Genomic DNA, 57671 nt, shown 5'->3' with positions numbered 1-57671 from the left:
AAAAGTAAATAAAAATTCTACTTAATCAAAATTCATAAAATAATATTATCAGGTAAACCTTAAATTAATCTTAAGTGAGACTCCAAATTTTAATTTGGTTAGTCGAACTTACTCCTACGACTGGAAGGAGTAGTGAGTTTCTTAAATTACTCCAAATTTTAATTTGTTTAGTGAAAGTTAAAATTAAGTTAAACAATTTAAGATTTTTTTAAGGTTGGGATTTTATAATAACATTAAACAATCCAGTTGAGGAATTGGGGGAGGGTATGTAATGGCAATAAAATCATTTAAGAGATATGAAAAGAAATATTTATTAAGTCAAATTCAATATGATGAGCTTATAAAAAGATTAAATGAATATATGGAACCAGATGAGCATTGTAAAGATGGAAAAAACTATAGTATTTACAATATTTATTATGACACAAAAGACAATCAAGTAATTAGACATTCTATATCTAAGCCGTATTATAAAGAAAAGCTTAGATTAAGAAGCTATAAGGTTCCAAAGGAAAAGGATGATAAGGTGTTTTTAGAACTAAAAAAGAAAATCAGTGGAGTTGTTAATAAGAGGCGTGTAGTATTAACTTTGAGTGAAGCCTATAAATTTTTAGAGTTAGGAATAAGACCAGAGAAAAGTGACTTTATGAGTAATCAGGTATTAAATGAAATAGAATATTATTTAGATAATAACAAGGTTACACCTAAAGTTTATATAAGTTATAGTAGAAGGGCATTTTTTTCTAAGAGTGATAGAAATTTTAGATTAACATTTGATTCAAAAATAATTACAAGAAGAGACTATTTATTTTTAGAGTCTGGAAGTTTTGGAGATGAACTTCTAGATAAAAATCAATATTTAATGGAAGTTAAAATTTTAGGTGCAATACCATTATGGTTAGTGGAGATATTATCAGATTTGGGAATATATAGTGCTAAGTTTTCTAAATATGGTAATGAATATATGAGATATTGTTTAAAGAAAAATAAAGTTAGTGAAATGAGGAGAGAAAAAATATGTTAGAAACGATAATTGCAACAACAAATGGAGAGTCATTTACTTTAGCAAATGCATTGATAGTTATAGGTGCATCAATATTATTAGGCTTTGTTATTAGTTTAGCTTATATGTATACACATAAGAAAGAAGGATATGCACCAGGTTTTACATTAACATTAATAATGCTACCTGTAATAATTTCAATAATAATTCTTTTAGTAGGAAACAATGTTGCAAGGGCATTTAGTTTAGCTGGAGCCTTTTCAATTATTAGATTTAGAAGTGCCCCTGGAGATCCAAAAGATATTGCTTATGTATTCTTTACTTTAGCAATTGGGTTAGCTTGTGGTATGGGATATATTGGATATGGTGTTATAGTTACTATAATATTATGTGCAGTTATGATTATTTTAGATAAGCTTAAATTTGCAATGCCTAAAACAAAGAGTATGAAGCTCAAAATTTTAGTGCCAGAAGATTTAAATTATGAAGGAGTTTTTGATGATATTTTAAATAAGTATTCAACTTCATGGGTAATTGAAAGCGTTAGAACAAGAGATTTTGGTGCATTATTTGAACTTTGTTATAGAGTTCATTTAACTGAAGATATAAGCCAAAAGAAATTCATTGATGAAATAAGATGTAAAAATGGAAACTTAAATATAGCATTAACTTCAGCTGGGTTAGAAGAAAAAGTGTATGTATAAATAATAAATTTTAAGAAAAGACGATTATGTATTAATCGTCTTTTTGTGTATAGAAAATAGTTGTTTTTAAGGAATCTGATAAAATAAAATTTTAATATATGTGAAATTATTTAAAAAAATTATGATTTAAGGTGAAGAAAATAATATGAAATTTCACAATGTAGAAAATGTTTACAATAGTTGTTTGTATACTTATAATGAATTATGTAAAATAACTTATTAAATATTGTTTTAATAAGCATAATGGGAGGAAAATTTATGAGAAAATTTAAAAGAGCTTTAGCAGCAGTATTAAGTTTAATAATGTGTATAGCATTTATTCAACTGCCACTTTCTGTACAAGCTGAAGAAAATTCGGAAATAAGTGTTAAAGCATCAGAAGAGGTTTATGTAAAGATTAGATATAATAGACCTGATGGAAATTATGATGGATGGAACCTTTGGGTTTGGGAAGCTGGAAAAGATGGTAAGCGCATTGACTTTATAGGAGAAGATGAAGATGGTAAGTTTGCTGTTGTAAAAACATCAAAGGATGCAGATCAATTAGGATATATACTTCGTAGAAGTGAGCAAGGTAATGAATGGACTGAAAATTATTTTGGATCAGATAAGTTTGTAGATTTATCAGCTGGTGACACAGAAGTTGTTATTAATCATAAAGAGGATAATAAGGATGTAGAACTAAAGAAAATAAATAGGGATTTTGAAAAAGTAACTTTAAATTTACATTATTATAGATTCAATAATGACTATGATGAATGGGATGTATGGGCTTGGTTAGATCCAAATCATGGTGGTAATGGACATGCGTTTAATGGTGAAGATGATTTTGGAAAAACTACTTCAATAGTATATGAAAATGTAGTAAATGCCAAAGAAGCTGGAATCGGTATCATTATCAGAAAACCAGATTGGTCAGCTAAGGATATTGAATTTGATAGATTCATTAATTTAGCATATGCCAATAATAATGGTGAAATAAATGCTTACTTAGTACAAAGCAATTCAGAAATTGTTTTTAGAGCAGAAGATGCTGTTAAAGATCTAGCAATTACATCTGCTAAAATAGATTCATTAAATGAAATTAGCTTTACTACTAATGTAAAAATGAGTAAAGATTTAACTATAGAAAATGTTACTTTAAAAGAAAATGATGAATTAATAAAAGTTAAGAGTTTAGATATAAATGAGAATCTAATTTCAGGTAAAATAGTGACTGAAAAAGAATTAAGTTTGACTAATGAATATAATTTAGAGATAGATGGATATACTGGAAAATTAGTAACATTAGGAAAGATATTTAATTCTCAAGAGTTTGAAGATTTATATCATTATAATGAAGAATTAGGAGCTTTATATTCAAAAGATAAGACAAGTTTTGTATTATGGTCTCCAACTGCAACAAGTGTAAAATTAGCATTATTTGATGCTGGGAATGGTGTAGATGCAAAAGAAATTAAAGAAATGACTAAGGGCGAAAATGGTATTTGGACTTTAGATGTTAATGGAGATTTAAATGGAAGTTACTACACTTACTTAGTGACTAATAATGGAGTAGAAAAAGAAGTTACAGATCCATATGCAAAAGCTGTTGGAGTAAATGGTAATAGAGCAATGGTTATTGATTTAGATTCAACTAATCCAGAAGGTTGGGAGAATGATGTAAAGCCAGAGTTTGTAGATGCTACAGATGCTATAATTTATGAGTTACACATAAGAGATTTTACTATTGATTCATCATCAGGTGCTTCTATGGAAGTTCAAGGCAAATATAATGGTGTATGGGAATCTGGTACAACTTTATTTGGTAATGGAGATATTAAAACAGGAGTTGATCACTTAAAGGAATTAGGTATAACACATTTACATTTATTACCTACATTTGACCATAGATCAATTGATGAAACTAAGTTAGATAAGGCACAATACAATTGGGGATATGATCCTCAAAACTATAATACACCAGAAGGTTCTTATTCTTCAGATCCATATAGTGCAGAGGTTAGAGTAGAAGAATTTAAGAAAATGGTAATGGAACTTCATAAAGCGGGAATAAGAGTAGTTATGGATGTAGTTTACAATCATACAGGAGCTACAGCAGATTCACACTTAAATTTAGCTGTTCCAGATTATTATTATAGACAAAATGAGGATGGCGGATTCTCTAATGGTTCAGGATGTGGTAATGAATTAGCATCTGAACGTTCAATGGTTAGAAAAATGATGGTAGATTCAGTTAAATATTGGGCTGAAGAATATCATATTGATGGATTTAGATTTGACTTAATGGCACTTCATGATATAACAACAATGAAGGAAATAAGAAATACTTTAAATGAAGTTGATGATAGTATATTAATTTATGGTGAAGGATGGACTGGTGGAGGTACACCATTACCTAGCGAAGAACAAGCATTAAAGGTTAATACTATTAAATATGGAGATTTACAAATAGCTGCTTTTAGTGATGATATGAGAGATGGAATTAAGGGTCATGTATTTGAAGATACTACGCCAGGATTTATAAATGGATTTAGTGGTCTTGAAGATGTTATTAAATTTGGTATAGTTGCATCAACTAAAAATGATCAAGTTGAATATACTGGTGGACCAAACCAATATTCAGGATATGGTACAACAGCATGGGCAAATCAACCATACCAAACAATAAATTATGCATCAGCACATGATAATCTAACTTTATGGGACAAATTACAAACTACTAATCCTGATGCAACTGAAGAAGAACTTTTAGCTATGAATAAGATGTCAGCAGCACTTGTATTAACATCACAAGGGATTCCTTTCTTCCAAGCAGGAGAAGAAATAGCTAGAACAAAGGTTAATGAAGATGGAAGCTTTAATCATAATAGCTATAATGCATCTGATAGAGTAAATAAGATTGATTGGACTAGAAAAGAAGAATATAACGATTTATTTGAATACTATAAGGGGTTAATTTCCTTAAGAAAAGCTCATAAATCATTTAGAATGAATACTACAGCTGATATACAAGAAGGTCTTAACTTCTTAGAGGTTAATGAAGAAAATGTTGTAGCATATACTTTAAATGGTGAACAAACAAATGACTCATGGAATGATATTGCTGTAATATTTAATTCTAATGATAGTGAAGTTGAAGTTGAATTACCTTCAAGTGATTGGACAGTAGTAGTAAATGAAGAAAAGGCTGGAGTTAAATCATTAGGAACTATAGAAGGTAGTAAAATAAATGTTCCTGCAAAAGCATCATATGTTTTAGTAGATACTAAGAGTTATAATGATTCTATAGAAGATGATACAACAGATGGAAATGAACCACCAGTAGATGAAAAACCAGAAGCAAATGAAAAACCAGTTATTAATGCTAAGGATTTAGTATTAAAGGTTGGAGATAACTTTGATGCTTTAAATGGTGTTACTGCATCAGACAAAGAAGATGGAGATCTAACTTCTAAAATTCAAGTTCTTGAAAATACAGTAAACACTAAAAAAGTAGGAGATTATAAGGTAACATATAAGGTTACAGATAGTGATAATAATGAAACAACATTAACTATAAAGGTAATTGTTAAAGCTAAAGCATTACCTATTACAGGAGGAGAAAATTCCTTAGTATTATTAGCTATAGCATTAGTAATTATTTCTTCCGGAGCATTTGTTATAAATGGAAGAAGAAAAAAAGCATAATATTCAATACTAAATAAAGTAGGAAAAAGTGGTAGAGAATAAAATTCATCTACCACTTTTTTTATAGTTTATGTACATTAATTGCCATAGGACCTTTTTGTCCATCAGCAATAGAGAATGATACATTTTCACCTTCATGTAATGTATTATCAGGTCCATTTTCTTTTAATTGTGAATGATGAACAAAAATGTCATTTCCATCATTAGCTGAAATAAAACCATATCCTTTTTCTACATTAAACCATTTAACTGTTCCTGTATAACTTGACATAAAAAATCTCCTTAAATATTTTATATTTATTCAAAGATTATTCTATGTAAATAATTAAATTTTATTCTTTAGAATTGATTTTATCAATTTCTTGCTTGTCCCAAATAAATAGTTGTTCACTATTATTTAAAGCAGAAAATAGTTTCTCTTTAAGATTAGGAAAATCACCATTAAGATTTTTAATTAATTCCTTAACATCTTGTCTTTTGGTATGACCATCTGCAGGACATGGGTTTATTATTATTGGATAACTATAATCTTTAACAGCTTTTTTTATCATATACTCATCAATATATACCATTGGTCTTATAATAGTTAAATTATATTTTTCCATATATGATTTTGGAGAGAAGCAATTAATTCTTCCTTCATAGAACATTGTCATAACAAAGGTTTCAACAGCATCATCTTTATGATGTCCAAGTGCAACCTTTGTACAGCCAAGTTTTTTAGCTGCATCATTTAACGCACCACGTCTCAATTTAGCACAAAGGGAGCATGGATTTTTTTCATTTCTTATATCAAAAACAATTTTTGCAATATCAGTTTGTATTTCATAAAATGGAACATCTATTTCTTTACATAATGTATGAAGAGGACCATTATCAACATCACCTGGATTTAATGTAATTGCAATAAGTTCAAATTTTACTGGAGAAAATTTTTGAAAGTTTTTTAATATATGAAGGAGTGTCACACTGTCTTTTCCACCAGAAAGCCCAACGGCTATTTTGTCATTTTCTTCTATCATATTGAAATCATTTATAGCTTGTCTAGTTTTGCTTAATAATTTTTGCATCATATGTTTTGACCTCCATTTTTTTATCATTAGTATTTTATCAAAGGTTGTTTTATTTCACAAATGAATTTATGAACTAAAATTGAAATATATAGAATAACTATTTGAAATTTAATAGATTAATGTTTATATTCATCTGTAGCTAAATCTTTTAATTTATCAAGATTAAGAATTTGTATTGAATTTTTAGCCTTTTTTATTATTTTTTCATCACTAAGATTTTTAATTACCCTATTTAAATGACGATAACTTGATCCAAGAAGGTCTGATAAATTATTTATACCATCTATATCCACAACTAGATCCTTTGAGGTATTAGATGGAAGTGATGATATTAAATAACTAGCAAATCTATTTTCAATTGGAGAAAGTATATTTATACTCATATAGCTAGAATTACGTCTAAGCTTTTTTTGGAGTGAAGATATTATAAATCTTAAAAATACAGGATCATCATAACCATAATCTTTAATTTTAGATATAGGTAAAGCAAGACAAATACAATTTTCTAAAGCTTGTACATTACAATCTGCATATGGATTTTCAATAAATTCAATATCACCCATAATAGAAAGTGGAGTATTAAAGCAAAGTAAAAGAGATTTTCCGCTAGACAAAAGAGTTGTAACCTTATATTTTCCATCAACTAAAAAGTACATATATAAAAGTTTTTCATTTAAAGTACAAAGGAATTCATTTTTATTAAAAGTATGAATCTCTATATAGTTTAGTAAATTGTTATTTAAAAAATTATTTAGTGTATGTTTTTTTATGTAATATTCAAGTAAAATAGGATTATTTAGTTTTTTCATAGTATCTCCCTTAAACTAAAAATAGTTATATGTATAGCATAAATAAAATATTTATCTAAAAAGATTATACTATTAAATTAAAAATAGGACAAATGTCCTAGTTGCTAGATGTAAGTATCTGATAAGATGTTTTTAGAAATTTTACTGGAGGAATTTGAATGTATAATATTTTAGCACTAGCTATAGGGGCAATTATTTCTATAATGATTTCTTTTAATAGTGGATTAGAAAGTTATGTTGGAAGTGCATATTCTGTAGTGATTATTCATGCAATTGGACTTATTGCAATACTTATAGTTGCAGCAATTAAAAAAGAAAAAATAGTTATAAGGGAAAGCTTACCTTTCTATTTATATCTTGGAGGTATATTTGGAGTATCACTTACATTAGTTAATATAATAACAATAGGAAGTATAGGAGTTGCATTAACAACAGCATTAGGTGTATTTGGGCAATTAATATTTTCATCTTTAGTGGATCATTTTGGATTGTTTGGATTAACTAAATATGAATTTAATCCTAAAAAGATTGTAGGATTTTTAATAGTTTTTGTTGGGTTAGTTATTATGACAATGGCATAGGGGAGGTAGTATAATATGTTAATGATTTTATTAGCCATGTTTGGAGGAGTATTAACTACTTTATCTATGGTAGTAAGTTCAACAATAGGAAAGAAAGTTGGTTTAATTCAAAGTACAATAATTCATTATATAGGTGGACTTGTAGGTGGAGTATTTATTTTGATAGGCTTAGGAAGTAGTTCAGTACCAGCAATTTTAGAGATGAGTAAAATGCCATTATATATTTTCTTAGGCGGAATTATGGGAGTTATAGTAGTATATACATCTAATATAGTAATTCCTAAGATTCCAGTGGTATATAGTACATTATTAATGTTCTCAGGTCAAATGTTATGTGCAATTATTATAGATGCAATTGTTATGGGAGACTTTTCATGGCAAAAGCTTATAGGAGCTATAATTGTGATATTGGGTATTTTTTATAACTCTAAAGTAGATGCAAAAGAAAATAAAGAAGTAATAGAATAATAGTCAATCACATGTAGAAAATTAATAGTTTGTCATATTGGCAAAGTAAATATTAGAAATACATGTGATTTTTTTATTAGGTGATTTATAAAGGTAAGATATTATGTAACAGCTTATTAAAATAGAAGTGGTATATAATATATTGCGCAAATATAACAAAATATTGTTAAAAAATCATTAGATACATAAAAAAAATATGGGTAATATTGTAAAATGTTTATTAAGATAACGTAAATTATGTAAACGTTTATAAAGGGGGAGGTAAATAGTATGGTTAGAAGAAATAGGTTAATAACTACTGCGATATTAGTAGCTGTAGCAACTTCAGTTACTGGGCAAGCATTTCCTACTTATGCACAGGTTAATTTAGAGTTAAAGGCACCATCAACAAGCTATGATAAGAAAATTAATCCATGGATTGGTGAAAAAACACCAGAGTTGGTGCAAGCCGAAACAAAACTGGAAGTAGATGATGTGAAATTTACCAATAAAGAATATACTGGTACAACTTATACAGATTTAAATGGAAATAGTGTTAATGGTGCTAGTGTTTTTGGAATTAATAGAGAAGAAGTTACAACTTCAACAATTGGATATCATAATGTTGAGGAAGCAAGGCTTGGAGCTTTAAATTATGAAAAGGAAAGATCTAATTACTATCAACTTTTAAGTGGAGAAGGGAATGGATGGAATTTAACTGTAGTTCAAAATGCAGAGCAAGCTCAAAAGTTCTTAGATGATGGATTTATGAATCCTAATTATACTGTTAATGCTGAAGATGGATGGAAGGACGTTCAACTCCCAGCAAGTTGGACAAGTCAAGGATTTGATTTCCCAATTTATACAAACACTGAAATGCCGTGGCAAAATGAATATGATACCAATATTGCAGTTCCACAAGCACCAGTAAATTATAATCCAGTAGGATTATACAGAAAAACTTTTACAGTAAATGATGCAATGTATGAACAAGATGGTAGAATTTATATAGCTTTTGAAGGTGTTGAATCTGCTTACTATGTATACGTTAACGGTAAAGAGGTAGGATATAGTGAAGACACATTTAGACCACATAAATTTGATATTACAGATTACTTAAATGCACCAGGAGAAGAAAATACTTTAGCTGTAAAAGTTCATAAATTCTGTGATGGTACATGGATGGAAGATCAGGATATGTTCTATGATGGTGGAATATTTAGAGATGTTTATATAGAATCATCGCCTAATGTAAATATTTTTGATTATTCTGTAGTTACAGATTTAGATGAAAACTTTGTAAATGCAGATTTAAACTTATCTTTAAGAATAAAGAATTTTAATGCAAAAAAAGCTCTAGGTTATACAGTAGATGTAAAATTATTTGATGGAAATGGAGTTAATGAATTTGAAAAAGATCCAATGGTTATTAATGTTTCAGATATAGATGCTGAAGGTGAGGTAACTGTGGAGGCAAGTAAATTTGTTGAATCACCAGAGTTGTGGTCTGCTGAAAAACCAAACCTTTATACATTAGTAATGACAATAAAAGATGCTAATGGTAATGAGCTTGAAAGTATATCTCAACAATTAGGATTTAGAGAAATATCATTTACTAGATCAGATATTGATTCAAGTAATAATAATATAACTTCAAAGTATGAATCTATGACTATAAATGGACAACCTCTATTATTTAAGGGAACAAATCGTCATGATACTGACCCAGTATATGGGAAATATGTTCCAAAAGAAGTATATGAAAAAGATATAGAAACAATGAAGAGTTATAACTTAAATGCAATTCGTACTTCGCATTATGCTAATGATGAGTATTTATATTATTTAGCAGATAAATATGGAATGTATGTAATGGGTGAAACTAATGCAGAGTGTCATGCTCTTATGTGGGATCAAAATTCTGTAGCACAGTATTTAAAGCCTCTTACAATGGATAGAACAAATACTTCTTTCCAAACATTAAAAAATCAGACTTCAGTTGTAATGTGGTCTATTGGTAATGAAATGGGATATACAACAAATGGAGCTGATAATTTATATACTGATATGATTTCGCATTTTAAAGATAGAGATACAACAAGACCAGTTCATAGTGAAGGTCAAGGAAGAAATGGTGGAACAGATACAGATAGTAATATGTATCCCAATATAGATACAGTTAAAAGTAAGGCTGGAGAAGGTAAGATGCCATATGTCCTTTGTGAATATTCTCATGCTATGGGTAATGCCGTAGGTAATCTAAAGGAATATTGGGATGCTATAAGAAGTGGAGATAATATGCTTGGTGCATTTGTTTGGGATTGGGTTGACCAATCTAGGGCTAAGTCATTAGATGATCTTCCTAAGAGTTATAGAGTCACAGATAAAAGTATTCTTAATGCATCAGGTACAGTTTATGGAAGTAATGAAGTAAAGGATGCCGGTGAAGGTTCTTTAACAGGAAAATCCTTTGATGGATATACAGTAATGTCTAAAGATAATAATGCTAAATATAATGAAGTTTTATCTGGACAAGGAGCAGAATTTACTTTTGAAGCAATTGTAAATCCAAGCTCTACTGCAAAAAATAGTGTAATGCTTGCAAAGGGAGATTTACAAGTTGCTTTAAAGACTCAAAGCTCAGGTTCAGGATTAGAGTTCTTTGTATACAATAATGGTTCATGGATATCTTGTATAGCTGATTTTCCAGAAAATTGGGTTGGGAATTGGCATCAAGTAGCAGGGACTTATGACGGACAAAATTTAAAATTATATTGTGATGGAAAATTATTAAATACTAGACAATATAATGGTTCAATTTCAGCAAATAATGATGCTATAGGTGTTGGATATGATGTAACTCATGGAAGAGAATTTAGTGGAGATATGTCACTTGCACGTATTTATAATAAGGCTTTAACTGCAGAAGAGTTAATGGCTCAAAATAGTGTAACTCCAGCTATAAATGAAAGTTCAGAAAATGTTGTGTTATGGGTTGATTATGCTACAGGGCTTCAAGAATTACCATCTGAATATTGGGATTACTATTCAACTACTGATGAACATCAAGATTTATATAATGATTATATGGATGGTAAATTCTTTGGATATGGAGGAGACTATGGTGATAAGCCAAATTCAGGATCTTTTTGTGTTAATGGGTTAGTATCACCAGATAGAGATGTTCAACCAGAACTTTATGAAGTTAAGTACCAATATCAGAATTTCTGGTTTACAGCTGATGAAAATGAAATTCTTAATGGATATGTTAGCATTTATAACGAAAGTAGCTTTAGTAATTTAAATGAATATGATGTTACTTGGCAATTATTAGAGGATGGCAATGTTGTTGACGAGGGAATTATAAATGAAAGTGTTGAAGCTAGAGAAACTAAGGAAATAAAGATTCCTTATAATATGCCAACAGAAATTAAGGATGGAGCAGAATATTATTTAAATATATCAGTTAAATTAAAGAAGGATACATTATATGCTAAAGCAGGACATGAGGTATCTTATGAACAATTTAAAGTTCCAGCACAAGTAGCCATGGTTAAGCCAGAGATTAGTAGTGAGGTTACAGTTGATGATAGTTCAGAAAATGTAATTACAGTATCAGGTGAAGGTTTCTCATTTGAAATAGATAAGGCTACGGGCTTAATGGGTAATTACCTATTTAATGGCGAAGTTTTAGTTGAGGAAGGTCCAAAACCAAACTTTTTCAGAGCTAAATTAAATAATGATGCTGGTTATGATACGAATTGGAGAAATGCTACTAATGATATAGAGGTTAATTCAATAGAAACTTCTAAATTAGAAGATGGCAGAACAGTTATTACTTCAAAGCTTACTTTAAAAAGTGTTAATAATGCAATAGAAACTATAGTCTACACTATTAATGGTAATGGTGAAGTTACAGTTAATATGAGTATTGATGCAGTAGGCAATGGAATGGGAAGATATCCTAAGGTAGGTTCTACAATGGTATTGCCAGAAGGATATGAAAATGTAACTTGGTATGGTGATGGTCCCGTTGAATCTTATCAAGATAGAAATACTTTTGCTACAGTTGGATTATATAATGAAACTGTAAGTAACTTCTTCTATCCATTTTTAGAAACTCAAGATACAGGTAACTTAACTGGAGTTAAGTGGATTTCTGTTGAGAATGAAAATAGCAATAATGGATTATTAGTTGCAGGCAAGGATCAGTTAGAAGCTAGCGCACTTCATTTTACGGCAGAAGATCTTAATGATGCAAATCATCCATATGAATTAGGTGGACCAAGGGCAGAAACAATTTTAACTATAGATTATAAGTCACAAGGTAATGGTAATTCAAGCTGTGGGCCAGAGGTTTTAGATGCTTATAGGTTATATAATGATAAAGTTTATAGTTATGAATATACTATGGTTCCATATACTAAAAATCAAGATAAGATGGAATTAAGTAAGGGATGGAGAAATATTGAAAGTTTTGATAAGGAAGAATTTGATAAGCAAACAGCGCAAGTTGTAATTGATTCTATAGATAAGTTATTCATTTATTCTTACTCTCAATATGATGAGGTTATGGACTTAAAGTCAGCTTATGATAAGTTAAGTGATAGTCAAAAAGCTTTAGTAACTAATTATGATAAATTAACTGAAGCTATAAGTAAAGTTGAAGCTATGGAAGGGCAAGATCCAGCTTATATAAGAGACTTAAGTTTAAATGAAATTAATCCAATAATAACTACTACATCTAAGTTATATAAAGATGAAACTGTAGGAGTTAAACTTTCAGGTAAGTTACAGCTTAATAATAATAAAGGTACTGATGGTGCTGATATATTTAATAGTATATTTGCAGGTAAAAATGATTTTACTGTAGAGGCTTGGGTAAATCCAACTAGAACAGATATGCATTATAATATGATTATGGGTAAAGGTGATAGTAACTTTGGATTAAGAACTAGAGATAACTTAAATGGAAGTATAATTTTAGATTTCTTTATTAAGGCTACTGATGGAAACTGGTATACTGTTGAAAAAACTATTAATGTTCCAGATAATTGGATAGGAAACTGGCAACAAATAGTTGCAACTTATACAGGTAATGAGCTTAAGATTTACTTAAATGGTGAATTAATGGGTACATCTAATGAGAGAAGTACAGGAGGATTAGCTACTAATAATCAATCATTATGGCTTGGATATTGTCCTGAAACTAGTAGAAATAGTTCTTATGAAATAGGTGCTGCAAGAGTTTATAATAGAGCTTTAACAGATACTGAAGTAAAAGCCCAAAAGAATGGATTTATAGGAGAAACAGAATATGCAGTATTACCAACTGATGATTCTGTAGCAATGTGGTTGGATATGAAAAATATAGTTACTCCAGTAGCTACAGTTGATAAGAGTGAATTAATTAATCTTTATAATTTAGTTAAGGATTACAATAGTACAGGTTATACAGAAGCTAGTTTTGCAATATTTACAGAAGCCTTAAATAATGCTAAGGCTATAATTGATAATACAGATGCAACTACTGAAGAGGTAGATAATGCTATTAAATCTCTTAATGAAGCTATAGATGGACTTGAAACTATAGTTAATAAAGAAGGGTTAGAAGCTATTATTAATACTGCTAGGGATAAACTAAACAATTCATCTAATTTAACAGGTGCTTCAATTGCTTCATTACAATCTGCTATTGCTGAAGGAGAAGGTGTATTAAATAATATTGCAGCAACTGAAGCTGAAGTTGAAGCTGCAATAACAAGGTTAGTAAATGTTTTAAATAATCTAGATACTATTATTAATAAAGGATCCCTACAAGAGTTAATAAATAGTGCAGAAAGTAATTATAATGAAAAACTTTATACGCCTATATCTTATAAAGTACTAACTAGTGCAGTTGAAGAGGCTAAAAAAATAATAGATATAGAAAATCCATCAGAAGAAGCTGTAATTTCAAGTTACAACAGTATATTAGATGCTATAAGTAATCTAGTTGTAAGGGCAAATACTGTAGCTTTAAGTGATGCTATAGAGAGAGGGAATTTAATTTTAGCTAATATAGACAATTATGATAGTCAAACTGTAATTGGACTTGAGGATATAATTGCAAATGCAGAAATAGTATTAAATAATGCAAATGCCACTCAAGCTGAAATAAATGAAGAAACTACTAAGGTTAATGTAGCAATTGCTAAGGCACAATTAAAGCCAAGTAAAGCAGGATTAATTGAAAGAGTTGAATATGTTAAAAGTTTAGATTTAACTTTATATACTAATGCAACAGTAGAAAATTTACAAAAAGTATTAAAGGTTGCTGAAGTGGTAATTGAAGACGTTAATGCAACAAATAAGATGATAGAAAATGCAACAAAAGAGCTTAACAATGCCATTTCTGGATTAAAGCTTAAAACTGATAAAGTAGTATTAAAGTATGTTATAGATTATGCTAATTATCAAGTTTCTATAGGAGCTTTAGAAGATTTAGTTCCAATAGTTAAAAAAGAGTTTACAGAGGCGTTAAAAGAAGCTATTGATGTTTACGAAAATGTAAATGCTACAGCTTCTGATATTGACTTATCATATAAGAGATTGTTTAATGCTATAACTATGCTAGAGTTCAAGGCTGGAAATAAGGAAGAGCTTCAAGCACTTGTTACTTTAGTAGAAGCTTTAGACGAAAAAGAGTATACAGAAGAAACTTGGGGAAATTTAGTTGTTGCGATAGCAAAAGCTAATGAGGTAATTGCTGATGAAAATGCACTTCAGTATGAGGTTGATGAAGCTGTTGAAGCTTTAAAAGAAGCTGTAGCTAATTTGGAAAAGGTTGAGGTAAATAAAGATGCCTTAAATGCTCTTGTAAATTTAGTTAAAGATAAGAAGGAAGAGGAATATATAGCTTCAACATGGGAAGTGTTTAATAAAGCATTAAGTAATGCAAATAAGGTATTAGAAAATTCAAAGGCAACTGTTGAAGAAGTAGATGAAGCATATAATAGTTTATTAAGATCATATTTAAAATTAAGGCTTAATCCAGATAAATCAAAGTTAGAAGAATTAATAAATAAAGCTAATAGTATTGATTTATCAATTTATACTGAAGAATCATCAAGTAGAGTTAGAGCAGCTGTAGCTGAGGCTAAAAAGATAGTAGCAAGCAATGAAGCAGAAAAGGAAGACGTAGAAAAAGCAGTTAAAAATTTAGAAGTTGCTTTAAGCAGCTTAACAGAAAAGAATGATGGAGCAAATACTGAGATAAGTAATGGATCAAATAATAATGGGAATGAGGACAAGGATATTGCATCAAATACTACTTCATCAAACTCAAGCAATTCAAGCAATTCAAGTAATTCAAATAAGACAGGAAACTTGCCAAAAACAGGTGGAGCAAGTGGAGTAATGGCAGCATTAATTGGATTAACTACAATAATAGGTGGTGCTTTTTCACTTAAAAAGAAAAAATAATTAGGTTAAAACAAAAAAAGATGTAGAAAGATTTGTATTTTACAAATCTTTTTACATCTTAACTTTTATTTGAAATAGTTTAAAAAAATATTATATCATTTTTAAATGTATTTGATTACTAACATGAGTTTGGAATAACTTTTTTATATTTACACCATAATTCATTAGTGCCCCACCTGAAAATACTTCATTAGTTTGAAGACTCATATAAATTGCATCTTCATTTAATCCTTTTAATTTAAGTCTTTTTAAGTTATTAATATTCTCAAGTGATAATCCATTAAAAGTAAGTAAAACTTCATTCTTATCTTTAGATACTGCCTCAAAACATTCTACATTGGCATTTCTAGAAAGGTTATTTAATTTAAAATATTTAACATCTTTTACAAAATTACTGGTAACGTTACCTGGATTTCTTCTAGCAGATTCGTTATTTGATGCTCCTTCGTTAATATTCATATATATCATATCAAATATATTATTATTTTCTATAATGCTTATTCCCATTGTAATATGCCCCCTATTATATGTTTATTTATTTAAACCGATACTTTAATCAGATATCAAACTTTCTTGTTAACGTTTACTTATATAATATAGTATTTTACTAATATAATCAAGGGTTTTAATAATATATGTATAATTTTCAGAGGAAATGTATAATTTTTATAGTTAAATTTGTATATAATGTTTAAAAATATATCAGAGTAAATATTAAATTTAAGAGAGCGTATAAGATTGTATAGACAAGTACACGCTCATTAGTATTTTAAGTGAATTTTATATAGGGACATTCATTACCATCTTTATCATAAAATTTAATTTCTAATTCTGTACTTTTTTCATTATCAAAAAATCTATGGAAATCAGTAAGTTCATTTGCTTTTACAAATTTAGGGAAGGGCACTATAAAGTAATCATCCTCTACTATGTTTTCAATATATTTTGTACCATTAAAATTAATTTCAATAATATTAGCATCTTTATTTTTACCAAAGGCTACTCCAGAAATAAGATTGTTTTCAATTAGTGTCATAACAGAATAATCACCACTTGCTATTTGAAAGCTAGAATTGAACTTCTCATCATACCATCTGTTATTAAAAAAACGCTTAAGATTTTTCAATTCTATAAATTCACCATTATCAGTAAGTAAAAATTTATAATTTTCAAAATCACGAGCTGTTTTATAGTTTTCAAAAGTATCCTCCCCAAGGACTTCAACTGCTAATTCTTCATTAGAAAGATTGCCTGGAATAGTTTCATTATATAATAATCCAAAAGATAAAAATGAAAAAAATAATATAATTGTTCCGATAGGTTTTCCTATTACTAAGAGTAAATTACCATCATATGAGTTACTAATACTATTAATAAAACTTTCAATTTTAGTTTTTTTAAATATCATATAAATAATATTAAATATTAAGAAACCTAGAACAGAACCAAATGTGTTAAAGATAATATCATCTATATCAGTAAAGTTATTTGGAGTAAAAATTTGAATTGACTCTATAAATAAAGATGCTGTAAATCCATAAAGTATAATTTTGAATAATTTATTTTTTTTGTTAAAAAATAATGGTATTCCAAATCCTAAAGGGATAAACAATAGTATATTACCTATAACGTTATAAAGTGCAGTATGAATATCTGTAAAGTTGTTATTAAACATTTTTATTGTTTCTACTAAAGGAATGTAATTAATATAAAATCTATTATCAAAATCTATCATTAAATCTCCATATTTAAATAATGTAAGATTAACTAATATTAAAAAATAGATGAAGAATAAGTTGATAAATATCTCTCTTATTCTATTTATAGGTTTATTTTTTTTATAATAATTTACCCTAAAAATCATCCAAACTATAGTAAATAAAATTGCTGAAAATATAAATGAAATTCCTATCATATTTGTATCTCCTTTTTTTAATTAGATAATTTAGAAGCGGTGTTTCTATATTTATAAACATTATTAATTATAGAAATAGCTAATACATTTATAAGTAATTGAGTTCCGCCATAACTTATAAATGGCATACTTATCCCCAAAATAGGAGAAAGTGAAAAGTTAGCTATAATATTTAATATAAACTGAATAGTAAATAACATAAAAAGTCCACTTATTAATAGTTTTCCGTAAGTATTTTTAGTGTTACTTGAAATAATACCAATTCTAATAATAAAGGATAAAACTAAAGCGATAACTAATATTCCAACAATCCACCCAAAGCAATGAATTATTGATGTAAGTGCAAACTCCATATTAGCAGCAGGTATAATAGAAAGATTAGAATTAGCTCCATTACCAAATAGCCCGGCAGAATTTCTAAGTGTATTTAGTTGATTATAAATCCAACCAGCCCCATTTATATCTTGAGAAGGATTTAGGAATATAAAAAATCGTTCTACTCTATAAGCTGCACCAAAGATAAATATTAATAACATAGCAATTAGTGCACTAGAAATAGTAATTAAATTTCTTAGTTTAAAGCCTGATATATACATAATTGTAAATGCTGCAATTAAATAAATTATTAATGTAGATATTGATGAGAGCGAGAAAAATAATATTACTGGAATAAATACTAAAGCAATACCTTTAAAGAATGAAGTTTTATTAGTCCAATTATAATTATCAAAAATTCCTGCAAGAGAAATTATTAACAAGATAGGGGTAACTGCTAAAGTATCAATAGAAAAACTCCCTATAAATATCCAACGCTTAATACCATTTACATTTACAGCAAAAGCTAGTGTTAATAGGATTAGAAAAATACTACTTATATAAATTGAAAAAGAGTATTTCTTTAAATCCCTATAGTCTAATTTTAATATTAATAATGATAGGAAAATTGAAAAAGCTAAAATTACCAATAATTTGCTTGTAGGATTTATATAATAGCCATCAGTAAGAGTATTTATTTGAATAAAAGCTGTAGTTAAAAATCCAAAGAATATTAAACAAGATGTCATTATTAAAAGTAACCAATCAGAATTAGCTTTATGTGCTTTATTTAAGTCATGCCCAATAGTTTCTACATTACCCATTTGATTTAAGGCTTTAGTTGTTGCAGTATCTAAGGACATACCTATTTCTAAGTAATCTTCAATAATATCATTAATATGTCCTGATAACTCTTCTTTAATTTCAGAATGAACTTTTTTATTTTTTATCAACTTACAAACATTATTTATATATTCATTAACTTTAATATTTTCTATCTTAGACATAAATTGGCCTCCCATAAAATATTATTTACAGTTTCGCTAAATAGCTTCCATTCAGATTCCTTTTCAAAAAGAATTTTTTTACCGCTATCTGTTATCTTATAATACTTTCTTTTTCTACCACTATTAGAATCATCCCAGTAAGCTTCAATATAATTTGCATTTTCTAAAGTATGAAGTATTGGGTAAAGTGTACCTTCCTTAAATGAAAATATACCTTTAGAACGAAGGTCTATTTCTTTAATCATTTCGTATCCGTACATATCTTTTCGGTTAAGAATACTTAATATTAGTACAGTTGTACTACCTTTTAATAGTTCTTTGTTAATTTTCATAAATTCACCACCATATATTGTAATTCGATACATCGTATATCTAGGTATAAGTATATTATCATATTATGGAAAAGTAAATATAATATGGGAAAAATATATAGAGAATAATTAATAATACATAACACTATTGAAAAATTAAAATAAAAGGTGTATTATATAAATGATAACAAATGATAATAAATGATATAAATCGGTAATAGAATTATAAGAGGAGAGGAAATTAATTTATGTTTATGGAAGAAAGATTAGATGAAATATTAGAAATTATGAAAGATGAAAAAAAGGTATTAGTAAAAGATTTAAGTGAAAAATTTAATGTTTCTGAAAGTATGATACGTAAGGATCTTCAAAGACTTGAAAAAGAGGGGAAAATAAAGAGAACTTATGGAGGCGCAATACTAGAGAGAGAATCATCATATGATGAAAAAACAACTTCTAGAGTTTTTGTTGATTTAGAATCTAAGTCAAGATTAGGAGAGTTAGTTTTAGATATTATTGAAGAAAATGATGTTATATTTTTAGATATATCAACTACAAATCATACTATTGCTAATATGCTTAATTATACAAAGAAAAATTTAACAGTGATAACAAACATGAATAGAATTGCAATGGAGTTTGATAGAACGCCTAATATTGATGTAATTCTAATAGGTGGACATTATAATAAAAAACTAGGTGGAACTGTTGGAAGTGAAGCAGTAGAACAAATAAAGAAATTTAAAATTACTAAAGCATTTGTTGGAGCAGGTGGAATTAATGTAGAAGAAAATTTTATTAGTAATTTTAATTATGATGAAGCATCAGTAAAAAGTGAAGTGTTAAAATCAAGTAAGAAGAGATATATAGTTGCAAATTATGAAAAGTTATATAAAGATGGGCCTTACAAATTTGCAACATTAGAAGATATAGATTATATAGTAGTAGAAAAAGAGCCAGAAAATGATGTGAAAAAAGCATTACTAAATTTTGAAGTTGAAGTAATATATTAAGTTAAATAAAGGAGAAATAAATTATGATAAAATTAATAGCAACAGATATGGATGGAACATTGTTAAATTCAAATAACGAAATACAAGAGGGATTTTATGATGTTTTTAATGAAATAAAAGAAAAAGAAATAATATTTGCAGCAGCAAGTGGAAGACAATACTATAATCTTTTAGAGAGGTTTAAAGGCATAGACGATAATATGATGTTTATAGCTGAAAATGGAACTTTTGTTGTTTATAAGGGGGAAGAGCTTATAGTAAATTCCTTAGATATAAACATTGCAAGAGAATTAATTAAGGTAGGAAGAACTATAGATAATGCATATGTAATACTTTGTGGTAAAAATGCTGCTTATATTGAAAGTAGAGATAAAAGGTTAGTAGAACAAACTGAAAAGTACTATGCTAGATATGAAATAGTATCTGATTTAACTACTATTGAGGATGATATTTTAAAGGTAACAATTTGTGATTTTAGTGGATCAGAAAATAATAGTAATAAGTACTTTGATGATTACAGAGATAAAGCTCAAATTTGTGTGTCGGGTGAAATTTGGCTTGATATGACTGCAAAAGGGATAAATAAAGGACTTGCTATTAAAGAGGTTCAAGATAAGTTAAATATAAAATTTGAAGAAACAATGGTATTTGGTGATTACTTAAATGATTTAGAAATGATGGATAGTGCATATCATAGTTATGCTATGGAAAATGCTCATGATGATTTAAAAAAGGCTGCAAGATTTATTACTAAAAGTAATGATGAAAGTGGAGTTGTACACGCTATAAAAAATATTTTGAGTATTTAGTAATGGTATAGGTTTGAATAAGGAGTTAGTAGTTTTAACTACTAACTCCTTATTTTTGCTATTTAAGTTTGAAATTTTTAGGCGCAAGCTTATAAACTAGTATTAATGCTATTAAGACATAAAGTATAGTTATTAATATTATAGCAATGGTAAACCAAATAGAAGCTGTCTTAACTTGAAGGCAAGTATATGCAGCTATATAAACTACAAAGGAAGCTATTTGATAAATTGGGCTTTTAATAGTTAACTGTGAAGTATATGGCTGAGTAATATAATATAAAAATAAATAATGAACAGAAAAAAAGCATGATAAAGTTAAAATACTAATAAATATTGGAATAAATCTAATTATATCACCGTTAGCTAATTTAAGAGTTATTAACAAGCCAAAAGCCAAAACTAGGGCAGGAATCAAGTTTAATAACACTGATATTTTCAATCTAGATTTAAAGTTTGATATTAATATTTTAGATTCTTTATAAAATTTATATCTAAGTAAGCTATTATCGCAATTAAAGAAAAATGCTTTAGTTATTTTTTCGCCAATAGAAGTAGTATATATAATAAATACAAGAATACCGCTAGATGCCATAATTAAATTAACAATATCTTTATGAAATGTAGGAAATGTTATTGTAAAGGCAAATGCTAAAATAAAAAGTGCTAAAAGTATAATTACCCTAATTTTAATAGGATTAATTATTACTTGTTTATGTCTTTCTATGAATTTATAGTTTAAATAACTTAAACCTTGTTTATCTTTATATTTATCTATTTTTAAATTAGTATTTTTAAACTTCTTATCATCTAATTGAACAGTGATAAAATTAGCTTCTGAAGATATAGCATTAATTTTATCAATTTCATTTCTAGAAAGCATTTTTTTAGCCAATAAAGTATATTTTTTATAGCTTATTAAATAATAAAAAGAAATTATTGAAAGTAGTAAAATAATTATTATAAAAGCAATATTAAGTAATAATCTTTTTGAATAAAAAACAAAACCAATGAATGGCGATCCATATGCAATTAAAAATGGAATTAGCATTATTGGAACTGTAAAGTACCATTTTGTAGTTAATTGAAATCCACTATAATTACTAAAGAGTAAGTGCATACATTGGCCTATACTTCTAAAGGCTATAAATTCTAGTGTAATTATGAAAGCTTCAGGTAGTGAACACCCTAAAAGCATCATGGGGAATGTAAAATAAATTAAGAACTCAATATATGAAAATATTATATTGCTCAAATAGTAGTCTTTAGAATTAATTCTCATTAAATTAATCATATAAAAGTCAGTAGAAATATTTGACCAAAACTTATTGTCCATAAGAGGACCCATAATAAAGCTTAAAAAGAAGAAAATATGAAATTTAATATTACTTCCATCTATAGAGGTTAAATCACTAATAATCATGCTTGGAATTACTATAATTAAAAACATGTAAATATATTTTTTAATAAATCCAAATAAAAACATAAATATTCTTAATATATTGCTAACAATAATTTTAGATGAAGTTGTATTATAAATACTTTCAGGTATTGTTTTGCCTATAAGAGGAATTTTTTTTATGTAATAAATCCACATGTTTACTTTTTGAGTAAATGAAATTTCATGTGTCTTTAAGATTGTTTTAAACATGTTCTTCCTCCTTTAAAGTCTCTATAATTCTTTCTTCAAAATTACTGCTTTTTAATACGGAATTATCTATTAAAGTAAGTTTACCATTCTTTAATATAACAAGCTCATCACAAAGGTCAGTGGCTAATTGAAGGATATGAGTTGAAAAGACTAATATGTGATCTTTTTTTATTTCTTTAAGTAAATTTTTAATTTCTAAAGCAACTACTACATCAAATGATGTTAGAGGCTCGTCCAATAAAATTACATCGGGTTTAGTTATTAGAAAGCATAGCATTTGAATTTTATTTTTCATACCGAATGAGTAGGATTTAATTAATTTATGTCTATCATTTTCATCAATTTTTATAAAGTCTAAATATTCTTCAATTGTAAGTAAATCTTTAATTTTATTTTTATGAATATCTATGTAAAATTTAATAAATTCATAACCAGTTAGGAAATCAGGAAGTATAGGATCAGAATATACATACCCTATATTAGATGAGTCTAAACTTTCTTCTAAGTTATTATCATTAATAAGTGATATATTTCCTGTATCTAAAGATAATTCTTCACTTATACAATTAAATAAAGTTGTCTTTCCAGCTCCATTTCTTCCAAGTAAACCATAGATTTTACCTTTTTCAAAAATAAAATCAATATCATCTAATATTATTTTGTTGTCAAAGCTTTTACTAATATTTTTAAGTTTAAGTTTCGTAAGTTCCTCCCAATTTTATAAAAATATGACTTTTTAATTATATATTTATGAACAAAATGTAAATAAATATAAACATAAACAAATAATAACATATATTTTATGAAAATGAAATTACAAGAAGTTATAATAAAAAAATCCACAATATACTAAAAGTATAAATTGTGGATTTCATTTTTAAAGAATCGTATTTTTATTTGCAATTAAATTTACTAGGTTTTACGTTGTCTTGGATATCCATTAAAGCTTCACCAAATCTTTGATAGTGAACAACTTCTCTTTCTCTTAAGAAACCTAAAATCTTTTTAATTTCTGCGTCATCTGTTAAGTTCATCAACCATTCATAAGTAGCCCTAGCCTTTTGCTCAGCGGCCATATCTTCGTGTATATCAGCAATAACATCACCTTTTGCTTGGATATAAGTTGCAGTCCATGGGTTACCAGTTGCATCTGTATAGAATAAAGCTTTTCCGTGATCAGCATAATGACCTGCTAATCCAGCTGCTTTAATTTGCTCTATAGAAGCGTTTTCCATTAATTGATAAACCATTGTTCCTAGCATTTCAACATGCCCCATTTCTTCTGTACCTATATCAGTTAATAATCCTTTTGATTTATTTGTTGGCATTGTATATCTTTGATTTAAATATCTAAGTGCAGCACCTAATTCACCATCTGGTCCTCCATATTGAGTTATTATAAGTTTTGCCATATTTAAATCGCAAGATTTTAAATTAATAGGATATTCTAAAGTTTTAACATAATACCACATAAATTAATCCTCCCTGTTACTTTCTTTTTCCCAAGGCCAAGGAGTATTAATCCAAGCATCAGGATTTTGGATATAAGCTGAACCAAAGTTAGTCAATGGTCCATATTCTTGCTCATAGTCCCAAATTAATTTTCTTAATTTTGAAGAAATTAATTTGTAGTCATCTATAGCATCTTTGCAGGTAGGAAAATTGTCTAAATATAAATTTAAATCTAAAGCGAAAAATTGTAATTTTCTAATTGAATTTAAATGCTCTCGTTGATTCATTACTTTGCCTCCTCAGAATACTTAACAGCACAATAAGGACTATATAAATCCTTAAATATTGTTCCAGCCTCAAATGCAGAATTTATATTAAATAAATTTTGATATGGTTCTAGAGCAATACATGCTTTAGCGTAGGTTTGAGGATCAAAAACCTTATAAGATTCATAACAGTTTTTTTTGGTATCAGAACAAGCAATGTTACATGATAATTTAGATGGATTGTTTACACAATCATTGCAGTCGATACAGTCATCGATTCTTTTATAGTACATAATAGTATATCCCTTCGTAAAATTCTCTATGATAATACTTTATGTAGAATTTTAAACAATGTGATAAAAAAATGATGATTTATAGAATTTTACTTTCTTTATGACCACAATGTTCACATTTAAAATAAACCTTACCATGAACATTATTATCATAGCCATATTCAAATTCAATCATTTCTTCTCCGCATACAGGGCATACTAATGTAATATCAGACTTTCTCTTTAATGTCATAAATTTTATCTCCTTATCAATTAAATTTTTATATTTATTATGAGATATTATATGAGATTTATCAATGGCAAAAATACCATGGTTTGCAAAAAAAGACAAAAAGGTATAAAATGAAGAAATACAAAAGTATAAGTATATAGTAATCTAAGGAAAAATAAACAAGAAGGAGAAGCATAAGATGGAGTTGAATTTGGATATTTTTCAAACAATGGCTTTAGTAACTATTGTATTTTATTTAGGAACGTATCTTAGAAAAAAGGTAAAATTCCTATCTAAATATTGTATACCAGCACCAGTAGTTGGTGGACTTTTATTTGCAATAGTTATGTTAGTTTTAAAGCTAACTAATATAGCAAGCGTAACATTAGATACAACACTACAGAATTTATTTATGACTACATTTTTTGCTAGTGTAGGTTTTACAGCAAGCTTTAAGATATTAAAAAATGGTGGAATAAAAGTAGCGATGTTTTTAGGAATAGCTATTCTTTTAGTTATTTCACAAGATGTGGTTGGGGCTTCTTTAGCAAAAATATTTGATTTAAATCCTTTATTAGGATTGTGTACTGGGTCTATTTCTATGATTGGTGGACATGGAACAGCCGGTTCTTTTGGACCTCTTTTAGAAGAAATGGGCGTAAGTGGAGCTACTACAGTTTCTTTTGCATCAGCTACATTTGGTTTAGTAATGGGAAGTTTTATAGGGGGATTCGTTGCAAAGAGTTTAATAGAAAACTATAAACTTAAAACACCTAAACAATCGGAGGATCACTCTATTCCATTAAGTGATTTCCACGAAGATAATCAAGCAATACTTTGTCATCATAAGCTTATGAAAGGTTCAGCGTATCTTTTCCTTGCTATGGGAGTAGGATCAATTATATCTAACTTTATTCAAGATACAGGACTAACATTTCCATCATATATAGGAGCAATGATTGCTGCCGCTATTATAAGAAATGTTTGTGATATAAGAAAGCAAGAGATTGAAGAGAAAGAAATAGAGGTAATAGGAAATATTAGTTTAGGTTATTTCTTATGTATAGCTTTAATGGGATTAAGGTTATGGGAGTTATTTGATTTAGCATTTCCATTAGTAGTTATGTTAATTGCTCAATCACTACTTATGTCTATATTTGCTTACTTTATTACATTTAAAGTTATGGGAAGAGATTATGATGCATCAGTTTTTGCATCTGCAAGTTGTGGGTTTGGTATGGGAGCAACTCCTAATGCTGTTGCAAATATGGATGCACTTTCAACGAAGTTTGGATTTGCACCAACGCCATACTTTGTAGTACCTATTGTAGGAGCACTTTTTGTAGACTTTGTTAACTCTGCAGTAATTACTTTGTTTATAAATATATTAAGGTAATATTATAATTGGAATTTTGAAAGTATAGTGTTAATTTTTATTATCGCTATACTTTTTATTATAATCCTTACTAGTTTATAAATTGGACAAAATAGGATATAATATTATCTAATATAACTTTATGAGAAGGTAGGTGTTTTGAAATGTATAAAACATTAATTGATGAATATTTTAATAAAAATAAAGATTCTATGTTAAAGGATATATGTAAGGTAATAAGGATTAAAAGTGATAGACAAGAAGCAAAAGAAGGAATGCCATTTGGAGAAGGTGTAGTTAGGGCTTTAGAAGAAGCTTTAAGTATTGCTAAAAATATGGGGTTTGAAACTAAAAATTATGATAATTATGTAGGAACAGTTGATTTTAATAATAAAGAAAAGGCCTTAGATATATTAGCACATTTAGATGTAGTTCCAGCTAGTAATGAATGGACTATAACTGAACCATATAATCCAATAATTAAAGATGGTAAATTATATGGAAGAGGTGCTGCAGATGATAAAGGCCCAGCTATAGTTGCTTTATATGCATTAAAAGCAGTAAAAGATTTAAATATACCATTAAGTAAAAATGTAAGATTAATATTAGGAACTGACGAAGAATGTGGAAGTTCTGATATTGAATACTATTATAATATAGAAAAAGAAGCGCCAATGACTTTTTCACCAGATGCAGATTTTCCAGTAATAAATGTTGAAAAGGGTGGATTAAAGGGTAATTTTACAGCAGTATTTGATGAAGATAAGACCCTTCCAAGAATTTTATCTATAAACTCTGGTGTTAAGGTTAATGTTATTCCTGATAAGGCAAATGCAGTTGTAGAAGGTTTAAGTAAGGAAGATATAGAAAAATACTTTGAGAAAGCTACAAATAGAACAGGAGTAAAATTTACTGTTAATGAAGAAAATAATAAATGTGTAATATATGCAAAAGGAGTAGGCGGTCATGCAGCTTATCCTGAAAGTGCTAATAATGCATTAACTGCTATATTAGATTTATTAGCAACTATGAATTTTTCAGAATCAGAAGGATTTAAAAGAATATGTTCTATAAATAGGCTATTAACACATGGTGATTACAAGGGAAATGCTATTGGAGTTAAAATGAGTGATAAGGTTTCAGGAGAATTAACATTATCATTTACTATTTTTGAGTATAGCACTACAGGATTAAAAGGAACATTTGACTGTAGAGCTCCACTTTGTGCAAATGATGAAAATCTAAGAGATGTTATTTCTAAAAATTTACAAGAGGTGGGAATAGAATTGGAACCATGTAATGTATTTGAAGGCCATCATGTTGATGAAAATTCTGATTTTGTTCAAACTTTATTAAAATGTTATGAAATGTATAGTGGCAAAAAGGGTGAGTGTATTGCTATTGGTGGAGGAACTTATGTACATCATTTAAAAAATGGTGTTGCATTTGGTTGTACAATGCCAGGAACTGATAATAATATGCATGGTAATAATGAATTTGCAGTTGTAGATGAACTTATACTTAGTGCAAAAATATTTACTCAAGCAATAATTGAACTTTGTAAATAATAAAAAGGTTTATATATAAGGAGATAAAAAATGAAAGCATATGAAAGATTAATAAAATACGCTAAAGTATATACAACATCTGATCCAGAATCAGAAACTACACCATCAACTAAAAGACAATTTGATTTAGCTAATATACTAGTTGAAGAAATGAAGGAAATAGGAATTCAAGATGTTAGATTAGATGAAAATTGTTATGTTTATGGAGTTATTCCTGCAACTAAAGGATATGAAGATAAGCCTAGTATTGGGTTTATAGCTCATATGGATACTGCACCTGCAGCACCAGGAGAAAATGTAAATCCTCAATTAGTTGAAAACTATAATGGAGAAGATTTAACATTATTAAATGGAACAGTTCTTTCAGTAGAAAAGTTTCCACATTTAAAGAATTTAAAGGGAAGAACTTTAATTACAACAGATGGAACTACTCTTTTAGGAGCTGATGACAAGGCTGGTATTGCTGAAATAATGGAAGCTTCAGAAAGAATAATAAAAGAAAATATACCACATGGGAAAATTTGCATTGGATTTACTCCAGATGAGGAAATTGGAAGAGGTGCTAGTAAATTTGATGTTAAAAACTTTGGTGCACAATTTGCATATACAATGGATGGTGGGGTAGAAGGAGAAATATCTTATGAAAACTTTAATGCCTCAGCAGCAACAGTTGAAATTCATGGTGTTTCAGTTCATCCAGGTTCTGCAAAAAATACAATGATTAATGCAACAAATGTAGGTATTGAATTTGATAGAATGTTACCACAAGGTGAAAAACCAGAACATACAGAAGGGTATGAAGGTTTCTATTACTTAGAAAGTTTTAGAGGAAATACTGATCATGCAATATTAGGATATATATTAAGAGATCATGATGCATGTAAGCTTGAGTCTAAAAAAGCTACATTACAATTAGTTGAAAAGTTATTAAATGAAAAATATGGTGAAGGTACAGTTAAGTTAACAATTACTGATCAATATAAGAATATGGCTGAGCATGTTAAACCTTGTATCCATTTAATTGATAATGCAATAGCTGCAATGAAGAGCTTAAATGTTACTCCTGTAATTGAACCAATTAGAGGTGGTACTGATGGAGCTACTTTAAGTTATATGGGATTACCTTGTCCTAACTTAGGAACAGGTGGATATGCATTCCATGGAGAATATGAACATATTACTGTAGAAGGAATGGAAATTGCAACTAATATAATAATTGAAATATTAAAAAAATATGCTGAATAATTAAGTTTATAAAGCATTGTTTTTTAGCAGAGTATAATTACTCTGCTTATTTTTATGTTAGAATTTATAATGGGGGTGTAAGATTTATGAAGAGGATGATTGTTATAGGGTGTGGAGGTGCAGGAAAATCAACGGGTAAGAAAAAAGTTAAAAATTTTATAGAAAATAGCCTTTAAGTTATGATATTATCAAAGGTATGAATAAAAGTTGAAATAACTTATAAGATTATATAAATACTTATATATTTGGGATAAACATTAGTGAGGTGAAAAGATGATTAACTTTGATTACAAAGGTCTAACTGGAGACGTAATTACTAAAGAAGATTTTGAATATGAGGAAGAAAGAAAAGCCTGGAATAGGGCTATAGAAAAATATCCGTTAGTAATTGTATATTGTACAACAGAAGATGATATTAGAAATGCAATAATTTTTGCTAAGGCTAATTCACTTTCAATAAGAATAAGAAGTGGACGTCATCATTATGAGGGATATTCTACTGGAAATGACATAGTAGTTATTGATATTAGTAAAATGAATAAAATTTACATAGATGAAAAGAATGAAACAGTAAGAGTTCAAGGTGGTGTTCGTAATAGAGAACTTTATGAAGCTACAGGGAAAAGGGGGTATCCATTTCCCGGAGGAGGTTGTCCAACAGTTGGTGTAGCAGCATTTACATTAGGTGGAGGCTGGGGATATTCTTCAAGACTTTTAGGTTTAGGCTGTGACAGATTAGTAGAAGTTGAATTAATTGATAGTAATGGAAATTTGATAGTGTGTAACAAAGAAGTAAATGAAGATTTATTTTGGGCTTTAAGAGGATGTGGTGGAGGAAATTTTGGAGTAATAACATCTATGACATTTAATTTACCACCTAAAATAGAAATGGCAACATTAGTTAATATTGATTTTACAAATATAGATTTTGAGGAAAATATTGAATTAATTGAAGCATGGCAAGAAAAATATAAAGTATTAGATAAAAGGGCAAATTTTAAACTAGCTATTTATAATTCTAGTGAAAAAGGTAGAGGAGTAAAAATAGTTGGATTAGTATATGGAGATAAAAAGCTTGCTAGTGAACTATTAAAGCCTATAAAGGATATTGTTAGTTCAGGAATTTATAGTTTAGAGTATATGACTGTTCTTGAAGCAAATAGAATAATACAAGATAGTCATCCAGAGTATGAAAAATATAAGAGTTCAGGAAATTTTGTATATAGAGATTATAATAGAGAAGAAATTATAGAACTTTTAAATCTAATAGAAGAAAGAGCAGAGGGAGCTACTTATACTGCTATTACTTTCTATGGATTAGGAGGAGTTATAAAAGACGTTAAGAAAGATAGTACAGCATTTTATCATAGGGATGCTAATTTCATATTAGGTTTTCAATCAGTATGGGAAGAAGCAAAATTTGTAAGAGCTAATATTAGTTGGTTTTTAGAAAAATTAAAATATATAAAATCAATAACAAATGGGTCATTTGTTAATTTTCCATGTGCAGAAATTGAAAACTACGAAGAAGAGTATTATGGTGAAAATTCTAAACTGTTAAAACTTGTAAAAGAAAAGTATGATAAAGATGATTTCTTTAAGTTTGAACAAGACATAAGAATTGAAAGAAAATTATTTTATGATTTCTTAGTTAAATAACAAAAGAGCTAGATTGAAAATTTCAACCTAGCTCTTTTGTTATTTATATATTATGAAATTGATTTTTTCCATGCTTTTAAGAATGAAACTAAATTTTCAACATTTGGGCTTTGGGCATTTCTAACATAGTAACCAGAGGTTGCTGTACCTAGAACTAGTGATAGTTGGGCAGATAGACCAAGAACTTGTCCAAAGCAAAATCCTGCATTGAAGTTATCACCAGCGCCAGTAGTTAATTTTGGATTTGGTTCATAAGGACCTAAGGTATGATAAAGTGTATTGTTACAAAGGGCATAAGCTTCTTTAACTGGATGTACGACTAAGCAATATATTCCTATTTTTTCAGCAATAGATTTTATTAATATATCTAAGGATAATTTTTGGTTATGTTTACAAATGTTTAAAACAGTACCTATTTCATAAGCTTCTTTTTCATTTAAACCTAGAATAACCTTAAATTTACTAGAGAATTTTTTAATAGTAGAAAGAGCTTCTATTATATCTTCTTTTAATCTATTTTCCGGATCAGCTAAATCAAAGAAAATATATTTATTTGTTTTAGATTTTAGATTAGGTAAAACTTCATTAATTAATCCATCCCATATTTCACTCATATAAGGAATCATTGTCCAATTTTCTAATCCTACTAAATTAGCTTCATCAAAAATTGAAGTAAGACTTTCTAATCCAATCTTTTCTTTAATTCTAATCCAATTTATATCTTTTAAACATTCACGCTTTCCAATCATAAGCTTTCCATCTAAGAATTCAACAGCATCTGTAAGACCAGGATTAGATATATTTAATACTGTAGATTTTTCACTCATTTCATTAAAAACAGGATTAATAGAATTTTCACCAACAGCACCTATATAAGTTACATTTAGATTATAAGTAGAGAGTGCATTACTCATAATAGGGCCATTACCACCAAGTTTATTTTTAATAGGAATAAATTCAACATTAGCACTTAGACCAGCAGCATTACAAATAAATTCTCCAAATTCTTTGAGAGTATTCATTCTAATATAATTATTTGCATCAGTTCTAGTTTTTACTACGTGAAGGATTTGATCCACAAAGCCATCAAAGCCTAATACAGCTTTGATATTATTATTTGTATATTTTTCAAAGAAAGTTATTAAGTAATTAATGTCATTTATAAGATTTTCATGCATTAACAATATCCTCCTAATAATAGAAATATAGCTTTTAAACAATTTCATAATATATATACGGTTGATTTATATTAAATATGTTAGTATTTTTTATAATTAATAAGTGATATAATAGAAATTAAATGTTTTTCATAATTTAATGAAATAAAAAAATAACAAATGATAAAAAGAGCTTATTTTTATATTTTTAGTTAGGGATGATATATAAATGCAAGAAAGAATAGACTACAAAAATTTTAATTTTCAATTAGCAAAAGAAATATTAGGTGGAAAAAATATAGTATTTACAGGAAGAGGATTTTTAGTTAGGGGAGAACTAATGAGATTGGCAAGACAAGCAGGGGCTAATGTAGACTCTGTAGTAACGAAGAAATGTGATATTTTAATAGTTGGAGAAAAGCCAGGAAGTAAGTTAAGAAAGGCTAAGATTTTAGGGTGTGAAATAATTACTATTTCAGATTTCAAAGACATATTACAAGGAAAGATTATAAAAAATGAAATAGAAATAGATGATACTTTAAATATAGATATAGGAAATGATGAAAAAGAAACAATAAATATTTTAAGAAAAAATATTTTATTACTTGTAGTTAATGAGAGTATACGAGAAAGAATAATTAGAGGGATTAAGTTAAATGGTGGAAATATAGTAAGCAATATAGATGAAAGTGATATATTAGTTTATCAACCTAGTTCAGAATTTAATGAATTACTAGAAAAAGCAAAAAGTTTAAATATAGAAATATTAACTTTAGGCACATTTAATAAACTGCTTATGAGTAAATAAATTAATCTGGGGAGAGGGTAGTGTGAATAAGAGAAGAGACGGACATGTTCATAGTCATTATTGTCCACATGGAAGCAATGATAGCTTTGAAATGTATTTAGAAAATGCAATTAACAAAGGAATTTATGAAATAACCTTTACTGAACATATGACAATGCCAGAAGATATAGTAATAGAAGGCATGGAAAGTAATTTTTTAGATAGTGTTTCACCAAGTATTGAAAATATGGATAAGTATATTAACGAAGTAAGATATTATAAGGAAAAGTATAAGGATAAGATTAAAATTAATGTTGGATTAGAAGTAGATTATTTAGAGGGATATGAGGAATTTACTGAAAAAATGCTTAATAAATATGGGGATATATTAGAGGATTCCATTTTATCAACACATATTGGAATCTATAATGGAAGATATTATTGTTTTGATTGTATTGAATCATTTGAAGTATTACTAAAAGAGATAGGTAGTATAGAAAAAATATATAATTTGTATTATAATACATTATTGAAATCAATAAAGTGCAATTTAGGTAAATTTAAGCCTAAAAGGATAGGACATCCAACTTTAATTAGAATATTTAATAAAAAGTATCCAACAGATTATTCTAATGTAGAACTTTTAAAAAAAATTATGGATGAACTAAATAAAAGAAATTATGAAATTGATTATAATACAGCTGGGTTAAGAAAAATATTTTGCGGCGAAATATATCCTAGTGGGGAATTTTATGAAATGGCTATAACAAATAATGTGAAAATGGTTTATGGTTCAGATTCACATGTTGCAAGCGATATAGGATTTAATTTTAAATAAATTAGCTTATTAGCTATAAATATTAAGGAGGAGTTTATGAGAAGCTTAAGATTAAGAAAAATAATAATTAGCATAGTACTATCATGTGCTATATTGGGAACAGTAGGTTGTACACAAGATACTACTAATGGAAAAGAAAATTCAAATATAGTGGTAGGTAATTTAAATAAAGAAGATTCAAGTAATAGTACAGAAAATGATGATATAGAAAATGGTAATTTAGAACAAGTAGGTAGTGTAGATGATAACATAGAAGAAGAAACTGAAAAAGAATCTGATATAAAGTCAATAGAAATGCTTTTATATTCAAAAGATGCAAATACAGAAGAAGAAGTAACAATAGGAAAAGTTGATATAAATGAAGATTTATCATTAGAGGAAAAGTTAAAAGCTTTAGCAAGTAATTTAAGTGAAAAAGCATTTAACAATTTGCCTATTAATCTTGTTAAAGTTAATGATGTTAATGGAAAGAAAATAGCATTATTTAATCTTGACGAAATAGGTGAAAATGCTAAAGATATTACTTTTGATAAATATACTGGAGTAAACTGGGTTAATAATTATTTTGCTGGATCTACTGGAGGTAGTATAACAGAATATACTTTGATAAAAACATTATTACAAAGTAATTATAGTGGTGAATGGATAGATGGACTAGAGTTCACTTACAAAAACTCTAAAATAGAATTTGATCATATTCCAGAGTTGATGGAAATTGTATATAGATAATAGCGATTTAGTAAAATTATAATTTTTATAGTAGGCAGGTTAAAAGTAAATATTAATTTGCCTACTATATATATATATTAAGTGAAAATTATCAAATAGTTGCTTTTATTTTATAATTTAAGTAAAATTGATTTTGTTATTAAAAATATGAGGTGATAATTATGAGTAGTATAGCAGGACATGGATGTGAAAGAATAGTTCCAGAAGAAGCTAAAAAAACTCTTGAGGAAATAGAAAGAAGTATAGTTAAAAGATATAGAAAACCAATTTGGTCTAAGTTTATAAAAGCTGTTAAAGATTATGAACTTATTGAAGAAGGCGATAGAATAGCTGTTGCAATATCAGGTGGTAAAGATTCTTTACTTATGGCTAAGTTATTTCAAGAGTTAAAAAAGCATGGTCAAGTAAATTTTGAAGTTGAATTTATAGCAATGGATCCAGGATACCATCCGCAAATTAAAGAATTACTTATTGAAAATTGTGAACATTTAAATATTCCAGTACATATATATGAGTCAAAAATATTTGAGATAATTGATGAAAAAGCTAAGGATTATCCTTGTTATCTTTGTGCAAGGATGAGAAGAGGTTCATTATATAATAAAGCAAGAGAGCTTGGATGTAATAAATTAGCTCTTGGACATCACTATAATGATGTAATAGAAACTACAATGTTAAATGTTCTTTATGCAGGAAACTTTAAAACAATGTTACCTAAATTAAAAGCTGATAACTTTGAAGGAATAGAGTTAATTAGACCACTTTATTATGTTGAAGAAGAAGCTATTAAGAGATTTATTAAATATACTGGACTTTGGCCATTAAATTGTGCATGTATGGTAGCTGCAGAAAAGATAGGTAATAAGAGACATGAGATTAAAGATTTAATTGCAGAATTAAAGAAAAACTTTAATGATGTTGATAAATCAATATTTAAGGCTGCGGCAAATGTTAATATGAATTCAATTTTAGGTTGGGAAAAAGATGGAGAAAAATATTCATTCTTAGATCCAGAGACACCAAAAAATAAATAATAGAATTTATTTATAAGATATTTTAAGAGAATAAAACAAGCTATCTTGCTAATACTAAGTATGTAATTACTTAGTGGAGGTGATATTATGGCAAAAAAAGGTCAAAGAGCAACATGGGAAAATGATCATTTTGAAGGTCCTAAAAAGCCAGCGGCAGCAAGAGTGCCTGAAGTAAATAAAGTTGGTAAGAATAAATAGTTTGTGTTTCTGTAAAAATTATATAAATACTATCATTAAGCTAAAGTACATATGATTATGGACTTTAGCTTAATTTTATATAAACTGAATTCTGATATCTATCAGAAAAAATATAATTATGAGAAAATGTGTTTTATATGATACAATTAATATAAAAATATATACAAATGGAGGAAATTATGGATAAAGAAGCGTTATTAAAAATGGATCCTAATATATTAGTAAGTATGATCAATATGAAGCTAAGAGATTTTTATTCTAGTTTAGATAATTATTGTGATGATATGGATATTAGTAGAAGCGTGATTGAAGAAAAATTGGCTAAGGCTGGTTACGAATATAATGTTGATTTAAATCAATTTAAGTAATTTACTAATTTGCTGTATTAATGTATAATTATACTAAATTATATTATTATAAGTAAGTTGAGGTAAGATAATGAAGATTAAAAAAATGGGAAAGTTAGCAGTTGTATTAGCTGCATCAACTGCATTAGTTGCAACTTTAATAAATGATAAAAAAAATAAAGAAACTACTAAAGATAATTAAATATAGAATGTTTTAAATAATAATTAGATATATTATTAATTATGGAATATATAATAAAAATAACTAGCTATAATAATATTTAATTAGAGTTATAAATCAGAAGTGATAAATTATTTATTACTTCTATTTTATTGCAAAAAATAAGAAAGGAATTAAATTATGAAAAAAAGGGTAGATTTAGTATCAGATAATATAGTAAAAACGTTGTTAACTTTATCATTACCTATTTTAGGTACATCATTTATTCAAATGGCTTACAGTTTGGTAGATATGATCTGGATAGGAAGAGCTGGAAGTGCAGCTGTTGCAGCAGTAGGAACAGCGGGATTTTTTGCATGGTTCGGAAATTCAATGGTTTTGATAACTAAGACAGGGGCAGAAGTTGGAGTATCACAGGCTATTGGAAAAAATGATGATAAAGAAAGAAATTGTTATGTATATAGCAGTATTGCTTTATGTATTTTAATGTCAATAGTCTATGGAATTATATTAATAATTTTAAAAGATGAACTTATAGGATTCTTTAATCTTGGAGATCCTGTAATAATAAAAATGTCTATTAATTATTTAATAATAATATCTATAGGAATGATTTGTGCATTTTTAAATCCACAGTTTACTGGTATATTTACTGCATCAGGAAATAGTAAAACACCTTTTGTAGTTAATACAGTTGGACTTATTATGAATATAATATTAGATCCAATATTAATTTTTGGGATTGGTGGGATAAAACCTTTAGGTGTTGTAGGTGCTGCATTAGCAACAGTACTTTCACAATTATTAGTTACTATAATATTTATATATACATTTATAAAAAATGGATATAATTTTAGTTTTAGTAATAAGAAATTTATAAAATTAAAGTACATAAAAAAGATTTGTATTCTAGGGGGACCTACAGCAATTCAAAATTGCTTATTTACATTCTTCTCAATGCTTATAGGAAGAATTGTGGCAAGTGCAGGACCAGTATCAATTGCAGTTCAAAAGGTTGGATCTCAAATAGAGTCTATATCATGGATGACAGCAGGTGGATTTGCTAGTGCACTAACAGCATTTGTGGGACAAAATTATGGAGCAAAAAGAAATGATAGAGTTATAAAAGGATATATTAGTACTATTATTATTTCATGTATTTTAGGGGTATTTACAACTATACTTTTAGTATTTGCTGGAGGTCCAATATTTTCGATTTTCATAAATGAAAAAGAAGCTATTTTGCAAGGAATAGATTATTTAAGAATATTAGGATATTCACAATTGTTTATGTGTTTAGAAATAACTACATCAGGAGCATTTTATGGAGTAGGTAAAACAATAACTCCATCAATAGTAGGAATTATCTTTACTGGATTAAGAGTACCAGTTGCAATGTTATTATTCAAACCCGAATTATTAGGAATTAATGGAGTATGGTGGAGCATAAGTGGAAGTAGTATGATTAAGGGAGTATTATTGGTTATCTTATTCTACTTTATGGTTTTAAAACCACTTAAAAGAACACTTTTACAGAAAGAAGTATAATATTAATAAATTGCGAAGCAGTTTATTTAGTTAAGGGCCTTCGGCCAGTTAAGTTTTTTGAATAGCACTTCGCTAGTTCAAAAAGATTAAAAATTGACTACGTCAATGGGAAGAGTCTTGGGGTTAGTTAAGGAAGAAACTTCTTACGAAGTAATTTTATCCTTAACTCTTTAACCTTTGCGTTAGCAAACTCTTACCTATGGTTAATGAGCGTAAGCTATATTAACCAATTTAACTGGCCTCTAGGCCCTTAACTTTTATTTTCCTTCGCAATACATTTCAATTATTTTTTTAAAACGTGGTATATTTCAGGAGTATCCACTGTTATTTTTTCAAAAGTATATCCTTGACTTTTGTAATATTTAATAATTCCTTTTATAGCTTGTGAAGTATTTTTATTTGCAGGAGCATTGTGCATTAATACAACAACTGTATCTTTAGTTGATATTGCCCTGTTTAGTATAGTATCAGGAGAGGAATTAGGGTTAGCTCCATCTAAAGTATCTTGAGTCCAATCATAAATTTTAAAGTTATTTGAATGAACTGAATTTACCATTTCATTAGTAAGTCTATATGTACTATTATTTGTTCCAAATGGGAATCTTAATATATAGTAATTTTCACCTGTAACATCATAAAGTGCTTTTTGCACTTGTTTCATTTCACTAATAAAATCTGAACTACATCCATAAAGTTTAGATCTTTCATGAGTAAAGCTATGTAGGCCTATGCTATGACCTTCATTTTTCATTCTTAAAATTATATCTTCTTGCCCTTTCACTTGATTACCAATAATGAAAAATGTAGCAGGAACATTTTCTTCTTTTAAAATATCTAATGTTTTTTTTGTTACTTCACCTCCAGGGGCATCATCAAAGGTTAAATAAACAACCTTCTTACAACTTTCTCTATTATCATCATCTTCACTATAAGCACTTAATTGAGGACATGCTAATAAAGCTAAAAGTGTAAAAATAAATAAATTTGATAAAATTTTTTTCATATCTAATCACTCTTTTCTATAAATATATTTTATAAACCTAATCTTGTGTATAATATATTTATAGTATAAACATAAATTCTAGAATATATTTCTTGATATTTTTTTGTAAAGAGTATATAATAACAAAAAAAGCTTTAAGTCGAAACAGAGAGTTCGGTAAGTTTAAGGTTTGTAGTATATTAATATTTACAGGATAACTATAACTTCTTACCGAAAGTAAGAAGTTTTTTTATTTGCCTTTAATATCAGTTCAGAGAGGCTGAAAAGGGAGAAAGTTAGAGTTTCTCCTTAAAAAATAAATAAGGAGTTGGTTTTATGACACAGTTTACAGGAAGTATTTCATCAAAAAGAGAGTCGGAAAAAAGTATTAAGGATACTTTTTTAAAAGTAGTCCTTGCACTGCAACATTTAATTGCTATGTTTGGAGCAACGGTATTAGTTCCAATTCTTACAGGGTTAGATCCATCAGTTGCATTATTTTCAGCGGGAGTAGGAACTTTAATTTTCCATTTATGCACTAAAGGAAAAGTTCCAGTATTTTTAGGTTCATCATTTGCATTTATTCCAGTAATTGTAGCAGTATCACAGAAGTATGGTGATTTAAGATATGCGCAAGGTGGAATTGTAGTAGTTGGAGCAATCTATGTTTTAGTATCTCTTTTAATAAAAAAAGTAGGATTAAGCAATATAAAAAAATATTACCAGCTCAGGTTGTAGGACCTATGATTATAGTAATAGGTGTTAATTTAATACCAACTGCATTGGATATGACAGGTATACCAAATTTATTAGCAGGTGAAAAAAGCGCTTTAATAGGTGTAGTAATAGCAGCAATAACATTAAGTATAGCATTATTAATAAAAAGATTTAGTAATGGATTTTTATCACAAGTTTCAATATTAATAGCAGTAGCTATTGGATATACAATAAGTTTATTAATGGGACAAGTATCTACGGCAGAAATTCAAAGTGCAAGTTTAGTAGCAATACCACATTTTACATTACCTAAATTTGATATGGGGGCAATAGCAATTATAGCACCAGTAGTATTAGCTGTATTTATGGAACATGTTGGAGATATAACTACTAATGGAGAAGTTGTTGGACAAAACTTTATAGAAGATCCAGGTTTAAATAGAACATTATTAGGAGATGGTGTAGCTACATTAGCAGCTGGATTTATAGGTGGACCTGCAAATACTACATATGGTGAAAACACAGGGGTACTTGCAATAACAAAAAATTATAATCCTGCAATATTAAGAATTACTGCGGTATTTGCAATTTTACTTAGTTTTATTTCTAAGTTTGGTGCTGTTATAAGAACAATACCACAACCAGTAATGGGAGGAATTAGTTTAATATTATTCTCAATGATTGCAATTGTTGGAGTTAAAACAATTAAAAGAGAAAAAGTAGAATTTAATTTCTTTAATATTATAACTATGGTTGCTATATTATTTGTAGGCTTATCAGGAAACTTTTTAAGCAAAGCGATTTCAATTAATATAACAGAAAGTGTTAGTATATCAGGATTAAGTTTAGCAGCAATAGTAGGGGTTATGTTAAATATTATTTTTGTACAAGTAAATAAATTTATAAAAAAATAAAGTTAAGAAATATATAATCACTATACAGACAAAAGATTTTTGTCTGTATAGTGATTTTTTTGTAAAAAAATATATAAAATTAGAATATTTAAAGTGATTTTATGTATAAATTTTCATATTTATGATACAATTACAGTATGAAAATAAAATTTTGGAGGAAAAAATGGTTTTTAGAGGATCATACGATAGTAGGTTCTATAGTGTAAGCAAAATTTTTGCAATATTTATAGTAATAATAGCATTTGGATTTAGCTATAATAATAGAATTAAATTATCAGAAAGTATAATGATTACTGTAATTTGTATTTTATTATTATTTATACAAAAATACAGGAATAAAATAAAAGAAATTAATAGTGATTATAATCAGTATAAGCAAGGGTATGCTTTATCTGTGGAAGCAATAAATGGAGCTATTTGGCGTTGGGATGATAAAAGTAAAATAGTATATATTTCAAATAAAATAAAGATATTATTAGGGTTAGAAAAAGATAAAATTACTTTAGAACAATGGTATGAATATATTGTTGAAAGTGATTTAAAAAGAGTTAAATCTTATTTTGAAAGTATTTGTTTAAATAAGTTATGTATTACTGCTAATATTAGATATTCAATTAAAGGTAAAGATGGAGAAATAATAGATGTGGAGTACAAAGGTAAGGGAGCTATAGATGAGGGTATATATAGTTTATCAGGAATAATAACTGATATTACTAGTGAAAAAGATACCGATAGAGAAATTCATTTTATGAATTACTATGATGAGGTTACTGGAATACCTAATAGAAAAATGTTTACGGAAAAGTTTCAGGAGTTAATTAATGATAACTCAAATAGAAAAAGTCAGTTAGGAATTATTTTTTTTGATATTGATAACTTTAAAAATATAAATGATACATATGGTCATGAGATTGGTGATGAAATATTATTAAAACTTTGTGAAAGAGTTGAGAATATTATTGATGCTAGGCATACATTTGCAAGGTTTGGTGGAGATGAATTTGTTATTGCTTTTTCAAATGTTATAAATGAAATAGAAGTAAAGGAATTTTTAGATGAGTTATTATTAAAGGTTAGAAAACCTTTTAATATTAGCAATAAAAAAATATACTGTTCAATTAGCATTGGTATTAGTATATATCCTAAAGATTCTGAGAATTTAGATGTTTTATTAAAGACTGCAGATATGGCAATGCATAAGGCCAAAGAGGAAGGGAAAAATAGATACAAATTTTTTGATATAGACATTTTAAATATATTAAAGAGGCAATATGAAATAGAAAAAGCATTAAGAACAGCAATAGAAAATAAAGAAATTTTTATGGTATTTCAACCTAAAATATCAATTAAAGGTGAAAAGGTAAATGGATTTGAAGCTTTAGTTAGATGGGTAAATGCTGAATTAGGATTTATATCGCCAGTAGAATTTATACCAATAGCTGAAAGTAGTGGATTAATAATAGATTTAGGAAAATATATCATAGAAGAAAGCTTTAAAAAATGTAGAGAACTATGCTCTATTACTACATCAAACTTTCATATAGCAATTAATATATCAGATATACAATTAAGAGAAGAAGGATTTATTGACTTTGTTTCAGAAATGCTAGAAAAGTATAATGTACCACCAGAGTTTATAGAATTTGAAATAACAGAAGGTGTTATAATGCAATCGGTTGTAAAGAATATTGAGTTATTATTAGGACTTAAAAGACTTGGAGTATCTATAGCACTTGATGACTTTGGAACAGGATATTCTTCTTTAAGTTATTTGAAAAGATTACCTATAGATGTATTAAAAATAGATAAAAGTTTTGTAGATGGAATTGGTGTAGATGAAAAAAGTGAGTATATTGCAGAAAGTATAATAAAGCTTTCACATAGCTTAAACTTAAAGGTAGTAGCTGAAGGAGTAGAAACTAAAGAACAGTTAGGCTATTTAGATAAAATGAAGTGTGATGTGGCACAGGGATATTATTTTAGTAAGCCAGAAAAATTTGAAATTATAAAAGAAATGATTTAAAAATAAATATTTTTATCACAAAAAAACTTCCAATTGCGTATTATGTAAATATATGCTTTTAGGAGGTTTTTATGCGTATCAGAATAGATGATGATTTTAACAATGATTTAGATGCAGAATATAAATCAATTGATAATGATACAATAGTAGGAAATGGAGCATTGTCAAAAGAGAATATTCCTATAGTTGATGTAAAATCAGAGGAAGTAAAGGAAGAAAAAATAGATGGAAGAACTATTAAAAAAGAAGAAATTAATAAATACAACTTAAATAATGGATTTAGTATTGAAATACAAGGAGCAACATTGTTAGATGATAATGATGCTAAAAATTATATTAATAAAAAACTCCCAGATGATAATTTAGATATGAATAATAAAGCGGAGTTAAGGAATAGAAAAAAAGAAAATGATGAGTATTTATCTAATAAGAGTCAACGTGTAAAAGGAAAAATTACAGTAGGGGTAAGACTTGGAGATAGAAAGGGAACCCCGATATCAGAAGCAAAAATAAATCTTTATGCATTAAATGGATTATCACCCAAATTAGTAAGCTCAAAATTAACTGATATAAATGGAATTGTAGTATTTGATAGTTTATCAGAGGGAAGTTACAGAGTTATAGAAATAGTAAATAGAAAATATTTTGAAAAACCAACATATATTCAATGGAATGAAGTGACTATTAGTAAAGATTTAAAAGAAGAAAGTATTATTGTAATTAATAGAATAAAAAAGCATTCAAAGTAATTTAATAATAGAGTTGTAGTCAGAGTATTAAATTAAATACTCTGACTATAAAATGTGAAAAATAAATAATCTACATAAGTTTTAATAAAAATACAATGGAAATATGATAAAATTATTTTAAACAAAAGAAATGAGGTTTTAAATTATGAAAATGAAAATAAAATATTTTGATGATGCAATTAGGTTAAAAAGAATTAGTAAGGGAAATTGGATTGATGTATATGCTAATAAGGATATATTTATAGCTTTAAATGATAGAGCAATGATTCCATTAGGATTTGCATTAGAATTACCACAAGGATGGGAAGGTCATTTAGCACCTAGAAGTTCAACATTTAAAACGTGGGGAATAATCCAAACAAATAGCGTAGGGGTTGTGGATGATACGTACATAGGTGATAATGATCAATGGCATATGCCTGTATATTGTTTGCAGGCTAAGGATGAAAATGGAACATGGATAAGAAAAGGTGATAAAATAGGGCAATTTAGAATTATGGAAGTAATGCCAGAGATTGAATTTGAAGAAGTCGAATTCTTTAATAATACTGATCGTGGTGGCTTTGGAAGTACTGGTAAAAGATAAAAAATAATTATAAGATAGGTAGAAATTTTTTTTGTGAGTTTTATGTATGAAAATTGGAAAAAATGTTAAAAATTTAAAAAATAGTTCATTGTAATTATATGTAAAATATGATAAAATAAACAAACAAGGGGTGGGAAATTTATTAAAGAATTAAACAAAGGGGAGAAAGTGGGAAAATGAAGTATGTTGACTTATCTTATGATTTAAAAAGTGAGATGCCTGTTTATCCAGGAGATATAGAGCTAAAATCTAATAAAGAAAAGGATTATGGAAGAGATGGATATAATATATATTCATTTTTAACTTCTATGCATGCAGGTACTCATATAGATGCACCTTTACATATGTATGAGGATAAAAAATTTATTTCTGAATATCCAATAGATAGATTTATAGGTAATGCTGTATTATTAGATGTACGTGGAGAAAAAGTAATAGGAATAAAAGATGAGTACTATAGAGATATAAAAGAAAATGATATAGTATTATTATTTACAGGATGGGATAATTTTTATGGAAAAAATGAATATTATACTAATCATCCTGTTGTTAGTGAAGAATTAGCAGAACTTTTAATTAAAAAGAAAATTAAAATGCTTGGAGTAGATATGCCATCACCTGATAATGATGAATATAAAATTCATAAAAAGTTATTTGATAATGATATATTTATTCTAGAAAATTTAAAAAATTTAAAGAAACTATTATATACTGAAGAACTACAACTATTTGCACAGCCATTAAAAATTGAAGGGGAAGCAAGTCTAGTTAGAGCAATTGCTGGATTTAAAGGATATTAGAATAATATATAGATGAAAATAACAGAATATATTTTATATTCTGTTATTTTTTTATTCTTTTTAATTAATAGAATAAATAATGGTTAATATAATAAAGAAAATATATTCAATAAAAGATGGAGGATAAAATGAAGAAAAGAAAAATAATTTTTTTATTTGGAGTTATTATTATATTAATTTCTATGATTGCTTGTTCTAATAAGAAGAGTAGTGAAAATGAAGAAAAAAGCTTAAATACTAATTTATCAAGAAAGGAATATGTAACCTATTTAGATAATAAGTATAATGAATATCTAAGTAATCTAGATATAGACAATAAATATGCTTTAGATAATGCTAATGTTACTTCAAATGATTATCTTGATAATTTAAAAGAAGCTTATAGAGAACTTAATAATAAATTACTTACTTTAAAAAATGCCTTGGAAGAAGGAGTAAAAACAACAGATCAAGAGATTAAAAGTTTAAATGATAATATTATAAATTTAGTAGATGAAACAATTATATCTGTAAATAAAGTAAGTGTGGAGTTAGATGATAAGATTGATAAAATAAAATTAAAAAGTGCAGATGAAATAAAGTCATATTTATTAACAATAGAGCAAGATAGTAATAAAGCGAGAGAGAGACTAGCAAAGGAAGTTAATGATGCTAAAGCAAAACTAAAGGTAGAATAAGCTAATAAACTTATTCTATCTTTAGTTTTATATTGTATAAATATCAGAAAATTCAATATTACATTTTTCAACTTTTGAATGACTAGTATCATCTAAGTTATATATGACAGTAGAGTTTGGTAGAGTTATTTTTGGCAAAGTAAAGGTAAATTCAGAACCAATTCCCTCAATGCTATAAACAGCTATTTTGCCTCCGTGCATTTCTACTAAAGATTTAACTAGAGAAAGTCCTATTCCACTGCCTTCACATTTCCTTGTTAAAGTATCATCTACTTGCATAAATCGTTCGAATATTATAGCTTGATTTTCACGTGATATTCCAATACCTGTATCTTTAACTGAAATTATAACATAATCTTCAGTAGTATCTATATTTACATAAATATATCCATTAGAACCAGTATATTTAACGGCATTTGATAAAAGATTTAGCATTATTCTCTCAATTTTATCTGGATCACATGCAAGAATAAGCTCTTCAGTTGAAGTATCAAATAATAATTCTATATTTTTATCATTAATATACTGAGCAACAGAAAGAGTTACATCCTCTATTATAGAAATTATATTACAATTCTTTTGATGAATTTCATAATATCCTGTATCTATTTTAGTAATATCTATAAGATTATTAGCTAAGCGAAGTAATCTATAGGAGTTCTGTTTAATAGAAGAAGTATATTTATTAAAATTAAAGTTATCAGATATAAGTATATTTTCATTATCAATATTTTGAGCTATAACTTGTAAGCTAGCTAGAATTATATTCAATGGAGTTTTAAACTCATGAGATATATTAGCGAAAAATTCATTTTTTAAACTTTCTACTTGAAGAGCATCTTCCATAAGTTTTTTTTCTAACTCTAAGTTTTTTTCATCAGTTATATCCCTGCCTGTTGTTATAATGATATTTTCTTCGCGAATATAGGAAAAGCTCCAATGAATCCATTTTATATTATGATTTTTATCTTTAACTCTTGTACATGCTTCTAAGATTGTTTCAGAAAGCATATTTTCATTAATTAAAAATTTAATTATAGCACGATCATGTTCATAAATAATATCATACCAGTTTTTAGTTAGTAATTCCTTTAATGTATATCCTAAAATATTATGCCATCCATCATTAACTTTTATAAATGATCCATCAATGGACATAATAGAAGTAATATCAGTAGCTGTTTTCAAAAGAAAAGAAAGTTCTTTTTGAGTATTTATACAAAGTTTAAAGCTTTCTTCTAAGTTTTCTGATAATAAGCAATCGCAATCAATATCTGTAAATATAATAAATATACTGTCACAATTTTTAAATATATTTAAAGATAAGTTTATTTTAAATGATATTGTAGAATTAAATTTTGTTAAAATATCTACAATATATTCTTCTGTACAATTAAGAGACATATCATTAAAACTTATTTTAGAATTAACAATTAAGTTCTCTATATTATCAAGTTCATTTAATTGATATTTAAGTTGTTTTAATAAAATTTTATTGCAAAATAAGATATTACCTGAATAATCTGTGATTAAAATTTTATCTTGTAATTTATTTAAAAAATATTCCATTATTCCCCCAAATTAAGTGTGGTAGATTAAATTTTATGTTCTTTAAATAATTATACTAATAATTTTATAAAAAATGTAGTATTTTTACTAAAAATGTTTTAAATAGAAGAAATGTTAATTATAAATATTAGAAATTGTAAGTAAATGTGAAGATGTGTATAAATTTAATAAATATTTACACTTTATAGAATTAAAGAATATTATATAGTATTAGCAATTTATAATGGAGTAATTATGAAAAAAGAAGTTATTATTGATATAAAAAGTGCAAATATTTATGGAAGAGATAAAGAAGAAACTGTAATTTTAAAAGGGGACTATATACATGAAGATAGTAATTATATTGAAAATACAAGTATTACTATAAAAGATGAAGAAAATAATTTAGAGGAGTATCCACTAAATATTAATGGATATAACCTTAAGCTTTTCACTGGAAAGTTTTCTAATGATAAAAAAGATGACATATATATTTATGGAGAAACAGGAGGTTCAAGTGGATATGCAATTGCTAGCGTATATAGATATGATAATGGTGAGTTATTAGAGGGGTTTAATAGTGAAGTTTTTTCTGAAAAATACAAATGTATTTCAAAGTATTTAGATAAATATACAATAGAAGTTAATTGTTTAGCAGCTGAAAGAAGATACATTTTAAATATAGAAAATATTGAAAAAAAGTATTTAAATGAAATTTATAATATGGATGGGAAAATAATAACTAATGATGATCCTATTGTTTCATATATTAATAAGATAGACTTAATAGTTAATTTAGAAGATAAATTAATCAATTTATTAGTTTATCAAACAATAAAAGGAATTAATGATAATAATATTTTAGGCGAGGTTGATAGTGTAATTTCTTTAAAGGATAATGAAATAAAAGTATTAAATAAATATATTACTAATAAAGGTGAAAATATTTCTATTAGTACTAGAACAAATAATCTTAAAGAAAAGATTTTAAGTCAACTTCCTAAAGACTCAACTTTTATTAACTTAAATAAGTTTGGGGGTAGTAATGGATTAATTAATAGAGATATTGACGGAGATGGAAATGATGAAATACTTTGTGGATATAAATCTAATGGTACTCAATATTTGTCTATATTTAGAGAGAGTCAAGATAAAATAATTCATTTAGATACAATTATAGGTGAAGGATATGATATATCTGATTTAATAATTGCAAAGTTAAAGCCAAAATCTAATAATAATATTATTATTGGATGGAGAATAGGTTCAATATGGTCTGTTTTAGATATATTAGAATTTAAGGAGAATAAATTTAATAAGCTATTAAAGGGTGATAAAATAAATTACTCCAAAGTTGAGATAATAGAATTTGAAGATAGAAGAAGTGGAACATCTGATATTGCACTGTGGAGTCATGAAACTGGAGAAGCGTATAAAGTTCAAATATATTCTTTTAGAGGAGAAAACTTAGAAAAAACATTCAAATATGACAGACAATATTTTGAAAAAGTAGAAGAATACTATAGAAATTTAATTGATAGGACAAGAGAAACACCACAATATTTATATTATTTAATAGATGCTGAATATAGAAGCGGTAAGAAAAAAGAAGCCCTAGAAAATATAAATAAGGCTTTGAAACATCCTAGACCTTATCCTTCAATTGAGGAATTAAAAAGATTAAGAAAAAGAATAGGTAACTAACGAAATAAACTGCGAACTAAAGCTTAAGTCTACAATTTAAGCAGAATCCCCCTAAAGTTAACGACTTGTAATACAAATTTGTAGCAGGAGTCGTTAACTATAAGTCGGGAAACTAAGAAAAACAGTGAAGAGAAAAAATGAAATATTAATTTGGAGAGAAGCATTGAAATTAAGCTGTAGAATTTAATAATTTTATGGAATCAATTATATAAATTCAAAGTGAAAATTTCACCGCTTCCCGGAAAAGTAATATTCCATTTTTCGTTCTCACTGTAGTTCTCAGTTTAGTTAAACTATGATCTAATTATTTCAACTTTGTATCCATCTGGATCTGTAACAAAGTAATAATGTGGGGCTTCTCCAGGAAGACCTTTTAAATCAGTTACTTCGTAACCAAGAGATATATGTTTTTCTCTTAAAGATTCAATTTCAGGATGTCCTATAGCTATATGACTAAAGCCATTTCCAAGCTCATAAGGTTTTTCAGGGTTATAGTTATAAGTTAATTCTAATTCATAACCACCATCTTTATCTGATAAATAAACTAAGGTAAATTTATGTTCAGGGAAATCCTTTCTTTTAGTTTCCATTAAGCCTAAAGCATTTTTATAGAATTCTAATGATTTTTCTAAATCCATAACTCTAATACAAGTATGTAACATTTTAACAGACATAATATACCTCCTAAATTATATAAAAATTATTTTTAATTATATCAATATAGGAATATTATTACAAGTATTTGGTTTGAAATATTAAGGTTAGTAGAAATAATTAAATAAATATGATAATATTAATTGGTATATAAAAAACAAAAAATAACTAGTTTATTTTAGAAAAAAGATATATTTATTTAGGGGAGAAAGTATGTTAACAGATGTTGATCTAATGGATTATGAGGAATATTTAAGTAACGCTAATGAAGAGGAAATGGTATTTATCAATGAGTTATATGACCAAGGCCAAATTTTAGAAGAGGGACTAAGAGATATAATAACTTTAAATAAACCTGTTAGAATATTAGTTATAACTTCAACTATGTGTAAGGATTCAGCAACAATATTACCATTTTTAATAAAACTTTCCCAGTTTAATGATAATATTAAAGTAAGATTTTTATTGAAAAAAGATAATGAAGAATTATTAAACAATTTATGTGGAGAGTTGAAAGTACCAGCTATTATAGTTCTAGATAATGAAAAGAATGTAATAAGAAAGTTTGTAGAATTTCCTAAAGGAGTAAAGGATATTTTAATAAGTAATCCTAAGGAGAAAACACAAGAAATAATTGATGAGATGAGAAATGGAAGATATAATAATCTAATTCAGTTAGATTTAATTAAACTTATTACTGGTAAAAAGTATGAGTATATATCATTTAAAAGATTAGATAAGTAATTAAAACATAGGAGAAGCCTCCTATGTTTTTATATAAGGAGAAGATAACAAATGAGAAAGTTTAAAAAGGTTTATATAGAAATTACAAATGTTTGTAATTTGAGTTGTAACTTTTGTCCAAAGACTAAAAGAAAATATAAATTTATGAATAAAGAAGAATTTACTTATATACTTGAGCAAGTAAAGCCTTTTACAGACCATATATATTTTCATTTAATGGGAGAGCCTTTATTACATGAAAATATAGAATATTTTTTAAAAGAAAGTAAAGAAAAAGGTCTTCATGTTAATTTAACAACTAATGGAACTTTGTTAAATAAGGTTGGAGATAAAATTATAAATTCAAATGCTGTTAGGCAAGTAAATATATCACTTCATAGCTTTGAAGCTAATAAAAAAACCGTAGAACTAGAAGAATACTTAAATAATGTTACTGATTTCATAATTAAGGCAAGAGAAAATAGTAATATAATTTGTGCTATAAGATTATGGAATATGGATAGTGAAGATTTGAGAGGCGAGAATAATTTAAATAAAGAGATTTTAAAAATCATTGAAGAAAATTTAGGACTTGAATTTTCATTGTCAGAAAAGCTTCAGGAGTCTAATAAAATTAAATTAAAAGATAAGGTATATTTAAATATGGCAGAAAAGTTTCAATGGCCAGATATAAAAATTGATACTTTAGGAGAAAATGTTTTTTGTCATGGGCTTAGAAATCAAATAGGAATTTTAGCAGATGGTACAGTTGTACCTTGTTGTTTAGATAGTGACGGAAATCTAGAATTGGGAAATGTTTTTGAAAAGACATTAGAAGATATATTAAATGGAGAAAGAGCCACCAATATATATAATGGTTTTTCAAGAAGAGTAGCAGTAGAAAGTTTATGTCAAAAATGTGGATATGCTACTAGGTTTAAAAAATAGTATTAAAGAGAAGAAATCACCTAATAAGTGTAAGAAGCTTATTAGGTGATTTTTAATTTTAAAAAATATTATAATTTTATTTAGAAATAAGATCTAAAAGTGTTGGAATATACTTATCTAGTAATTCAAAGCTATCATTAATTTCTTTTTTTATTGATACTAGACATCTATAATTTTTTTGGTTTGAATAACAGCAAGAGTTATTAGATTTAAATTTAGCTTTCCAGACTTCACAACCTTGAAATGGATTAGCTGTTCCAATGTAAAGATTATCAGAGGAATCTACAAATAGGGTTCTTCCACCATAATTGTATCTATTAGCAAAGCCATTTAGGAATACAGGTGTGAAGTTAATACCATCAACAGATTCATAGATATCAAACCCAAAAGGATATCTAATATTATTTAATTGTGAAACTATAGATTGATATAATTTTATAAGAGAATTAGTTGTATCTATACCAATTTTATTTTCAAGCTCCACTCTATTTGTAGTTAAAGTTTCTAAGATAAGTTCCATATTAGTTGAAGCGTCAAAAGTACTAACAAGCAATTTACCATGATATTCTTTAATTTGCCATGCATATACGTTAAATGGATTGTTAAATCCAGAGTTTAATTTAGATAAACTATTAGTTCTTACTCCTTTTGATGGAGTAGAAGGGATTATTGGTCTACTGCCTACAACTAATTGCCAATTATCGTTAGTTGAAATTCTTATTATATCGCATCCTATTGGAGAAAGCCAAGAAAGTGGAAGGCTTTTAGTACCGCTTACATATAGATAATTCTTATAAATTCCCATACTTAGAGTATATTGATTTGCTGCATCTCCAAATCCATTATCAACAATTAATGTCCAGTCATTTAATTTTGGTGTAGAATCATTTGTTCTCCAAACTTGAACACCATTAGGATTATTAGTAGAAACGTAAATTTTATCATTAAAAACTATCATTTCACTTATAGAACCATTAGGATTTTTTGATTTATCATATAATGGATTACTAGAGTCTATAACATCTTCCCAAGGATATATTTCCGGATCTACACTACTATATAAAGAAGGTGTATTAGTAGGATTCATTTCATCAATAGTAGCAATGTATAATTTACCCTTATGGCTTATCATTGCTCTAGATGAAGTCCCTTTAAGAACTATATCTGAAATAGGAAACCAGTTTACTCCGTTGGTAGATTTGAATATTTTTAAATTTCCACCATAACTAGAGGCATAAAGATATTTATTTCCATTAAAGGGTTTATGGGAAACTATGAATCTAATACCGGATACTTGAAGATATTTTGGAACAGTGTAAACTTTTTCCCAGGAAATAGAATCATTTTGTTTATATCGCCAAATTTCAGGTGAATTATTAGCTACGGTTGGAGTGGTTGAGAGTGGAGTAATACTGTCAGGGGAAATATTATTTATAATATTATAAACTATATTTCTACCAGTACCAATATAAATATATTCTCCTAATTGAGCTATTGACCAAGCATAATTATTTTGTCTACAGTTGTTAAAATTATTGGAATCAAATCCGTTTGTTGGGGTGGTGTTTTTAAAAGAGTACATCTTATAATCTCCTTTATCATTTGAATTTTGGGTGTTTTACACCTAGTATATATAATATGATTTTATAAAATTGTAGTTACATATATAGATATAAAGCAGGTTGACATTTATTTAAAAGTTGTTAAAATTACATGTGTAGTAAAATGTCGAAAAAAAGTATTTTGAGTTTTATATTTTAATTAGAAATAGGGTAAAGATAGAGGTTGCAATATTAAATAGTAATATTAAGGAGATAAGCACGATGAATTAATATGAAAGGTAATATTGCCGAAGTATATGGACTATGCTTTAAATCTATATATTGGGTTTGTATAAAATATATGCAAAACTGTCACAATAATAATTGTGGAGAGCTATCTTTGTGTTTGTTTATTAGTAAGTACAAGCTCAAAGATTAGCCTTTGGGCTTATTTTTTTACCCCAAACAAAGGAGGAAAAATGGAAAACAAGAGTTTAAAAAAGGAAATTAGTCTTTTTATGGCTACAATGCTTGTTTGTGGTAATATGATTGGTTCTGGAGTATTTATGTTACCATCAACATTAGCACAGGTTTCAGGGCCAGGAGCTACAATAATTGCATGGATTTTAACAACACTTGGTTCTATATTAATTGCTATATCATTTGCAAATCTTGGAACAAAGTATCCATCAACAGGAGGCGCTTATCAATATACTAAGGAAGCTTTTGGAGATTTTGCAGGATTTTTAAGTGCATGGCTTTATTGGAATGGATCATGGATTGGAAATGCAGCTATAATAGTTGCTATTACTAGTTATGCATCAGCAGTGATTCCAGCATTAAATAATCCATTAGTATCAATAATATTTTCAAGTGCAATTTTATGGATTTTTACATTTATAAATATTGCTGGAGTAAAAAAAGCAGGGAAAATTCAATCTTTTGTTACTGTATTCAAAATAGGGTTCTTTGGATTATTTATAATAGTTGCATTTTTAAATTTTGATAAAGCAAATATATTACCAATGTATCCGGAGGGAAAGGGAATTAGTACAATTCCATTAGCAGCAACATCAACACTTTGGGCATTTATAGGTCTTGAAAGTGCAACAGTAGCAGCTGGAGAGCTAAAAGATCCAGAGAAGAATGTAAGAAAGAGTACAATTTATGGACTTTTAATAGCAGCAATAATATATTTATTAATAAGTATAGGTAGTATGGGAGCTATGAGTAATTCAGAACTTGCGCAAAGTTCAGCACCTCTTACCGATATACTTACTAATGCTCTAGGAAGTGGTGTTGGTAAGGTATTAACAATTGCTGTTGTTGTTTGTATTTTAGGAACAGTAATTGGATGGCTTTTATCTACCGCTAGAGTTGGGTATGCAGCAGGAGTTGATGGTGTATTTCCTAAGTTTTTTGGAAAGCTAAATGAAAAGACTGGAACACCAATAAATTCATTAATATTTGGATCAGTATTAGTTAATATATTATTAGTAATGAATTTTCAAAAGGGAATGGTTGATGCATTTACATTTATAACAATACTAGCAACACTTTCTTATCTGCCAGTTTATATTTTAAGTATAGCAGCAGAAATGATGCTTGCTTTTAAAGAAGAAAATAAATTTAATCTTAAGATATTTATTAAAAAGTCTATATTACCTTTATTGGCATTCGTCTATGTTATTTGGACTATATATGGTTCTGGTGCAGAAACTGTTATGTGGGGATTCATATTAATGTTAATAGGTATACCTATATATATATATAATTATCATAAAAATAAATTAGGATAAATTTAAATGGAAAAGTCAGTAATATTTATTGCTGACTTTTTTTATTAGGATTTAATTTAAATAAATAATTAACTTTAGAAAATATTAATAAAATTTTAATGTAAAGTATGTTAAAATAAAATTACTATTTTATAATATGGAGGACAAAAATGAAAATAAATTGGAATAATAAATATGCAACAATAGCAATATATGCATTTTTGGTTATTTGTGGAAGCATTCTTTTGTATTTAGGAATTTCACAGATGAGCACAATAAAATCAAGTATTAGTGATTTTATGGGAACATTACAGCCATTTATTATAGGAGGAGCATTAGCTTATTTATTAAATTTTATTTTAAGATTTTATGAGGATTATATATTATCACATGAAGCTTTTAATAAGTTAAAAAAGTCAGGTAAAAGGGGTATAGGATTACTATTAACGTATATAACTGCAAGTATAATTACATATTTATTTATACAATTTGTGTTACCTCAATTAATGGATAGTATTATTGGACTAGTAAATAACATACCGGAATATGTAAATGATGTAACAAAGTTTACTAATGATATAGTTGATAATTTAAATTTACAGCCAGAATATATTAATTTAATTACTGATAAGTTCGGGGAAGCAATTACATATATTATAACAATATTAAGTAATTTAGTACCAGTGATAGGAAATTTTGTGGTAGGGGCAACATCTAGCATATTAAATATAATAATAGGAATAATAGTGTCTATTTATATATTAATAGATAAAGAAAAATTTATGGCATTAGGTAAAAAAATTGTATATGCCTTATGTTCAGAAGAAAAAGCTAAATTTATTTTAAGATTAGCAACTCAAAGTAATATGACATTTAGTAGATTTATTGGGGGTAAAATTTTAGATTCATTTATAATAGGTGTATTAACATTTATAATATTAAGTATATTTAAAATGCCATATATATTATTAATTTCAGTAATAATTGGGGTTACTAATATTATTCCATTCTTTGGACCATTTATTGGTGGAATACCAGCAGCAATAATTATATTATTTGTATCTCCAATACAAGCATTATGGTTTGTTATAATTATAATTGTAATTCAACAAATTGATGGAAATATAATTGGGCCTAAAATACTTGGAGATTCAATTGGAATATCTGCATTTTGGATATTATTCTCATTATTAGTTGCAGCTAAATTTATGGGATTTGTAGGGATGGTAGTAGGAGTTCCTTTATTTGCAATATTCTATTCTATAATTAAGGAAATTATAGAGAATAAGTTAAGCAAAAAAGGATTACCTGTAGAAACAGAAAAATATAAATAATATTATTAATTATGTATATAATTTTTAAAAGTGTCTATACTATTATAATGTAAAGACACGGAAGGTATACAAACGGTAACTAATAATTTATTATTTTGTTGTTATTTTTGTTTAAACCTTTCATAATATGGAGGAATTTTAAATGTCAGACAAAACATTAACATGTAGAGATTGTGGAAATGAGTTTGTTTTCACAGAAGGAGAACAAGAATTTTACAAGGAAAAAGGATTTGAAAATGAACCAACAAGATGTCCTTCTTGTAGAAAAGCTAAGAAACAACAAAATAATAGAAGATAATTATAAAGTATGTTTCTTAAGAGCTATAGACTTATTCTATAGCTCTTTTAATATAAAAAAATATGATAACTTATTATAAAGTCATCATATTTTTTTAGTTATATAGAATTTAATGATTTTACCATAACAGAATTAAGAGCTTGTTCAACATCATTTTGACTTATTAAACTTACTAAAGACTCATTTAAACCTTGAGCTTTTCTTAGTAAGTCAATTGATTTTTCAAAGTTTCCATTTTTATTTTCTATTAATGCAGTATAGTAGTAAGGTTCAATAAAGCGAACATTTAAATCTATTAAAGGTTCAAAGTATTTTTTTGCTTCATCAAACTTTTTAAGTTTATAGCATATTTCCGCATAGTTAGATTTAATAATATTATTATCAGAATTAAATTCCATTGCCTCAGTAATATATTCATTTGCTTCATCAAATCTATTAGAACACAATAATAAAGAGGTTAGTGTTTCATAAATATAAGTATTCTTATTATTTTCTAGCAAATTTTTTAAAGAATTTATTGCTTCTTCTTTAGAACTAGTTTTCCAAGTAACAATTGCTTTTGTAACTTCTAAATTTGTTGATTCAAGAGGTTTCACTATCTTAGATTTTAAATTTTCATTTATGTATTCTTGAGCTAAAGATGGTTTACCGTATTTTAATTCACAAATTAAATAGTTAGTTATTATTGGAGCATTAGCCCATGATGACATAGCAGCATCTCTATAACATTCTAATGCAGTTTGATAATCTTCTAATTTATATGCCTTTGTACCCTTAAATACCTTAATATAATGTTTTTTTGTTACAATTAAGTAGCATAGAAATAATAGCAAGAATAAAATAATAGCTAATTGCATTCCTATAAAAATACTTGATATTAAGGAGATTGCAGCTATAGACAATAAAATAATAGTATTTTTGTTTAAATTTTTTCTCATAAAATCCTCCATTAATTGCATTGTTTAAGTAAAGTTTATTATAATATTTAAAGTAAAAACTAGCAAAAGCTAGTCCGATATAATATTATTATACAATATGTAAATAATTTCACAAGCAATTAATAAAAAGTTAATAGTTTTAATTGGAGTGAAAAGGAGTATAATAAATTTGATATAAAATTGATATGAGGAGAATGATTATGAGAGTAATGTCTTTTAATTTGAGAAGTGATTTTATTTTAGATTTTAAAAATAGATGGGATAATAGAAAGCACATAGTTTATGAGATAATAGAAAAGTATAATTGTGATATTATAGGAGTTCAAGAAGTAACAAATAAAATGTATGAGGATATAACTTCAAATATAAAACATTATAGTATTGTAGGTAGTGCAAGAAGCAAAAAGTTTTTTTCAGAGAGGAATAATTTGTTTATTCAAGAGAATCATAATATCTTAAAACATAAGACATTTTGGTTGTCAAAGAGCCCAGATAAGGTAGGAAGTCAACTTTGGTATTCTTTATATCCTAGAATATGTACAACAGCAGTAGTAGAGACAAAGGATGGGGAAAAAGTAAGAGTATATAATACACATTTAGATTGTCTTTTACCACAAGCTAGGGATTTTGGATTAAAGAAATTAGGAGAAATCGTTGAAAAAAACCGTAAAGAAGAAAAATTACCTGTAATTATAATGGGAGACTTTAATGCAACTCCGGATAGCAAGGTTATTAAGAAGTTTGCCTCAGGAGAATATAGTACAGATAGATTTGTAGCAGTTCAAGAAGTAAAGAAAGAATTGTATAGTAAATCAACTATGAGTAGATTTAAAGGTAAAGAAAAGGGTCTTCATATTGATTATATTTTTGTTAGTAAAGAGCTAGAAATAGTTGATGTTGACATTATTAAAGATAATATAAATGGAAAATATCCATCTGATCATTATCCATTAATTGCAGATGTTAGAATGAAAAAAATATAAAATTCAATATAATTAAAATGAAGGAGCTGTATCAGATTGAATTAATAAATTCAGTCTGAATACAACTCCTTTTTAATTGTTCAAAATTTTATACACT

At 27.2% G+C, this 57671-nt stretch carries 49 protein-coding genes, 1 pseudogene and 1 riboswitch; of the genes and pseudogenes, 31 read left to right on the top strand and 19 right to left on the bottom strand.

The window, feature by feature from the left end; genetic code table 11:
- Window positions 1–271 precede the first annotated feature (271 nt).
- The 3 genes from HCG76_RS09330 (at window position 272) to pulA (ending at window position 5397) form a co-directional block, all read left to right on the top strand.
- Window positions 272–1024: a polyphosphate polymerase domain-containing protein gene (locus tag HCG76_RS09330; protein ID WP_221700077.1), complete on the top strand. Its 753-nt coding sequence runs from the start codon at window positions 272–274 to the stop codon at window positions 1022–1024.
- Window positions 1018–1707, top strand: coding sequence for a DUF4956 domain-containing protein (locus HCG76_RS09325; RefSeq protein ID WP_221700076.1), 690 nt, complete (start codon window positions 1018–1020; stop codon window positions 1705–1707). Before HCG76_RS09330 ends, HCG76_RS09325 begins: the two co-directional genes overlap by 7 nt.
- 258 nt (window positions 1708–1965) lie before the next feature.
- Entirely contained in the window at window positions 1966–5397 is a 3432-nt protein-coding gene (gene pulA, locus HCG76_RS09320; protein ID WP_221700075.1) for a type I pullulanase, read from the top strand.
- A 61-nt stretch (window positions 5398–5458) separates the two neighbouring features.
- Here the strand turns inward: pulA and HCG76_RS09315 are convergent, their stop codons facing one another.
- The 3 genes from HCG76_RS09315 to HCG76_RS09305 form a co-directional block, all read right to left on the bottom strand.
- On the bottom strand, window positions 5459–5668 hold the full coding sequence (locus HCG76_RS09315) for a cold-shock protein (protein ID WP_195468633.1): 210 nt from the start codon (window positions 5666–5668) through the stop codon (window positions 5459–5461).
- A gap of 61 nt (window positions 5669–5729) precedes the next feature.
- Window positions 5730–6467 carry a tRNA 2-thiocytidine biosynthesis TtcA family protein gene (locus HCG76_RS09310; RefSeq protein WP_221700105.1) on the bottom strand — a complete coding sequence of 246 codons (738 nt, stop codon included), beginning with the start codon at window positions 6465–6467 and terminating at the stop codon, window positions 5730–5732.
- Window positions 6468–6586: 119 nt separating this feature from the next.
- Complete coding sequence (locus HCG76_RS09305; RefSeq protein WP_221700074.1) at window positions 6587–7279, bottom strand: Crp/Fnr family transcriptional regulator; 693 nt, start codon at window positions 7277–7279, stop codon at window positions 6587–6589.
- Window positions 7280–7437: 158 nt separating this feature from the next.
- Here HCG76_RS09305 and HCG76_RS09300 point away from each other — a divergent pair, with 158 nt between their 5' ends.
- From HCG76_RS09300 to HCG76_RS09290, 3 genes are all read left to right on the top strand, one after another.
- Window positions 7438–7860 carry a DMT family transporter gene (locus HCG76_RS09300; protein ID WP_221700073.1) on the top strand — a complete coding sequence of 141 codons (423 nt, stop codon included), beginning with the start codon at window positions 7438–7440 and terminating at the stop codon, window positions 7858–7860.
- Window positions 7861–7875: 15 nt separating this feature from the next.
- Entirely contained in the window at window positions 7876–8328 is a 453-nt protein-coding gene (locus tag HCG76_RS09295; protein WP_221700072.1) for a DMT family transporter, read from the top strand.
- 270 nt (window positions 8329–8598) lie between these two features.
- The gene (locus tag HCG76_RS09290) at window positions 8599–15771 is read left to right on the top strand and encodes a glycoside hydrolase family 2 TIM barrel-domain containing protein (RefSeq protein ID WP_221700071.1); all 7173 of its coding nucleotides are present in this window, start codon (window positions 8599–8601) and stop codon (window positions 15769–15771) included.
- A 90-nt stretch (window positions 15772–15861) separates the two neighbouring features.
- Here HCG76_RS09290 and HCG76_RS09285 read toward each other — a convergent pair whose 3' ends face one another.
- From HCG76_RS09285 to HCG76_RS09270, 4 genes are all read right to left on the bottom strand, one after another.
- Window positions 15862–16278: a GH36 C-terminal domain-containing protein gene (locus HCG76_RS09285; protein WP_221700070.1), complete on the bottom strand. Its 417-nt coding sequence runs from the start codon at window positions 16276–16278 to the stop codon at window positions 15862–15864.
- A gap of 262 nt (window positions 16279–16540) precedes the next feature.
- Complete coding sequence (locus HCG76_RS09280; RefSeq protein WP_221700069.1) at window positions 16541–17686, bottom strand: VanZ family protein; 1146 nt, start codon at window positions 17684–17686, stop codon at window positions 16541–16543.
- Window positions 17687–17703: 17 nt separating this feature from the next.
- Window positions 17704–19008 (bottom strand): FtsW/RodA/SpoVE family cell cycle protein, encoded by a 1305-nt coding sequence (locus HCG76_RS09275; RefSeq protein ID WP_221700068.1) that lies wholly within the window; start codon window positions 19006–19008, stop codon window positions 17704–17706.
- Window positions 18996–19340 carry a PadR family transcriptional regulator gene (locus tag HCG76_RS09270; RefSeq protein WP_221700067.1) on the bottom strand — a complete coding sequence of 115 codons (345 nt, stop codon included), beginning with the start codon at window positions 19338–19340 and terminating at the stop codon, window positions 18996–18998. Before HCG76_RS09270 ends, HCG76_RS09275 begins: the two co-directional genes overlap by 13 nt.
- A gap of 227 nt (window positions 19341–19567) precedes the next feature.
- Here HCG76_RS09270 and HCG76_RS09265 point away from each other — a divergent pair, with 227 nt between their 5' ends.
- Together HCG76_RS09265 and HCG76_RS09260 are read left to right on the top strand one after the other, a co-directional pair.
- Window positions 19568–20332 carry a DeoR/GlpR family DNA-binding transcription regulator gene (locus HCG76_RS09265; RefSeq protein WP_221700066.1) on the top strand — a complete coding sequence of 255 codons (765 nt, stop codon included), beginning with the start codon at window positions 19568–19570 and terminating at the stop codon, window positions 20330–20332.
- Between the two features lie 23 nt (window positions 20333–20355).
- Window positions 20356–21141 (top strand): HAD family hydrolase, encoded by a 786-nt coding sequence (locus tag HCG76_RS09260; protein WP_221700065.1) that lies wholly within the window; start codon window positions 20356–20358, stop codon window positions 21139–21141.
- A gap of 58 nt (window positions 21142–21199) precedes the next feature.
- Here HCG76_RS09260 and HCG76_RS09255 read toward each other — a convergent pair whose 3' ends face one another.
- From HCG76_RS09255 to HCG76_RS09230, 6 genes are all read right to left on the bottom strand, one after another.
- Window positions 21200–22789: a hypothetical protein gene (locus tag HCG76_RS09255; protein ID WP_221700064.1), complete on the bottom strand. Its 1590-nt coding sequence runs from the start codon at window positions 22787–22789 to the stop codon at window positions 21200–21202.
- Window positions 22782–23432, bottom strand: a complete 651-nt coding sequence (locus HCG76_RS09250) for an ABC transporter ATP-binding protein (protein WP_311776390.1) — start codon at window positions 23430–23432, stop codon at window positions 22782–22784. The genes HCG76_RS09255 and HCG76_RS09250 overlap by 8 nt, the downstream gene beginning before the upstream one ends.
- A gap of 250 nt (window positions 23433–23682) precedes the next feature.
- Window positions 23683–24261 carry a manganese catalase family protein gene (locus HCG76_RS09245; RefSeq protein WP_221700063.1) on the bottom strand — a complete coding sequence of 193 codons (579 nt, stop codon included), beginning with the start codon at window positions 24259–24261 and terminating at the stop codon, window positions 23683–23685.
- 3 nt (window positions 24262–24264) lie between these two features.
- The gene (locus tag HCG76_RS09240; protein WP_221700062.1) at window positions 24265–24528 is read right to left on the bottom strand and encodes a spore coat protein CotJB; all 264 of its coding nucleotides are present in this window, start codon (window positions 24526–24528) and stop codon (window positions 24265–24267) included.
- Window positions 24528–24800 (bottom strand): spore coat associated protein CotJA, encoded by a 273-nt coding sequence (locus tag HCG76_RS09235; RefSeq protein ID WP_221700061.1) that lies wholly within the window; start codon window positions 24798–24800, stop codon window positions 24528–24530. The genes HCG76_RS09240 and HCG76_RS09235 overlap by 1 nt, the downstream gene beginning before the upstream one ends.
- A gap of 79 nt (window positions 24801–24879) precedes the next feature.
- Window positions 24880–25032, bottom strand: coding sequence for a hypothetical protein (locus HCG76_RS09230; RefSeq protein WP_221700060.1), 153 nt, complete (start codon window positions 25030–25032; stop codon window positions 24880–24882).
- Window positions 25033–25210: 178 nt separating this feature from the next.
- Here HCG76_RS09230 and gltS point away from each other — a divergent pair, with 178 nt between their 5' ends.
- The 4 genes from gltS to HCG76_RS09210 all read left to right on the top strand — a co-directional run bounded on the left by gltS (window position 25211) and on the right by HCG76_RS09210 (window position 30858).
- The gene (gltS, locus tag HCG76_RS09225; protein ID WP_221700059.1) at window positions 25211–26407 is read left to right on the top strand and encodes a sodium/glutamate symporter; all 1197 of its coding nucleotides are present in this window, start codon (window positions 25211–25213) and stop codon (window positions 26405–26407) included.
- Window positions 26408–26550: 143 nt separating this feature from the next.
- Window positions 26551–27954, top strand: a complete 1404-nt coding sequence (gene pepV / locus HCG76_RS09220) for a dipeptidase PepV (protein ID WP_221700058.1) — start codon at window positions 26551–26553, stop codon at window positions 27952–27954.
- A gap of 30 nt (window positions 27955–27984) precedes the next feature.
- Window positions 27985–29199 (top strand): peptidase T, encoded by a 1215-nt coding sequence (gene pepT / locus HCG76_RS09215; RefSeq protein WP_221700057.1) that lies wholly within the window; start codon window positions 27985–27987, stop codon window positions 29197–29199.
- Window positions 29200–29472: 273 nt separating this feature from the next.
- Window positions 29473–30858 (top strand): FAD-binding oxidoreductase, encoded by a 1386-nt coding sequence (locus HCG76_RS09210; RefSeq protein WP_221700056.1) that lies wholly within the window; start codon window positions 29473–29475, stop codon window positions 30856–30858.
- 50 nt (window positions 30859–30908) lie between these two features.
- Here HCG76_RS09210 and HCG76_RS09205 read toward each other — a convergent pair whose 3' ends face one another.
- Window positions 30909–32036: a hypothetical protein gene (locus HCG76_RS09205; protein WP_221700055.1), complete on the bottom strand. Its 1128-nt coding sequence runs from the start codon at window positions 32034–32036 to the stop codon at window positions 30909–30911.
- A 208-nt stretch (window positions 32037–32244) separates the two neighbouring features.
- On the opposite strand from HCG76_RS09205, the gene HCG76_RS09200 reads away from it, so the two are divergent.
- The 6 genes from HCG76_RS09200 (at window position 32245) to HCG76_RS09175 (ending at window position 37677) form a co-directional block, all read left to right on the top strand.
- Window positions 32245–32823 carry a BRCT domain-containing protein gene (locus HCG76_RS09200; RefSeq protein ID WP_221700054.1) on the top strand — a complete coding sequence of 193 codons (579 nt, stop codon included), beginning with the start codon at window positions 32245–32247 and terminating at the stop codon, window positions 32821–32823.
- Window positions 32824–32845: 22 nt separating this feature from the next.
- On the top strand, window positions 32846–33640 hold the full coding sequence (gene hisJ / locus HCG76_RS09195; RefSeq protein WP_221700053.1) for a histidinol-phosphatase HisJ: 795 nt from the start codon (window positions 32846–32848) through the stop codon (window positions 33638–33640).
- A gap of 36 nt (window positions 33641–33676) precedes the next feature.
- A complete protein-coding gene (locus tag HCG76_RS09190; RefSeq protein WP_221700052.1) occupies window positions 33677–34369 on the top strand; it encodes a hypothetical protein in 693 nt (230 codons plus the stop codon).
- A gap of 161 nt (window positions 34370–34530) precedes the next feature.
- Entirely contained in the window at window positions 34531–35403 is an 873-nt protein-coding gene (locus HCG76_RS09185; RefSeq protein ID WP_221700051.1) for a tRNA 2-thiocytidine biosynthesis TtcA family protein, read from the top strand.
- 377 nt (window positions 35404–35780) lie between these two features.
- Window positions 35781–35969: a DUF4250 domain-containing protein gene (locus tag HCG76_RS09180; RefSeq protein WP_221700050.1), complete on the top strand. Its 189-nt coding sequence runs from the start codon at window positions 35781–35783 to the stop codon at window positions 35967–35969.
- A 340-nt stretch (window positions 35970–36309) separates the two neighbouring features.
- Window positions 36310–37677 (top strand): MATE family efflux transporter, encoded by a 1368-nt coding sequence (locus tag HCG76_RS09175; RefSeq protein WP_221700049.1) that lies wholly within the window; start codon window positions 36310–36312, stop codon window positions 37675–37677.
- A gap of 283 nt (window positions 37678–37960) precedes the next feature.
- On the opposite strand, the gene HCG76_RS09170 is transcribed toward HCG76_RS09175, so the two are convergent.
- The gene (locus tag HCG76_RS09170; protein ID WP_221700048.1) at window positions 37961–38680 is read right to left on the bottom strand and encodes a polysaccharide deacetylase family protein; all 720 of its coding nucleotides are present in this window, start codon (window positions 38678–38680) and stop codon (window positions 37961–37963) included.
- Between the two features lie 315 nt (window positions 38681–38995).
- Here HCG76_RS09170 and HCG76_RS09165 point away from each other — a divergent pair.
- The 6 genes and pseudogenes from HCG76_RS09165 (at window position 38996) to HCG76_RS09140 (ending at window position 45125) form a co-directional block, all read left to right on the top strand.
- A pseudogene (locus HCG76_RS09165) lies at window positions 38996–40290 on the top strand (uracil-xanthine permease family protein).
- Between the two features lie 163 nt (window positions 40291–40453).
- Window positions 40454–42313 (top strand): sensor domain-containing protein, encoded by a 1860-nt coding sequence (locus tag HCG76_RS09160; RefSeq protein WP_221700047.1) that lies wholly within the window; start codon window positions 40454–40456, stop codon window positions 42311–42313.
- 71 nt (window positions 42314–42384) lie between these two features.
- Window positions 42385–43062, top strand: coding sequence for a SpaA isopeptide-forming pilin-related protein (locus HCG76_RS09155; RefSeq protein ID WP_221700046.1), 678 nt, complete (start codon window positions 42385–42387; stop codon window positions 43060–43062).
- Window positions 43063–43207: 145 nt separating this feature from the next.
- A complete protein-coding gene (locus HCG76_RS09150; RefSeq protein ID WP_221700045.1) occupies window positions 43208–43648 on the top strand; it encodes a dUTP diphosphatase in 441 nt (146 codons plus the stop codon).
- Window positions 43649–43824: 176 nt separating this feature from the next.
- Window positions 43825–44448: a cyclase family protein gene (locus HCG76_RS09145; RefSeq protein WP_221700044.1), complete on the top strand. Its 624-nt coding sequence runs from the start codon at window positions 43825–43827 to the stop codon at window positions 44446–44448.
- A gap of 128 nt (window positions 44449–44576) precedes the next feature.
- Window positions 44577–45125, top strand: coding sequence for a hypothetical protein (locus tag HCG76_RS09140; RefSeq protein ID WP_221700043.1), 549 nt, complete (start codon window positions 44577–44579; stop codon window positions 45123–45125).
- 27 nt (window positions 45126–45152) lie between these two features.
- Here HCG76_RS09140 and HCG76_RS09135 read toward each other — a convergent pair whose 3' ends face one another.
- Window positions 45153–46694 carry a PAS domain-containing sensor histidine kinase gene (locus HCG76_RS09135; protein ID WP_221700042.1) on the bottom strand — a complete coding sequence of 514 codons (1542 nt, stop codon included), beginning with the start codon at window positions 46692–46694 and terminating at the stop codon, window positions 45153–45155.
- Window positions 46695–46928: 234 nt separating this feature from the next.
- Here HCG76_RS09135 and HCG76_RS09130 point away from each other — a divergent pair, with 234 nt between their 5' ends.
- Entirely contained in the window at window positions 46929–48377 is a 1449-nt protein-coding gene (locus tag HCG76_RS09130) for a hypothetical protein (RefSeq protein ID WP_221700041.1), read from the top strand.
- Between the two features lie 293 nt (window positions 48378–48670).
- On the opposite strand, the gene gloA is transcribed toward HCG76_RS09130, so the two are convergent.
- The gene (gene gloA, locus HCG76_RS09125) at window positions 48671–49051 is read right to left on the bottom strand and encodes a lactoylglutathione lyase (protein ID WP_221700040.1); all 381 of its coding nucleotides are present in this window, start codon (window positions 49049–49051) and stop codon (window positions 48671–48673) included.
- Window positions 49052–49244: 193 nt separating this feature from the next.
- Between gloA and HCG76_RS09120 the strand changes: the two genes are divergently transcribed.
- Window positions 49245–49775, top strand: a complete 531-nt coding sequence (locus HCG76_RS09120) for a thioredoxin family protein (protein ID WP_221700039.1) — start codon at window positions 49245–49247, stop codon at window positions 49773–49775.
- A 51-nt stretch (window positions 49776–49826) separates the two neighbouring features.
- The gene (locus HCG76_RS09115; RefSeq protein ID WP_221700038.1) at window positions 49827–50702 is read left to right on the top strand and encodes a radical SAM/SPASM domain-containing protein; all 876 of its coding nucleotides are present in this window, start codon (window positions 49827–49829) and stop codon (window positions 50700–50702) included.
- Between the two features lie 76 nt (window positions 50703–50778).
- Here the strand turns inward: HCG76_RS09115 and HCG76_RS09110 are convergent, their stop codons facing one another.
- Window positions 50779–52284, bottom strand: a complete 1506-nt coding sequence (locus HCG76_RS09110; protein ID WP_221700037.1) for a hypothetical protein — start codon at window positions 52282–52284, stop codon at window positions 50779–50781.
- 189 nt (window positions 52285–52473) lie between these two features.
- Window positions 52474–52648: riboswitch (Lysine riboswitch) on the top strand.
- Window positions 52649–52722: 74 nt separating this feature from the next.
- On the opposite strand from HCG76_RS09110, the gene HCG76_RS09105 reads away from it, so the two are divergent.
- From HCG76_RS09105 to HCG76_RS09095, 3 genes are all read left to right on the top strand, one after another.
- Window positions 52723–54042 (top strand): APC family permease, encoded by a 1320-nt coding sequence (locus HCG76_RS09105; RefSeq protein ID WP_221700036.1) that lies wholly within the window; start codon window positions 52723–52725, stop codon window positions 54040–54042.
- 149 nt (window positions 54043–54191) lie between these two features.
- A complete protein-coding gene (locus HCG76_RS09100) occupies window positions 54192–55355 on the top strand; it encodes an AI-2E family transporter (protein ID WP_221700035.1) in 1164 nt (387 codons plus the stop codon).
- Between the two features lie 142 nt (window positions 55356–55497).
- A complete protein-coding gene (locus tag HCG76_RS09095; RefSeq protein ID WP_221700034.1) occupies window positions 55498–55653 on the top strand; it encodes a zinc-ribbon domain-containing protein in 156 nt (51 codons plus the stop codon).
- Window positions 55654–55751: 98 nt separating this feature from the next.
- Here HCG76_RS09095 and HCG76_RS09090 read toward each other — a convergent pair whose 3' ends face one another.
- Window positions 55752–56591 (bottom strand): tetratricopeptide repeat protein, encoded by an 840-nt coding sequence (locus HCG76_RS09090; RefSeq protein ID WP_221700033.1) that lies wholly within the window; start codon window positions 56589–56591, stop codon window positions 55752–55754.
- A gap of 200 nt (window positions 56592–56791) precedes the next feature.
- Here HCG76_RS09090 and HCG76_RS09085 point away from each other — a divergent pair, with 200 nt between their 5' ends.
- Window positions 56792–57574: an endonuclease/exonuclease/phosphatase family protein gene (locus HCG76_RS09085; RefSeq protein ID WP_221700032.1), complete on the top strand. Its 783-nt coding sequence runs from the start codon at window positions 56792–56794 to the stop codon at window positions 57572–57574.
- Window positions 57575–57671: the final 97 nt, after the last annotated feature.

Origin of the sequence: Clostridium sp. K13 (assembly GCF_019734195.1) — a bacterium.
In the GTDB taxonomy this organism is placed as follows: domain Bacteria; phylum Bacillota; class Clostridia; order Clostridiales; family Clostridiaceae; genus Clostridium.
Note: the sequence above shows the minus strand (reverse complement) of the source record. Positions and strands in the feature narration are given on the sequence as shown.

What these genes read in the sequence shown, in the direction of transcription:
- HCG76_RS09265 (WP_221700066.1), top strand. Translation starts at nt 19,568, where the DNA reads ATGTTTATGGAAGAAAGATTAGATGAAATATTAGAAATTATGAAAGAT.
- HCG76_RS09145 (WP_221700044.1), top strand. Translation starts at nt 43,825, where the DNA reads ATGAAGTATGTTGACTTATCTTATGATTTAAAAAGTGAGATGCCTGTT.
- HCG76_RS09205 (WP_221700055.1), bottom strand. Translation starts at nt 32,036, where the DNA reads ATGCATGAAAATCTTATAAATGACATTAATTACTTAATAACTTTCTTT.
- HCG76_RS09095 (WP_221700034.1), top strand. Translation starts at nt 55,498, where the DNA reads ATGTCAGACAAAACATTAACATGTAGAGATTGTGGAAATGAGTTTGTT.
- HCG76_RS09305 (WP_221700074.1), bottom strand. Translation starts at nt 7,279, where the DNA reads ATGAAAAAACTAAATAATCCTATTTTACTTGAATATTACATAAAAAAA.
- HCG76_RS09100 (WP_221700035.1), top strand. Translation starts at nt 54,192, where the DNA reads ATGAAAATAAATTGGAATAATAAATATGCAACAATAGCAATATATGCA.
- HCG76_RS09135 (WP_221700042.1), bottom strand. Translation starts at nt 46,694, where the DNA reads ATGGAATATTTTTTAAATAAATTACAAGATAAAATTTTAATCACAGAT.
- HCG76_RS09110 (WP_221700037.1), bottom strand. Translation starts at nt 52,284, where the DNA reads ATGTACTCTTTTAAAAACACCACCCCAACAAACGGATTTGATTCCAAT.
- HCG76_RS09105 (WP_221700036.1), top strand. Translation starts at nt 52,723, where the DNA reads ATGGAAAACAAGAGTTTAAAAAAGGAAATTAGTCTTTTTATGGCTACA.
- HCG76_RS09315 (WP_195468633.1), bottom strand. Translation starts at nt 5,668, where the DNA reads ATGTCAAGTTATACAGGAACAGTTAAATGGTTTAATGTAGAAAAAGGA.
- HCG76_RS09230 (WP_221700060.1), bottom strand. Translation starts at nt 25,032, where the DNA reads ATGACATTAAAGAGAAAGTCTGATATTACATTAGTATGCCCTGTATGC.
- HCG76_RS09120 (WP_221700039.1), top strand. Translation starts at nt 49,245, where the DNA reads ATGTTAACAGATGTTGATCTAATGGATTATGAGGAATATTTAAGTAAC.
- HCG76_RS09170 (WP_221700048.1), bottom strand. Translation starts at nt 38,680, where the DNA reads ATGAAAAAAATTTTATCAAATTTATTTATTTTTACACTTTTAGCTTTA.
- HCG76_RS09290 (WP_221700071.1), top strand. Translation starts at nt 8,599, where the DNA reads ATGGTTAGAAGAAATAGGTTAATAACTACTGCGATATTAGTAGCTGTA.
- HCG76_RS09280 (WP_221700069.1), bottom strand. Translation starts at nt 17,686, where the DNA reads ATGATAGGAATTTCATTTATATTTTCAGCAATTTTATTTACTATAGTT.
- gltS (WP_221700059.1), top strand. Translation starts at nt 25,211, where the DNA reads ATGGAGTTGAATTTGGATATTTTTCAAACAATGGCTTTAGTAACTATT.
- HCG76_RS09260 (WP_221700065.1), top strand. Translation starts at nt 20,356, where the DNA reads ATGATAAAATTAATAGCAACAGATATGGATGGAACATTGTTAAATTCA.
- HCG76_RS09175 (WP_221700049.1), top strand. Translation starts at nt 36,310, where the DNA reads ATGAAAAAAAGGGTAGATTTAGTATCAGATAATATAGTAAAAACGTTG.
- pepV (WP_221700058.1), top strand. Translation starts at nt 26,551, where the DNA reads ATGTATAAAACATTAATTGATGAATATTTTAATAAAAATAAAGATTCT.
- HCG76_RS09255 (WP_221700064.1), bottom strand. Translation starts at nt 22,789, where the DNA reads ATGTTTAAAACAATCTTAAAGACACATGAAATTTCATTTACTCAAAAA.
- HCG76_RS09085 (WP_221700032.1), top strand. Translation starts at nt 56,792, where the DNA reads ATGAGAGTAATGTCTTTTAATTTGAGAAGTGATTTTATTTTAGATTTT.
- HCG76_RS09115 (WP_221700038.1), top strand. Translation starts at nt 49,827, where the DNA reads ATGAGAAAGTTTAAAAAGGTTTATATAGAAATTACAAATGTTTGTAAT.
- HCG76_RS09190 (WP_221700052.1), top strand. Translation starts at nt 33,677, where the DNA reads ATGAGAAGCTTAAGATTAAGAAAAATAATAATTAGCATAGTACTATCA.
- HCG76_RS09275 (WP_221700068.1), bottom strand. Translation starts at nt 19,008, where the DNA reads ATGTCTAAGATAGAAAATATTAAAGTTAATGAATATATAAATAATGTT.
- HCG76_RS09200 (WP_221700054.1), top strand. Translation starts at nt 32,245, where the DNA reads ATGCAAGAAAGAATAGACTACAAAAATTTTAATTTTCAATTAGCAAAA.
- HCG76_RS09185 (WP_221700051.1), top strand. Translation starts at nt 34,531, where the DNA reads ATGAGTAGTATAGCAGGACATGGATGTGAAAGAATAGTTCCAGAAGAA.
- HCG76_RS09245 (WP_221700063.1), bottom strand. Translation starts at nt 24,261, where the DNA reads ATGTGGTATTATGTTAAAACTTTAGAATATCCTATTAATTTAAAATCT.
- HCG76_RS09150 (WP_221700045.1), top strand. Translation starts at nt 43,208, where the DNA reads ATGAAAATGAAAATAAAATATTTTGATGATGCAATTAGGTTAAAAAGA.
- HCG76_RS09130 (WP_221700041.1), top strand. Translation starts at nt 46,929, where the DNA reads ATGAAAAAAGAAGTTATTATTGATATAAAAAGTGCAAATATTTATGGA.
- HCG76_RS09160 (WP_221700047.1), top strand. Translation starts at nt 40,454, where the DNA reads ATGGTTTTTAGAGGATCATACGATAGTAGGTTCTATAGTGTAAGCAAA.
- pulA (WP_221700075.1), top strand. Translation starts at nt 1,966, where the DNA reads ATGAGAAAATTTAAAAGAGCTTTAGCAGCAGTATTAAGTTTAATAATG.
- gloA (WP_221700040.1), bottom strand. Translation starts at nt 49,051, where the DNA reads ATGTCTGTTAAAATGTTACATACTTGTATTAGAGTTATGGATTTAGAA.
- HCG76_RS09295 (WP_221700072.1), top strand. Translation starts at nt 7,876, where the DNA reads ATGTTAATGATTTTATTAGCCATGTTTGGAGGAGTATTAACTACTTTA.
- HCG76_RS09140 (WP_221700043.1), top strand. Translation starts at nt 44,577, where the DNA reads ATGAAGAAAAGAAAAATAATTTTTTTATTTGGAGTTATTATTATATTA.
- HCG76_RS09090 (WP_221700033.1), bottom strand. Translation starts at nt 56,591, where the DNA reads ATGAGAAAAAATTTAAACAAAAATACTATTATTTTATTGTCTATAGCT.
- HCG76_RS09180 (WP_221700050.1), top strand. Translation starts at nt 35,781, where the DNA reads ATGGATAAAGAAGCGTTATTAAAAATGGATCCTAATATATTAGTAAGT.
- HCG76_RS09325 (WP_221700076.1), top strand. Translation starts at nt 1,018, where the DNA reads ATGTTAGAAACGATAATTGCAACAACAAATGGAGAGTCATTTACTTTA.
- HCG76_RS09155 (WP_221700046.1), top strand. Translation starts at nt 42,385, where the DNA reads ATGCGTATCAGAATAGATGATGATTTTAACAATGATTTAGATGCAGAA.
- HCG76_RS09235 (WP_221700061.1), bottom strand. Translation starts at nt 24,800, where the DNA reads ATGTACTATAAAAGAATCGATGACTGTATCGACTGCAATGATTGTGTA.
- HCG76_RS09240 (WP_221700062.1), bottom strand. Translation starts at nt 24,528, where the DNA reads ATGAATCAACGAGAGCATTTAAATTCAATTAGAAAATTACAATTTTTC.
- HCG76_RS09300 (WP_221700073.1), top strand. Translation starts at nt 7,438, where the DNA reads ATGTATAATATTTTAGCACTAGCTATAGGGGCAATTATTTCTATAATG.
- HCG76_RS09270 (WP_221700067.1), bottom strand. Translation starts at nt 19,340, where the DNA reads ATGAAAATTAACAAAGAACTATTAAAAGGTAGTACAACTGTACTAATA.
- HCG76_RS09330 (WP_221700077.1), top strand. Translation starts at nt 272, where the DNA reads ATGGCAATAAAATCATTTAAGAGATATGAAAAGAAATATTTATTAAGT.
- HCG76_RS09210 (WP_221700056.1), top strand. Translation starts at nt 29,473, where the DNA reads ATGATTAACTTTGATTACAAAGGTCTAACTGGAGACGTAATTACTAAA.
- HCG76_RS09285 (WP_221700070.1), bottom strand. Translation starts at nt 16,278, where the DNA reads ATGGGAATAAGCATTATAGAAAATAATAATATATTTGATATGATATAT.
- HCG76_RS09310 (WP_221700105.1), bottom strand. Translation starts at nt 6,467, where the DNA reads ATGCAAAAATTATTAAGCAAAACTAGACAAGCTATAAATGATTTCAAT.
- pepT (WP_221700057.1), top strand. Translation starts at nt 27,985, where the DNA reads ATGAAAGCATATGAAAGATTAATAAAATACGCTAAAGTATATACAACA.